This is a genomic window from Roseateles sp. P1_C6 (assembly GCF_056406315.1).
This window is the reverse complement of sequence record NZ_JBFUAK010000007.1, coordinates 391,481-434,489: the sequence shown is the minus strand read 5'-3', so window position 1 is coordinate 434,489 and position 43,009 is coordinate 391,481. Positions and strand designations below refer to the sequence as shown.

Genomic DNA, 43,009 nt, shown 5'->3' with positions numbered 1-43,009 from the left:
ATAGGTCGGCTCTTGGTCGCCGGCGCGCAGGTACTTCCTGATGGTGTTGCGAGACAGGCCGGTGCGTCGGGCTATCTCGCGGATGGACAGCTGCTCTCGCAGGGCCCACCGCCTGATGACACTCAGTGTCGCCACGTCAATCACTCCAGTGCTCCTGCCGCAAATAGCGGCAGGCTAGGGTTCATACGTGGGTCAGGTTTGAACGGAAATCACTGAATGGGGTGGGTCAGGTTTCGGAGGAAATCAACACCTTCAAATTGGTTGGGTTGATTGAGTTATTCACTTAATTGCTTAGTTAGCTTTTCTGGATTGCTATTGCCGGCGACGACGCATGTAGGCCGCCTACCGGCGCGAAAACTTCATCGGGGTCATCGAGTTACCCCCTTTTGCTCGCCGTGGTAAGCGGGCACCGAGGGGGCGTCAGCGCGGCGGTCAGGCCGTGGTCAGCGCTCCACGCGGAGCTTGTCTACGCACGATCCAGTACTTCTTTGAGCCACCGCCGGATCTTGTCCAGTGCAGCTTGATTGGAAGTAGGCCGCGACGTGCCATAAAGGCCATGCACATGCCCGCGCAGTGAGTCTCGCGCGGGCGGAATCCCAGCCAGAGGTCACTGCATATTTCGCTGGCTTTGTGGTTTCGGCCCGAATCGAGTTCGGGCAGCTTCAGCTTGGTCGTCGAATAGACCAGGTTGAAAAGCCCACGGGCTTCTTCAGTCGATCCCAGCATCTTTTCGCAACGCTCCCCTCCGTACGTGGCGAGGAATGCGCCGAAGGCGGCAGGATTTGGGGTGCATTTGGTAAGCGTGTCTGCACTCATTACGAACTCCATATTTCGTGATGGGGCAGCAGCTGTCGGGGTCAAGCACCCATGACTTCACCGCTGTTCTTCTTATTAAGGCGGCGGTGCCGCCTGGGGGAACTGACGGTGGATTGGCCACCGTCGAAACTGACTCTCTTAATAAAGGTCGGAATCGTCTTCGACCGGTTGCGGCGTTGCGGCAACTTCCGCCGGGGATTTCTTGGTACCCGTCACGTAGCGTGCAAACACCTCATTGAACTCCGCGATTTCGTAGCCTTTAGGCGTGCTGCCGTTCGGGTTCAAAGGATCTTTGGGCTGGCGGACCGTCTTCGGCCTGATGCCATAGCTGGACAGCAGCCGCGCGAGTTGCCGGGGTGTAAGCGGCTTTCCACGGTTATAGGTGTCCCAGCCAGCGTCCGGGTCGTCGGTGAGCCGCTTGATTAGGTCGACCGTCTTGATCGTCGGGGCTTTCCATGTGGCGAGAATTTCCATGACATCAGCCAGCAGGTCATTGCCAGGGCTGCCTTGATCCTCGCCTTCTGTGCCCATACGAATTGCGGCTTTAGAAGCTCGTAGAGGCCACTCGCCGCCGGCTACCTCGGCTATCGCAAGCAGCGGTTCCCAGTTGTCCTGCGCCCTGTCGCTCAGCTCGCTAGGCAGCATCGGGCGGGCGTCTCGAACATCGCAGATGTTGTCCTCGGCCGCGCGCACCAGCTGCGAGTTCAGGCGTGCGACCAAGGCATCGTCAAGATCCCTGAGCCGCTTCACTTTCTCGTGGCTGAGTTTCCTGCGCATGTTGAAGTGGATGCCACGGCTCAAGGTGGCATCGGGAAGATGCCGCTCCAGGCCGATTCCAGCGATCGACTTCGCGCCATACACAGAGAAGGCCTTGGGTTCGAACGTGTCGCCGACCTGCTCGCTGCGCAGCACGTAGCCATCCTTCTGATAACCGGCGTTCACCATGCCGTGCAGGTCCTTGTTGTCACGGAAGAATGTGTCCGCCTCATCGATCATCAGCGTCACGTGCCAGGTCTGGACGGCCCGAAACATGGCCGACATGGTGGCATTCGATGCGTGCAGCGGGCGCCTAACAAACTTCCCGAGGACGCTCTGGAAAAGCGTCTTCGCGCAGGCCCGCTCGGGTGCATTGATGATCGCGAGAGGCGAGACATTCGCCGCCCCGGTCATGTGCGAGTGTGCGATCCACAGCGTCGCAGCGACGGCATCGTGTTCGTCGAGGATCACGTGGCTGCGCACGACCCCGTAGATTTCGTCCAGCAACGAAGCCAGATTGACGGGCTCGCTGGCCGCTACTGGGTCATCGAACGGAGAACTGGTGGGCGAGCTACGGCTTGTCGAGCTGTCCTTCTGTCTCTGTCGTTTATCTACGTTGGCTAGGGAGCCAGCAGCTTCTCTGCTGGAAGCGTTTTGGCCGGACGTGTGCACTGCATCCGGCGAATGGTCATTGGTAGATTTGGGAGGGTGATCAATGCCAGACGTCGTTTGCACGGCCACGCTGGCGCCCTCCAATGGAGTCGCGTTCATATCGGGTTGTTAAAGAACAACCGCTCGTTGAAATACAGGCGCGCAGGAAGGAGCGGCACAGCGTCTGCGGCTGTGTCCATGCACTCCAAAGGCAAACATGGAGTCCTGAGTACTGGCTGACCGACGCGCTGGTCAACACGATGGACGACGTGCTGAGCCGAAAGCGTCTAAGGATCTATGCGCCGCTGATGATCAGCGGGCCCCACTAGGACAATTCTTCGCCGGGCTGGTGGGGACAGGTGCTCGGCTGACATCGGGTGGGCATCTTGCTTAGCCCAACTTAATGGGAATAGGCTGATGCACACATGCCCATCATCGCCGATGCCCCCGTGCCGGTCAAGGCAGCAGCACAGGTCTCGCGGATCCGCAACATCCGCAACGACGAAACGCTGGCGGGTCCGTGGCGGCGTTTCGGATGTTTCGGCATGGGCGGCCGCGAGCAAAAAAATAGGCCGTGCGCCACCTCCCGAATCGCGACGCAGCAAGCCAACGAGATAGGTTGGCTTTCTGGCGTGATCCAAGAGGTGGCATAGGCATAGGTTGGCGGCGTGGTCAGTCCCAGGCTGAGCTGCAATGCCCTGCCTCAAAGCCTGCAAGCAAGGAGGCCTGGCTGGCGATAACCAGCGGCAGCAGTTCAGCGGGGAAGTCGCTGTCATGGGCGTGCTGGGCGGCAATGGCAATGCTGTCGATGTAGGTCATTAAGGTTCTCTTAGGTAGGTGGTTAGGTTGGTGTGCCGATTCAGTCGGCGGCGTTCTTGGAAGCGCGCAACGCGCGGCCCTTCTTGCCGGGTGCCAGGTCCTGCATGGCGGCCATAGCGACCTGCTCGAAGCTCGTGGTTGGCACGTGCTCATGCAGCCGCGTGTTTTCTTCATTCACCCGGGCCATGCCCAGATGTTTGAGAACGGCAAGCAGGAAGCCGGCGGTGTTCACACTGCGGCCGGGATGAACCGCACGAAGGGCTTTGGCGGTCAGGCGAGTGGCACGCTTGACGACTTCGTCGAACGTCGATGCTGGCGCCCATCCGTCGTGGAACATGCCACCGCCCGAGTTGGTGGCAATGCGCAGATGCAGGGTCTGGTCCTCGGTGTGGCGGCCGATCTCGAAGGTCAGCGTGGACAGGCCGGATAGCGACGAGCACTCGCCGGTGAACACGGCCTGGATTGGGTCAGGCGGCAGTACTTCTTCCGGCTGCGAGTCAGACGGATTTGGTGTCGTGGACATATGCGATCTCCTTGAAGGGTCTGAGCGTTCCGGCTCGTGCCGACGCTGATTGAGCGGAATGCTCTATCACATAAGATGACACTGATTGCGCAGTTAGCTTTCTCATGCCGAGCCGCCACGCAGGCATTGCCAGCCACCCTCAAAAGGCGTGCTGCCGACACAACGCCAGCAGCTCTGATGGGCCGTTTATCTTCTGCACAAAGACCATCGCGCCATAGCCGGACGACGACAGCACGAACACCATCTCGAAGGTACTGCCGTGGTCCTCGATGAACTCCCACGAGGGGTAGCCACCCGAGACATCTAGGGTGATTTCCAGATGCGCTTCCAGCGCGGATAGTGAGTCTCCCGACTCAATGACGATGACGCGCGCCAACTCTTCTATGCGGTCGCCGTCTGCTTCCACCTCCTTCACGCGGCGGCGCAGGAGTTGGCCGAGTTCGGCGTCGTCGGTTTCGTTGATGAACGCCTGCACCTCAGTGGCTTGGCGAAGTACGTGCATAGAGCTCCTTTGGTTCTAACAATAGAAAAGCCCCGCTGAATTTCTCCAGTGGGGCTTCGGTGAGGTTGTTGGCTCAGTTGGCAGGTGGTGGTGCCTGTCGCCGTGGGCCTATGGTGATGTGGTCATGCACTCCGGTCGTCTGACGTAATTCGCTCCAGAAGCTTGTATGCCAGCGCAATGGACAGCGAAATTTCATCTTTCATGCGGGGCGCGGTCGCGGCAAGCGCCAGCAGCAACGAGCCCGACAGAACCAATGCGCCAACGTTCAGCCAAGGTATGCCGTAGAGGAACATGGAGATTGAAGCCACAAGCCCGACCCCGGTACCGGCGGCCGTGAGGACACCCGAGATCAACAACAGTGCGCCGACGCCGCCGACACCTGTTGCGCTGATCAGGCGGTAGACGCGCCGGAAATCCTTACCCTCCCCCTTCAACAGCGTTTCGATGACTGAGTACGTCGAGTTGATGTCCTCGGCATGCTCATCGCCAAAGCTCTCCAGACAACGGGCTTTCCATCTGGACATTAAGCCCAGGCAGTGATTCCTGAGGTCGGCACTTTTCAGCTCAAGCAGGGTGAGCCGATCGAGGTTGATGTTCAGCTCATCGCGAAGCCTCACGGCGGGCGGCTGGCCGGTGCCATTGATTGCGACGTAAGTGGCCGTGCCAGCCTCGTATGAGAACCCCGCCGTCTTGGGCGTTCCCAGCGTTTCGTTGAGTGATTCGAGAAACTCTTTCCCGAACGCCTGCCGCAGGGCTTCAACGGCAGACACGCCCCTCTCTATTGCGGTGGCGGCTTCCGCGAGTTTCGCGGCGCCATCTTTCCTGGCGCCAAGATGCTTCAACAGACCGGTCGCAGCGGTCTTTCCGAATATGCCGATCAACGTTGCTGTGATTGCCATGCCCCTCCAAGAAGGTTGGTTGACGTTGGGCTTGAGCTCAGCAGCCTTTGGAGATCCGCTCTGCGAGCGTCCCCTTGAGGGGGTAGTGGTTGGAGATCCAGACAGTGATGCTGCTGCCGGTGGCCGTGGGCGCGAGTTGCACGATGGCGGCCATGCCGACCTCGCTGCGGGCGCGTATTTCCTTGGTACCGGGCTTTGCCGGCTCATCGGCATACGCGGCGTTGAACGATGCGATGCGCTCTTGGATGTTGAACATCGCGCACTTGCCGGCGGCATCCACGGCACTGCTGCTCTGGTAAACGCGGGGCGTCGAGCCCTTGGTGTCGAGGTAGGTGGACTGCATGAACGAGGCCGGCGTGATGGACACGCAGCCGCTGAGCATGGACGTCGGCACAGTCAGCAGTACCAGGGTCAGTTTCTTCATGGTTCCTCCTTGTGTTGAGTAAGTTTTTGGATCGAGAAGGGATGGGCGACATTGAGAGCCTCCCGGACCAAGTGACATCAACCATGGCCGGGCAACACCACTAGCGAATCCGCTCTCAAATTCCCAATATATCGGGAAGACGGATCCGGGACAGCCGGAGAAATTCTCCCCATATGGTGGGAGTGGCTGGGAGTACGTTCGAGTTGCCGATTGGCGTCGCGTTGCGGCGCCTGCGGAAGGCGCGCGGCCTGAGCCAAGAACAGCTTGGACTTGATTCAGGTGTTCAGCGGAACTTCATCTCGCTGATCGAATTGGGGCAAAACCAGCCCACCATCAGCACGATTGCCAAGCTGGCGCGAGCACTGGGCTTAAAGGCATCGGAGTTGGTTGCAGAAGCCGAGGCCGAGGCTGCGGTCTAACGCCACCAGGCCGGCTCTGATCGCTGGTCGAAACGCCGAAATGGGCCGCCGATGTGGCATTCATGTTCCATATCGACACTGTGATCGCAATGATTGAATGCTTCCGGCCGCAATGCAGCCCTTTTCTCAGAGCCATGCGCGCACTTGGGAGGTGCCTAATCACACCTTGTCGAAGTGGGTCATCCCGCTTGACGAACAAGTGGGCACCGCCACAATAGGTTGGTCAGGGACTACGGATAACACGCATGCTGATCGTCCAACCCAAATATAATTTCGGCAAAATAATCTGCAAAGAACTGATCTCGAGATCGTCTGGACTGCGGCGGTGGGCTAGCTTCGAATTAGCGGTGGCATGGCTCAACCGCTCAGGCGCTCGGAAGATTCACGGATCGATGGAAGACTTTCTCGTCAAGGGTGGTCGCATACGTGCAACCATCGGACTGGACTTCGGCAGTACGACCTATGAAGCGTTAAGCACGCTCCTGGATCTCGAAGAGTCAGGGACAAACATCACAACGCATGTATTTCACGATGAGAATCCTGCTTGCACCTTCCATCCAAAGGTATTCCTGTTCAGCAATGAAGAATTAGCTCGTTTATATGTCGGATCAAACAATCTGACAGGGGCCGGACTAGATACAAATCTGGAGGCTTCCCTTCACTTTGCAGGCACTGTCAGCGATAGCACGATTCGCGAAGCCAAACTAATCCTTACGACTTGGCGCGACAGCAAAAGCGATTCCCGGACGCGCCGGTTGACTAGAGCCCTGCTGGAGCAACTATGCGAGCGCGGCTACGTTTTAACTGAATCAAAACTTCGCTCTCGCCGAAGGTCAGAAGAGCAATCCAGAGCATCCAAGGGCAGCCCGCTATTTGGACGAACAAGAACGGGCACTCGAAAGGGTGTCGTAGAGCCGCCGCTTGGTGCGCAGGTCGGAGACGCTCTTTTGATGCGCGTGCGGCCACGCCGAGATGGAAGCCAGTTGCAAATTTCGATGCTGTTACACGCCTCATTTATGCAAGGTACAGCTATGGTGATTGCACCTGATGGGTCATCAAAACAAATCGGCTACAACAGCGCCAACGGCGTTAAAAATACTGCTAGATTCGAAGCGCCTGAAATGATGGCCATGGGCAATCCGGTCGCTCGATTCTGGTGGACCCTTGCAGGAACCTCCGGGCCCAAGACCAATAAAGCACTGCACTATGAGATCTTCGACGCCAGTAGCGATCCTGAGGGCGTCAGAATTCTCCAAAAGCTCGAATCTGGAATCCCGACGCCAGTGACGACCGATTTGAAGAGGCTAAGCAACCTAGAAACAGTACTATCAAAGACGGATAAAGCAGTTGCGCAGTGGTATCGACTAGATTCCAATTAGTTCACGCCCACACAGCTACCGGCAATGCCCGATTGGCCGACAGTCGACACGGAAGAATTTCGCTCCATCATCTCACATATTTTCTGAATAAGATAAGGCGGAACAGATTCACCAATGACTTCCGCAATCTTCGCCGTGCTGATATCAGCCCCACCGACAGAGAATCGATAATTGTATTTACTTATCGTCTGAACCACCATCGCCTCATAAACCGAGAGTACCCTGTTTTGAGTCGGATGTATTTTGTTGTCGGACGCTTCGTAGATGAAATTCTGTGTCAACGTCCTTGCTGGTTCATCCCATTTCATTCGACGATAAGCCGAATGAAACCCCCGAAGCAAGCGCGGCTTTGAGTTTTCAAGGACATGCGGGCGGGGCAGCAACTCCCCGCATTCTATGCAGTGAATGGGAATTTCCTTTGAGGAAACCCATTTTCCATCGACCTTGACATCAGAATGACCCGGATTGGTCGTACTGAGACAACTCGGATTGATACACTGATTATTGAAGGCAGTTGCACCTTCCTTTGTGTTCTGCACCCAATGATGCTTAATGTCTGACATCACCGGAACATAGTGGTATGGGTGGAAGCTACGCGCTCCATTTAGCCCAGTCTTTGCATCCAACGGCGGAAAAGCACCAATTGCATCTCGCAGTGTCCGTCGCGGCTCTCTCATCTCCGGTGAGAAGAAGCTGCCACCGTTAGCTTCGAAGTATTTCTTTCCGACCGGGTCGCGGGTGAAGATTGTTATCAATCTCTTTCGACGCTGCGGAATTCCGAAATCCTCGCATGCGATAACTTCCGCTCGACCTTCATATTCGGCACCCAACCGCCGTCTGACATACTCAATGATATTGGCCGTCCGAGTTCCCGAAGTCCGAATAATCGTCCCCTCCATACCCGGAACGTTTTCCAGCAGGACCCATCGGGGCTTTAACTCGGCGGCGACGTCCATCGCCGGAATAATCAGACGGTTTCGAGCATCTTCCGCATCCCTTCTTCCAGAGGCGATTTCAGCCTTTAGCTTTCCCATTCCATTGCTGGACATCCCCTGACATGGCGGGGTTGCATACAGTAAGAACAGTTCATCATCACCAAGCGCGCTATGAGTCGAGGCAACGATCTCCTTCTTGAACTGCTGAATATCGCCTTCGAGGATTTGGTGCTGGAAATTCTCACGGTAAAGCGCCACCCGTTGTGGCAGTAGCTCATTGGCCAAAATGAGCTCAATACCGGCAGCGACGACACCAAGATCACCGATTCCTGCCGACGAGAATAGACTTATGGCCTTCAATGACTGGCCATTTAGTTCATCCAAGGCCTCAAAACAATCTCTTCGCATCAGTCAGTATTCTCCGATTGATTGCTTGCTAAGAAGTTGCTCAAGCACTGGCCCAAAGGCCCGGCCAAATAAAGGCGGCACCGCGTTACCTATTTGCGAGGCAATTTCCGTCTTGCTGCCAAAAAAATCAAAACGATCATCAAACCCTTGGATGCGCGCAGCCTCTCTAGGAGTGATCGCACGATCATCGAATGGATGAATGCATTTACTTGAAGCAGGCGAAGTAAATTTGACGGTAATGGTTGTCGAGGGCTCATCTGCGGAAAGTCTGGAATAGCATGAGCTATAGCCACTGCTCACCAGTCCCTCAGGGAGCGCGTTGATGTTTGAGCCGGCATGGCGAATTACCTCCAGCATTTTTGCGTTGTGATTAGCCGCCTCATGAAGTGCAAGTTTAGCGGGCGCACCGTCTCTGCGCGCTTGCTGATATTCGCTTTGAGGCTTGCGTTTGTAAGATGCCTTCACCTCTCCGGACTTTAGACTCGGCAAATCGGATATCGCATCCCAAACAGTGATTGGATCGAGGCCGCTCTCTGTGTTAGTCACATAACGGTCCTTTTTCGAAGTCCCAATTACTTTGCCCGAGAAACGATGCGTGGGCACTGGGAAGCGCGGTGAAACTCGGGCACCAAGATTTGTTCGCACGCCCACCAGAAAGAATCTTTCACGCTTTTGAGGAATTCCAAAATTAGCTGCATTAAGAACTCGCCAGTCGCATTCGTAGCCAGCGCGCTTGAAGGACGCAATTATTTGAGAAACAAGGCGCCCTTCGTTGGCCGTGAGCAGCCCGACTACATTTTCCATAAGAAAAATGCGAGGGCGCAAAACCTGAACGTACTTGAGAAACTGCTTGTAAAGTGAATTGCGAGGATCTTCGAGATCCAAACCCCGACTGGGTCGAAGCGAAGAAAACCCCTGACACGGCGGACCGCCTACGATCACATCAATGTCAGCCACGTTGCACATGGAGAGCAACTTGTCCGGCGAAATTTTCTCGATGTCACCACATACGATGTTTGCCGCAGGGTGATTCAGGCTCGCCGTTTTTACAGCCGCCGCGTTCAAATCGATGCCGCCGACGGTCTGAAGCGTCAATCCATGCGCTTCCAGCCCGTAAGAAAGTGCACCCGTTCCGCAGAATAAATCGAGTACGTTGTACTGTGTTTGCGCGACGGCCCCGTCAGTCTTCATTCATGCTCCGTGCAGTAGCTTGGTTGCGTAGTTTGCGCATTCTTCGGACATTGACCTTCGCAGCCAAGCCAACAGGACTGATTTTATGTACAGGCTGGCTTAAAGGTGGCGGGGAAAACCCATTCCCACACAAAAGTCCCCCTACTCCCGTAGGACCAGCCGAACTGGCACCGAACCCAACGACCCCTATGCGGGCGCAACAAAGCAAAAACCCCCGATTCCAATTGGAAATCAGGGGTTTGCGTATCTTGGTGGCCTGGGGCGGAATCGAACCACCGACACGCGGATTTTCAATCCGCTGCTCTACCAACTGAGCTACCAGGCCGTGTACTGATCGCTAAAGACTGCGTTTTAGCGAAGTCCGCGACTTTAGCACAAGCTAAAGCGCGCTGTCAGCCCCCGGCGCCGCGCTTGTTGCGGCTGAGGTCGACGCCCAGCTGCTTGAGCTTGCGGTAGAGGTGGGTGCGCTCCAGGCCGGTCTTCTCGGCGACCCGGGTCATCGAGCCGTTCTCCTTGGCGAGGTGGAACTCGAAGTAGCTCTTCTCGAAGGCGTCGCGCGCCTCGCGCAGCGGGCGGTCGAGCTCGAAACTCTGCTCGGACGCCAGGGCGTTGCTGCCGCTGCTGCTGGGCATGTGGTTGGACAGGCTGGCGCCGTGGCTGGGCGCCGCGGGCAGGCCGCCGACGTCGGCGCGGCTGTAGCTGGGCATGCCCATGGGTGCCGGCGCGGGGCGCGGCGGCGCGGTCTTGACCAACGCCTGCTCGACCGCGCGCAGCAGCTTTTGCAGCGTGATGGGTTTTTCGAGGAAGGCGATGGCACCGAACTTGGTGGCCTCGACCGCCGTGTCGATGGTGCCGTGACCGCTCATCATGATGACGGGCATGGTCAGCAGGCCGGCGCCGCCCCACTCCTTGAGCAGCGTGACGCCGTCGACGTCGGGCATCCAGATGTCGAGAAGCACGAGATCGGGGCGCATGCGCTCGCGCGCCGCCCTCGCCTGGGTGGCGTTCTCGGCAAGCTCGATGGTGTGCCCCTCGTCGCTGAGGATTTCGGACAACAGGGCGCGAATGCCCAGTTCGTCGTCGACAACAAGAATGGTGGCCATGAATCCTTAGGTCTTGGCGCCTTGTGCCCCGGGCTCGGTGGCGGGCGCCAGATTCGAAAATGATAGCGAAACTTGCGCACCGATCACGGCACCCTCCGGCCCGCCTTCAGGGGGAGAACCCGCATCGGAAGCCGGATGCAGGTTGCGCAGGCTGATGCGGGCGCCATGTTCATCGGCGATTTTCTTCACGACGGCCAGGCCCAAGCCCGTGCCTTTGCTCTTGGTCGTGACGTAGGGCTCGAAGGCGCGCTTGAGCACTTTCTCGGCGAAGCCGGGGCCGTTGTCAATGATGTGCAGGCGCACGGAGCGCGGCGCGCCGGCCTCGGTCACCGACAGCGATGAGCGCACGGTGACGCGGCCGTCGGGGCGCTCGTGCACGGCGTCCAGCGCGTTCTGCACGAGGTTGTGGATGACCTGGCGCAGCTGGCTGGCGTCGCCCTTGATGCAGGGCAGGCTGGGCGCGAGATCGGTGGCCAGGCGGCCCCGGTCCTGCGGCTCGGCGTAGAGGCTGAGCACTTCGTGAACGAGCGCGTTCAGGTCCAGCGGCGTCAGTTGCGCCGACGGCAGGCGGGCGTAGTCGCGGAACTCGTTGACGAGTTGCTTCATCGCCTGCACCTGGTTGACGATGGTGGCCACCGAGCGCACGAGCATGGCCTGGTCGGCGCCCTCCAGCTTGGCTTCGAGCTTGTGTTGCATGCGCTCGGCGGACAGCTGGATGGGCGTCAGCGGGTTCTTGATCTCGTGCGCCAGCCGGCGCGCGACCTCGCTCCAGGCGGCCGAGCGCTGCGCCGACACGACCTCGGAGATGTCGTCGAACACCAGCAGCCGGGCGGCCTGGGGTAGCGCCGCGCCGCGCACCAGCAGCGTCAGTGGGTCCTGCTTGGGGTCAAGCTGCAGCTCGAAGGATTCCTGCCAGAGGTCGCGTTCGCCGGCGTCGGGGTTGGCGTGCTGCTCGAAGCGGCGGCTGACGGCGGCCGCAAAGTCCGCCAGGCCGGGCACGTCGGCCAGCGGGCGGCCGCTGTAGGCCGACAGCGGCAGGCGCAGGATGCGCGTGGCGCCGGGGTTGACGGTCTCGATGTGGCCGTCGGCGTCGAAGACCAGCACGCCGGCGGTCAGGTTGTCGAGGATGGTCTGCAGGTGGGTGCGGGCGGCGTCCAGCTCGGCGACGGTGCGCGAGACCTGCGCGCGCGCGTCGGACAGCTGGCCGGTCATGTCGGCGAACGAGCGCGTCAGGCCGCCCAGTTCGTCTCGCGACGCGAGCACCGGGCGCGCAGACAGGTCGCCCTGGGCCACCAGGCGCATGCCATCGGCCAGCAGCAGCAGCGGCCGCGCGAGCTGGTTGCCCAGCGTGACGGCCAGCAGCAGCGCGCCGAACACGGCCAGGATGAGCACCAGCGTCAGCGTGCCCAGGTACATGCGCCGCAGGCCCACGCGCTCCAGCGAGCGCTGCTGGTACTCGCCGTTGGCCGTCTGCACGGCCAGCGCGTTGCTGAGCATGCTGGCCGGGACGCGCTGGATGACCATCAGGTAGCGCTCGCCCAGGCCCAGGCGCAGCTCGGTGTTGGGCAGCAGCGCCAGCGTACGGATCTGCGCCCCGCCCTGCAGCGCGGCGGCCTCGTCCTCCAGGCCCTCCAGCTGGCTGGCGACACCGCCGCCGCGGGCCTGGCGCAGCATGGTGTTGCTGGGCCGGTCGGGCGTCAGGTGGCGGGTGTCGCCGCCGCTCTCCAGCAGGATCTGGCCATTGCCGCCCACCAGGGCCACGGTGCGGGCGCTGAGCTTGTCGCGCAGCCGCTCCAGCGCCAGCAGCTGCGGCGTGCTGGCGTCGGCGAGCTGGTCGGCCGCGTCGCGCGTCTTGCTGCCGAGGTCGGACACCATCGCGTCCAGCGTGCCGCGGCCGAGGTTCAGACCCGCCTCCAGCGCGCTGGCCAGGCGCACGTCGAACCAGGTCTCGATGCTGCGGTTCACGAACTGATAGGAGACGGCGTAGATCATCACGCCGGGCACGACGCCCACCAGCGCGAAGATGCCGGCCAGCTTGAACAGCAGCCGGCTGCCGAAGCGGCCTCGCCGCACGCGCACGACCAGGCGCACGGCGGCGGTCAGGATGACCAGCGTCAGCACCGCGGCGACGGCCACGTTGACCCAGTACAGCCAGTGGTAATGCCGCTCGAAGAAGCCGCGCTCCGTCGTCGAGCCTATGGATAGCAGGAAGGACAGCACGCCGGCCACGCCGGTGAGGGTCACCAGCGTGATGACCCAGCCCCATCGCGCTGCCCTGGTCATTGCTTCAGGCTGAAATCAGCATTGAAGGCGCGCTTTTGCTCAATGCTGAGGGCAAAGCCCGACTGCAAGCCGATCTGCATGGGGCGGGGAAGCTGGGTGACGTCGAGCTTGTAGCTGAACTCGAGGTAGTAGTTGCCGCCGTCCTCGATGTCCTTGGGCTCGGCGATGCGCCAGTTGCTCAGGCCACGGATGACGCTCAGCGCCTCGTCCAGCGTGGCAAAGCTCTGCTGCAGGCCGCCGGTGGAGACGCGGTACTGGCGCAGCAACGACTTCCACTCCAGGCGCCAGACGCGCTCGGTGCGGGCCACTCGGGCATCGCGCCAGTACCAGCGGCTGCGCAGCACGGTGGCCTCCGCGACGAAGTACAGCTGCACGTTCTTGTGCAGCGCATCCTCGGCTGCGTGGCTCAGTTCGAAACGGGTCGTGAAGCCCAGCTCCAGCCCGTCGTCCGCGCGCCGCGTGCTCAGCTGGGCCAGCTCGACACCATCGGCCCGCGCACCGCCCGGCAACAAGGCGAGCAGCACGGCAAGGAAGGCAGCAATGGCGATGCGGGCGAACAAATCAGGGTTTGGTCAGCAGGGCGTAGAAAAAGCCGTCCAGGGGCGGCTGGGGTTGAAGGGCATTGTCAGCCAGGGGCAGCAGGTGACCCGTGAACCCGGGCACGGCCTGGGACTTCGCATCAGCTTGGCGTTGCAAAAACGCGTCGAGCTGGGCCTGACCTTCGGCACGGAAGACGGAGCAGGTGGCATAGACGAAACGGCCGCCCGGCGCCAGCAGCGGCCACAGCGCGTCCAGCAGCTCGGCCTGGATGCGCGCCAGCGCGCTGATGTCGTCCGGCCGGCGCAGCCAGCGCACGTCGGGATGGCGGCGCACGATGCCGGAGGCGCTGCAGGGTGCGTCCAGCAGGACGGCGTCAAACGGCTGGCCGTCCCACCAGGCGGCGGTCTGGCGGGCGTCGGCGGCCTTCAGCGACGCGCCCTGGCCGAGCCGGTTCAAGGTGTCCTGCACGCGCGTGAGCCGCGTCGCATCGGCGTCCAGCGCGGTCAGCTGCAGGTCGGGCTGCAGCTCCAGCAGATGCGCCGTCTTGCCGCCGGGCGCCGCGCAGGCATCCAGCACGCGCGCGCCGCGTTTCAGGCCGGTGCCGACGACCAGCGGGGCGGCGAGCTGGGCGGCGGCGTCCTGCACCGACACCAGACCCTCGGCAAACCCCGGCAGCGCCGACACGGGCACGGGCTTGTCGAGCACGACGGCCTGCGGCGTGGGCGCGCCCAGCGCCCGCGCCGCGATGCCCTGGCCCGCCAGGCGCTCGACGTAGCTCGCCGCCGTGGCGCGCTGCGCATGCACGCGCAGCGTCATCGGCGGCGGCCGGTTGTTGGCGGCCAGGATGGCCTGCCACTGCGTCGGCCAGTCCTGGCGCAGCTTCTCTATCCACCACGGCGGGTGGTTGAAGGCACCCTGCGGGCTGTGCTCGGCGGCGGCCACGATGGCCGGGCGCTCACGCAGGAAACGGCGCAGCACCGCGTTGACGAAGGCGGCGCTCGCCGGCGCGCGCAGCTTGGCCGCGTGGACGGCCTGGTCGACGAGGGTGTGGTCCGTGTAAGCCGGATCGTCGTCGGGCCACAGCAAGGCCAGCGCGGTCAGCAGCAGCGCATCGACCCGCGGCGGCGGTGCCTTGGGCGCCAGCTGCTGGCGGGCGGCTTCGGCACCGCCCAGGCGGCGCAGCGCGGTGAAGCTCAGCGCCTGCGTGCCGGGACGCAGGTCGGCCGGCACGCGACCCAGCAACTCGGTCAGGGACTTGCCCTCGCGCACGCCCTGCACCGCGTCGGCGGCCTGGGACAGCAGCCGGTGCAGCGGGGCGGATTGGGGACTTTGGGACATGCGCCCAGTGTAGAAGTGGGCATTCGGCTGAGAATGCGCTGCATGGAACCTTCTACCCACGCAGCGCCGACGGACAGCACGCCGGTCTCTGAGCGCATCCGCTACCGCCTGGTTGCCGCCGGCTGCCGCCACCATGCCAATGACAACATCGCCGCGTTCATCGAGCCCGGCGAGCTGGACGCGCTGCAGGTCGAGGTGCAGGCCAAGATGCAGGCCGTGCTGCAGAGCCTGGTGATCGATACCGACAGCGATCACAACACCCAGGAGACGGCCAAGCGCGTGGCCAAGATGTTCCTGCGCGAAGTCTTCGCCGGCCGCTACGCCAAGGCGCCGTCGGTGACCGAGTTCCCCAATGTCAGCCGGCTCAACGAGCTGATGATCGTGGGCCCGATCACCGTGCGCAGCGCCTGCTCGCACCACCTGTGCCCCATCATGGGCAAGGTCTGGATCGGCCTGCTGCCCAACGAGCATTCCAATCTGATCGGCCTGTCCAAGTACGCCCGGCTGTGCGAGTGGATCATGAGCCGCCCGCAGATCCAGGAGGAGGCCGTGACCATGCTGGCCAACGAGCTGCAGGAGCGTGTGCAGCCCGATGGCCTGGCCCTGGTCATGGAGGCTGACCACTTCTGCATGCACTGGCGCGGCGTCAAGGACAGCGAGGCCAAGATGACCAACAGCGTCATGCGCGGCGCCTTCCTGAAGGACGCCAACCTGCGCCGCGAGTTCCTCTCTCTCATTGCCAAGGGCTGACCATGCTGGTTCGATTGATGTACGCCAGCCGCGCCGCCGCGGCGACCTCCGACGGCGATCTCGCCGCCATCCTCAAGGCTTCACGCGAGCACAACCCGGCCGAAGGCATCACGGGCCTGCTGTGCTTCACCGACGGCGTGTTCGTGCAGGTGCTGGAGGGCGGGCGCAATGCCGTCAACGCGCGCTACAAGCGCATCGTCGAGGACCCACGCCACCGCGACGTGATCCTGCTCGCCTATGAAGAGATCGGCGAGCGCGGCTTCGCCGGCTGGACCATGGGCCAGGTCAACCTGCACCGACTCAACCCGGCCTTGCTGCTGAAGTATTCCGAGACCGGCCGGCTGGACCCGTACACGATGAGCGGCCACGCCATGGCCGCGCTGTTCCGCGAGATGTGCGACTCGGGCGCCATCGCGGTCAGCTGAACCGCTTCAAGGCAGCAAGCCGGCCACGTCATCCCAGGCCTCGCCGCTGATGCGGCCGGCATGTCGAGCCTGGATGAGCCCTGCCCGTCGATCACCAGCGTCAGCGGCACGCCTGCCAGTGCCGCGAGCCCGCTGCCGAAATGCAGATAGCCCAGCGCGGTGGCGCGGTCCCGGTCGGTGCTGGCACGCAGGGCACGCAGTCGGTGTTCTTACAGCGAACGCGCCTCGCCAAACCCGTACAGGTTGGCCAGCACCCGCGTCGGGAACCGGTGCAGCGCCTCGTTGTACTGGCCCACGGCCTGGTTGAAGACCTGGCGGGCGAAGGCGCGCTGGCGTTCAATGAGCTTGAGCTCGCTGACCAGCGCGTCGATCTCGGTCTCGCTGCGCAGCTCGGCCTGGTGGTCCAGCAGCGACAGCAGCCGCGTCAGCGCCGCGGCATGCAACGCGCTGGCCACCGCGAGGCCGCCGACCGGGTCGGGCGACCAGGGCTTGGCGCGCGTGGCCTGCGCGGCGGCGTTCGACTCGGCCTGGGCGCTGGTCAGCGCGTCAAACGTGGCCTGCTCGCTGGCCAGGCGCGGCGCGACGGCGGCCAGCAGCTTGTCGCAGACCTCGCCGCGGTCTTTCAGGTGCGCGTCCAGCTGCACGAAGGCCTCGCCGATCAGGTTGCGCAGCGACATCAGCCGGTTGTAGGCGCCCACGCCCCAGAAGAACAGCAGCGCCGCCGCCGCGACGCTGGCCCAGCCCCAGGCCGTCATGCCGCGTCCCGGTATTGCGCAAAGCCGCGCGCCCGCAGTGCGCAGGCCGGGCAATGGCCGCAGCCATGGCCCCAGTCATGCAGCTCGCCGCGCTCGCCGAGGTAGCAGGTGTGGGTCTCTTCAACGACCAGCTTGACCAGCGCGTCGCCGCCCAGGCTCTCGGCCAGCCGCCAGGTGGCCGCCTTGTCGATGAACATCAACGGCGTCTCCAGCGTCATGGGCGAGTCCAGGCCCAGGCTCAGCGCGACCTGCAGCGCCTTCAGCGTGTTGTCGCGGCAGTCCGGGTAGCCGGAGAAGTCGGTCTCGCACATGCCGCCCACCAAGAAGCTTGCGCCGCGCCGGTAGGCCAGCGTCGCGGCAAAAGTCAGGAACAGCAGGTTGCGGCCGGGCACGAAGGTGTTGGGCAGGCCGTTGGCCTGCAACTCGATGGCACGCTCGCTGGTGAGGGCCGTGTCGCTGATCTGGCCCAGCAGGGAGAGGTCCAGCAAATGGTCGGCGCCCAGCTTGCCGGCCCAGTGCGGAAAGCCGCGCGCGATCTCGGCGCGCACGGTGTTGCGGCAGTCCAGCTCGATGCGATGGCGCTGGCCGTAGTCGAAGGCCAGCGTCTCGACCTCGGCGTAGCGGTCGAGGGCCCAGGCCAGGCAGGTGGTGGAGTCCTGGCCACCGGAAAAAAGCACCAGCGCTTTGCGGTTGTCGGTCATGGGCGGGATGCTACCTTTGCCACCCCTGTGACTCGCTGGCAAACCCCCATGCGTCCCATGAAGCAGCCCCTTGCGCTCACCTTGGCCACCCTGCTGCCCACGGTGGCGCTGGCCCAGTCGCCAACGGCCAGCCGCATCGACGAAGTGCTCGTCTACCCCGGCGGCGCCCAGGTCATGCGGCTGGCCACCGTGGCCGCCGGCGCGCGCGAGCTGGTGCTGAACTGCCTGTCGACCCGCTTCGACCCCGACTCGCTGCAGATCGACGCGCCGGCCGGCGTCAACCTGGGCCCGGTGCAGTTGGAGACCTTGCCGCGCGAGCGCGCCCCCGAGTGCGCGACCAGCCCGCTGGACGAGCAACTGCGCAAGCTCGAAGGCCAGCGCGACACGCTGGCGGCGGAGTCGAGCGCGCTGGACACCAGCCTGGGCTACCTGAAAGCACTGGGCGCGGGCGAAGCGCGCGCCACGCCGGCCACCGGCATCGCGGCCACGGCCGACAGCATCCGCAAGACGGCGCTGGACGCGCTGCTGCGCCAGGCCGCCCTCAAGCGCCAGTTGGAGGATCTGGAGAAACAGCTCGCGCCTTTGAAGGGCGAACGCGACCGCGTGGCCGCGGCCAACCCGCAGTGGCGCAGCCTGCGCCTGCGGCTGTCCACGGCGCGCGACGCCGAGCTGAAGCTGAACTACCGCGTCACGCAGGCCGGTTGGGCGCCCAGCTACCGCGCGCTGCTGGACACGGCGAGCGGCGCACTGAGCCTGGAGCGGCTGGCGCAGGTGTCGCAGCAGAGCGGCGAGGACTGGAAGAGCGTGAAGCTGACGCTGTCGACGGCCCAGGTGCAAGCCCGCGTGGGGGCGCCCCCGCCGCGCCCCTGGCCGCTGGACATCGCGCGCCCCGCGCCCGTGGCGGAGCCCCGCGAGCGGGCCATGTTCGCCGCCCCGGCGTCGCCCGCGCCTGCCATCGCCGTCGCCGGCTCGCGCGTCGCCAGCGCGCCGGAGGTCGACCGCTTCGACCTCAGCGTCTTCCAGGGCGGCTACGCCACCGAGTTCGTGCTGCCAGTGCGCGTCAACATCGACAGCGGCACGCAGCGCGCCAGCCTGGCGCTGGGCACCGAGAAGCTGCAGGCCAAGGTGCTGGCCCGCGTGCAGCCGCAGAGCGAGGCCGCGGCCTATCTCGTGGCCGACGTGGCCAAGCCATCTGGTGCCTGGCCGCGTGGCGCGCTGCAACTGGTGCGCGACGGTGCGCTGGTGGGCAGCAGCACGCTCAATGTCGCCAGCGGTGATGAGCGGCTGGAGCTTCCCTTCGGCCGCGACGACGCCGTGCGCGTGCAGATCGAGCCCGAGCAGCGCAACGCGGGCAACACCGGCTTCATCGGCGCTCGGGCGGAAACCCGCTACGGGCGCGCCTACGTCGTCGAGAACCGGCACACCACGGGCTCGGTGACGCTGCAAGTCATCGAGGCCGCGCCGGTGGCGCAGCACGAGGACATCAAGGTGCAGACGCAGTTCAGCCCTCAGCCTGCGACACAGGCCTGGCGCAAGCAGCCGGGGCTGGTGCTGTGGGAGCTGCCGCTGGCGGCCGGGCAGAGCCAGCGGTTCACGGCGGACTATGTGATCAGTGCGCCGAAGGAGGCACAGGTGACGGGGTTGCGTTGACGTGCAATTCGTCTCTGAGCTCGACAAACGCCTGTGCTGCTTCTCGAATGTCTGCGCCAGCGTGCTCGGTCAGAAGGCGGATCGACGGCATGGGTTGACGCGCGCTGAGAAATGAAAGAGCTCGCGCTCAGCCCCTCACCTCGCCCTGCCCCAACACCACCCACTTCATCGACGTCAGGCCCTCCAGCCCCACCGGGCCGCGGGCGTGGAACTTGTCGGTGGAGATGCCGATCTCGGCGCCCAGGCCGTACTCGAAGCCGTCCGCAAAGCGGGTGCTGGCGTTGACCATCACGCTGGCCGAGTCGACCTCGCGCAGGAAGCGCATCGCGTTCGGGTGGTTGGTCGTCAGGATGGCGTCGGTGTGGTGCGAGCCGTAGCGGTTGATGTGGGCCATGGCCTCGTCGAGCGAATCGACCACCTTGATGCTGATGATGGGGGCGAGATATTCGGTGGACCAGTCCTCCTCGGTCGCCGCCACCGCGCCGGGCACCAGGGCCAGCGTGCGCAGGCAGCCGCGCATTTCCACGCCCTTGGCCTTGAAGACCGCCGCGATGCGCGGCAGGAAGGCCGGCGCCTGGGCCTCATGCACCAGCAGCGACTCGGTCGCGTTGCAGGGGCTGTACTTCTGCGTCTTGGCGTTGTCGACGACCTTGACGGCCTGGTCCAGGTCCACCTCGGCGTCGACATAGCTGTGGCAGTTGCCGTCCAGGTGCTTGATGACGGGCACCTTGGCCTCGGCGCTGATGCGCTCGATCAGCCCCTTGCCGCCGCGCGGGATGATGACGTCCACCCATTGCGGTGACGAGATCAGCAGGCCGACGGCGGCGCGGTCGGTCGTGTTGACGAGTTGCACGGCGGCGCGCGGCAGGCCGGCTTCTTCCAGCGACGCGGCCACGATCTCAGCCAGCGCGAGGTTGGAATGGATGGCCTCGGAACCACCGCGCAGGATGCAGGCGTTGCCGCTCTTGATGGCCAGCGACGCGGCCTCGATGGTCACGTTGGGGCGGCTCTCGTAGATCATGCCGAACACGCCCAGCGGCACGCGCATCTGGCCCACGCTGATGCCGGTGGGGCGGCGCTTCACGCCGGTGATCTCGCCGATGGGGTCGGGCATGGCGGCGATCTGCTCGCAGCCTTCGGCCACGGTGGCCAGCGTCTTGGCGTCGAGCTTCAGGCGATCGCGCAGCGGGCCGCTGAGTTCGGCGGCGCCGGCCAGGTCACGGGCGTTGGCTTCGGCCAGCGCCGGGCCGGCCGCGCGCAGGCGGCGGGCCAGCGCCAGCAGGGCGGCGTTCTTGGCCGCGGTGGGCGCGGCGGCCATCAAGGTGGCGGCGGCGCGGGCAGCGCGGCCGAGGTCGTCCATGTAGGCGGTCAGGCTCATGCCGCCATTGTCCCAGGGGACACCCAGCCTAGAGCTTTGTGAGGTCGGGCCCGCCCTCCGTGCCGAACCAAGCCTTGCTCAACGCCTGGCGAGCGCTCTGCTCGGCAGCCGCATCGCCGCGCTTCTTGTAGACCTCGGCCAGCGCGGCCAGCGCCCAGCCGTTGTTGCGCACGCGGGCCAGCGACTCGCGCAGCGCCGTCTCGGCTTCCTCCAGCCGGCCCTGGCGCAGCCGCACCGCGCCCAGCGACTGGCGCACCGGGTAGTACCAGTAGGGCGGCTCGGTGTAGGCCAGGCCATCCTCTATGGCGACGGCCTGCTCCAGCGCCGTGGCCGCGCCGGCGAGGTCGCCCTGGGCATCGGCCAGGCGGGCCGTGGCGACCAGCCGGGCCGTCTGCGTGATGGCCTTGGCCGGGATGCCCCAGGGGTCGAAGGCGCTGAAATCGGCGCCTTCCAGCGCCGTCAGCGCGGCGATCTCTAGCTTGGCAGCGGCGGCATCGTGGCGCGCGGCCTGGGCCACGGCGCGGGCGTAGTGGTACATGACGCGCACCAGCACCAGGTCGTCGGCCGGCGCCGGCAGCTTCAGGATGACGTCGGGCGGGCTGAACTGCGCATGCGTCGTGTACGGCGCGGCCTTGACGGGCTGCATGATGGGGAAGGCCTTGACCACGTCGACGGGCATGGACGCATCCAGCTTGGCCGCCGCCTCGATGGCCGTGCTGGCGGCGCCGCCCATCTGCGCCGACACCATCAGGAAGTGGATGTTGTGCGGGTAATAGGCCGAGCGGTACAGCGGGTCGGACGGCGAGCGCTTGAAGTAGGCCTCGTCGACGGCGATGGCGCGGCGGTTGAGCTCCAGCGATTCGCGGTACAGGCCCACGCGGTAATAGATGTGGGCCGGCATGTGCACGATGTGGCCGGCGCCGGGCATCAGCGCGGCCAGCCGGCGCGCGGGCGCCAGCGCGCGCTCCGGTGTCGTCGACGCCTCGACGGCGTGGATGTAGAGGTGGATGGCGCCGGCGTGATTGGGGTTGCGCTTGAGCACGGTCTCCAGCGCGGCGACGATGTCGGCCGTGCGGCCCTTGGGTTTGGCGCCGGCGGCCTCCCAGTAGTCCCACGGCTGGGTGTCCATGGCCGCTTCGGCGGCCAGCACATGCATCAGGTCCTCGCCGCGGAACTGCGCCGCCACGCGCTTCATCGCGTCGGCATAGGCGGCGTCCAGCGGCGCGCGGTCGGCCGGCGGCTCGGCTTTGTAGCGGGCCTGCAAGGCCTCGATGAGGACGCGCTCGCGCGGTGGCAGCCTGTCCTTCAGCGCGACGGCGTGGCCCAGCGCCACCCAGGCGGGCGCATTCGCCTCGGCCTGCATGGGCACGTTGATGTTGGGGCCCAGCACCAGCGCCTCGCCCCAGAAGCACAGGCCACAGCCGGGGTCCAGCTTCTGCGCGGCCTGGAAAGCGCGCTGCGCCTCGGCGTGGTTGAACGCGAAGGCCAGGCGCAGGCCCTGGTCGAAATAGGCCTGCACGCGCGGGCTGGCATGGCCCAGCTTGAAACTCATGCGGCCCAGGTCGGTGTAGACCGGCACATCACCCGCCGCGGCCTTCATTACCGCGGGCTGGAAGGGCTGGGTCTCGGACTTGGGCGCCGCCGCGAGCAAGGCCTGCAGCAGCACGGGCCGGCCGGCGGCCGACGGGCGGCAGAGGCCGCCGGGCTCGCTCAGCAGCGGGTCGAAGGCGGTGGCCGTTTCGGCGCTGCAGGCCAGGGCCGTGAGGCCACAGGCCGCCAGTGCGGCAATCAGACGGCGCGAGGCGCGAGGATGGCTGGTGGTCATGCTGCCTCCGGGCCCGACAAGGGCTGGTCGGCCATCGTCCCACCGGCACGGCGGGCTCACAAGCCGGCGTCCCTACATCGGAGGGACGAGCACGACGTGGCGCGCGCTGCGCTGCTGGCCGTCGATGAGCAGCTCGCCGGCCGAGATGGGCAGGCTGAAGCGGCGCGGGCCGGCGCTGCCCGGGTTGACGAACAGCACGCCGTCGCGCTCCTCGATCAGCGGCTTGTGCGAGTGGCCGGCGACGACCACGTCCACGGCGGACGAGCGCGGGTCGATGTCCAGCTCGGCCAGGTCGTGCAGCACATGCAGCGTGAGGCCGCCCGCCTGCAGCCGCGCCGCGTGCGGTACATCGCGGGCCCAGGGCGCGTTGTCGTTGTTGCCGCGCACGACGGTCAGCGGCGCGATGCGGGCCAGGCGCTCGAGGATGGCCGGGTCGCCGATGTCGCCGGCGTGGACGATGAAGTCGCTGCCCTGCAGCCAGGCCTCGGCCTCCGGCCGCAGCAGGCCGTGGGTGTCGGAGATCAGGCCGACGCGGATGGTCATTCGACGTCCAGCGTGTAGGTCACGGCCTGCGACAGCTCCGGCAGGATGCCGCCGAAGTTCAGCGTGTAGCGGCCCTTGGTGAGCGGGCCCAGCGCCACGTAGAAGCCGTTGCCGGCCGCCAGCGTGTCGTCATCGGCGAAGACATGGAAGCAGCGCCGCGTCGCCTGCCGGTGCGCGGCCAGGCCCTTGAAGCGCTTGCCGTTGACCTCCAGCACCAGGCCGCTGGGCGCGGGCGTCAGCCGCGCCGCGCGCTGCTTCAGCGACGCGCAGGGCTCGTCCTCCTCGTCGGGCTCGACGGTGATGTAGTTGATCAGCGGGAAGAACAGCGTCTTGCCGGCCGGCACGCGGCAGCTGCGGATGGTGCGCGCCGTACCGTAGGTGCCGGCCAGGAACCACACCGGCCCCGTCTGGCCGCGCGAGCACAGGCGCCCGTCGCGGTCGCCGACGGGGCTCTCGTCCTCGTCGAACGACATCGCCCAGCGCCACCAGCGCTTGGACCATTCCTCCTGCGAGGCACCGGCGATGGCCTTGCCGGGCGGGATCAGCGCGACTGACTGGGCCGATGCCGCCCCGGCGGCGGCCAGCAGCACCAACGCCGCCACGGTGATGAATGCTTGACGCATGTGTTGTCTTCCCTGATCAGCGCCGCTGTCCGGGCCGCTCCATGGCGACCTCGGACACGCGAAAGCCCAGCTTCTCGTAGAAGGCCGACACGCCGTCGCGGCCGGCGCGCAGCACCCAGGTCATGCGCTCGTTGCTGCCCATGGCCGCCTGCACCAGCGCGCTGCCGATGCCGCGGCCGCGCTGCGACGCGGCGACGACGACCATGGAGATGTAGCCGTTGAAGAGGCCGTCAGTGATGGCGCGCAAAAAGCCGACGACCTCGCCGCCGTCCACGGCCACCAGCGCGACCTGCGACTGCGCCAGCAGCAGGCGGAACACCGCCGGGTCTTCGACGCGCGGGCCCCAGCCGTTGTCGGCCAGCAGCAGCCGCGCCGTTTCGATCTCGTCGGGCTGGATGGGTCGGATGTCCATTCAGCCGCCAAACATCATGCGACGGGCCACGGCGGTCTTCAGCGGCGCGGCCAGCTGCAACCCGGCCAGCGCCAGGCCGCGCAGTGCCGGCAGCCCCGGCAGGCGCCAGGCGAAGCTGCGCGCCAGGAAGTCGGTCGCGGCAATCATGGGCCAGCGGTCCGGCGCGCGCTGCCAGTCCACACGACTCAGCACGGCGTCCAGGCCCAGGCCCGTCTCGGTCGCATCGCGCAGCGCGTCCACCAGCGCCTGCGCGTCGCGCAGACCCAGGTTGAGCCCCTGGCCGGCCACCGGGTGCAGCGTCTGCGCCGCGTTGCCGATGCGCAGCGTGCGGCCTTGCAGCAGCCGCGTCTCGGCGTTCAGGCCCAGCGGGAAGCACTTCAGCGCCGAGATGCCGGTCAGTGTGCCGGCCGCGGCGGGCAGCTGTTGCTGGATGACGACCAGGCGCTGGGCGTCGTTCAGCGTGGCGATGTCGTCCTCGGCCTGCGGCAGGCACCAGACCAGCGCCGCGCGCGAGCCTTGCGCGTCGTCGGGCAGCGGCAGCAGCGCCAGCGGGCCGTTGCGCGTGAAGCGCTCGATGGCCAGGCCTTGCAGGCCCGGCGCGGCCAGGCGCACGCTGCCGACCCAGGCGTTCTGGTGGTAGTCGCTGGTGATGGCCTTGCGGTCCTGCTCGGCAAACACGCCGCCCTCGGCGACGACGGCCAGGTCGAAGCGCTCGGCCAGGTGGGCCTCGCCGCTGTCCAGCTCGACGCCGCCGGCGTCCGAGCGGATCGCGTTCACCGGCGTGCCAAAGCGCGTGAACAGCCGCTGCGGCGCCTGCGCGGCCAGGCCCAGCCAGCGCTGCTGCAGCGGCGCCACCAGCGCGCCATAGGGCAGCACGGCGCCCAGCTGCGGCGTCTGCAAGTCGGCCGCGCGTATCCACACCTCGCCGGCCACCGGCGCGGGCGGCGCCTGGCTGACGTGCACGGTCTGGATGGCCTGGGCCACCTCGGGCCGCCAGGCCGAGAGCCGCTGCAGCAGCCGGATGCTGCCCAGGTTGAGCGCCAGCGTGCGCGCGTCGCCGCTGACGTCACGGTCCAGCGGCCGGGTGTCGAAGAGGTGGATCTCGGCGACCTGGCGGTCGGTGAGGCGCTGCGCGGCCAGCAGCGCGAGGGCGAGGCCGGCAGGGCCGGCGCCGATGACGGCAAGCTTCATGGCCGCAACGATACCCGCCCGGCCCGCAGGCGCATGCCATCCCGCTTAAGCTGCCGGCCTTTGCCCAACCGCACAGGACTGTCCATGCAATACCGCCGCCTCGGCCGCGCCGGCCTCCAGGTGTCCGAACTCTCGCTCGGCTCCTGGGTCACGTACCACAACCAGGTCGGCACCAAGGCCGCCACCGAGATGCTGGCCGCGGCCTTCGACGCCGGCGTCAATTTCTTCGACAACGCCGAGGTCTATGCCCAGGGCGAGAGCGAGGTCGTCATGGGCCAGGCCTTCAAGGCGCTGGGCTGGAACCGGCTGGACTACATCGTCTCCAGCAAGTTCTTCTGGGGCCTCGCGCGCGACGGCGTGACGGTGAACCGCAAGGACACGCTGAACCGCAAGTACCTGATGCAGGCGGTGGATGCGTCGCTGAAGCGCTTCCAGCTGGAACACCTGGACCTGATCTACTGCCACCGCCCCGACCCGCACACGCCCATCGAGGAGACGGTCTGGGCCATGAGCGACATCATCCGCCAGGGCAAGGCGCTGTACTGGGGCACCAGCGAATGGTCGGCCGCCGACATCCGCGCCGCCTGGGAGATCGCCGAGCGCCACCACCTGCACAAGCCGGTCGTCGAGCAGCCGCAGTACCACCTGTTCCACCGCCGCCGCGTCGAGCAGGACTACGCGCGCCTGTACGAGGACATCGGCCTGGGCCTGACGACGTGGAGCCCGCTGGCCTCGGGCCTGCTGACCGGCAAGTACCGCCACGGCATCCCCGACGGCAGCCGCGGCGCGCTGGACAACATGGCCTGGATGCGCGAGCAGCTGCAGGACAAGGCCAAGAACGACGCCGTCGGCCAGCTGGCCGAGGTCGCCGCCGAGCTGGGCTGCAACACGGCGCAGCTGGCCATCGCCTGGATCAACCGCAACCCGCGCGTGTCCACCGTCATCCTGGGCGCCAGCCGCATCGAGCAGCTGCACGACAACCTCGGCGCGCTGGCCGTCACGCCCAAGCTGACGCCCGGCGTGCTGGAACGCATCGACGCCATCACCAAGCCGCTGGCGGCTTGAAAAAACCCCTCGCCCGGTCGCGCTCGCTGGACGCGGGCGCAACTGATCGGTCCCCCGAGGGGACGGCGATGCTTGCGGCATCGAGCCGCAAGCACATCGCCAGAGCGGGCCGGCTTGGGAGCGGCCCGGCGCTCGGCCCGCCAGATGCGGCTCTCGCCGGGACCAGCGTGGGGATCATTCACATCCTCTGAGGGCAAGACCCGCCCGGCCGGGTCTTGCCGGTGCCTGAGAATGCCGGCATGAGGGCCTTGATAACAAAAGGGTGTGCAGCCCTGTTGATCGCCGTGGGGTTGGTGGGCGCAGCGTCGGCCGTGGTGCCGCGCTTCGAGCCCATCGGCGAGCCCGGCGCGGTGCGGGACAACGTCGTGTCGGCCCTCGCGCTGGACGCCCGCGGCCTGCTGTGGGCCGGCTCGCCCGAGGGCCTGCTGCGCTTCGACGGCTATGCCTTCCGCCGCTACCCCTTGAGCGGCCCCGACGGCCAGCTGCTGCCCGAGCAGTTCGTGCGCGCCATGCTGCCCGACCCGCGCGGCTGGATGTGGGTGGCCGCCGGCAACAGCGGCCTGGTGCGCATGGACATGGCCAGCGGCCAGTGGGCGCGCTGGGCGCGCGACGGCAAGTCGGCCGACGAGACTGCGCCCGCCGCCAACACGGTGCGCACGCTGGCGCTGGAGAAAGACGGCACGCTGTGGATAGGCGGCAGTGGCGGGCTGGACCGCTTCGACGTCAAGAACCAGCGCTTCACCCACCACCGCGGCCGCGAGGACGGCCTGCCCGACCCGCGCGTGCAGACGCTGCTGGTCGACCGCCAGGGCACGCTGTGGATAGGCACCTGGCGCGGCGTGGCGCGCAAGGCGCCGGACGGCCCCATCGAGACGCTGGACATCGGCCTGGGCGACCAGCTCGTCACGCTGATCAGCGAGACGCTGGACGGCCGCGTCATCGTCGGCACGGCGCAAGGCCAGCTGCGCGCGCTGTCGCCCGGCGGCCAGCCGTTGCCGTTCAGCACGGGCGCCCAGCCGGGCGCGACCTCGGGTGTCTGGCCCGTCATGGCGATGGCCCAGCCGGATGCCGACGAGCTGTGGTTTGGCGACGCGTCGGGCGTGTCGCGGCGCCACGCGACCGACGGCGCCCTCATCGAGCGCCTGCCCACCGCGGGCGCCGGCACCGCGCCGCGCAGTGATGTGCGCGCGCTGATGCGCGACCCGTCGGGCACCATCTGGGCCGGCAGCTATGGCGGCGGCCTGATGCGCCATGTGCCGTCGCTGCCTGGCCTGTCCATGGTGCGCGACACCATCGCCGCCGCGCCGGCCAGTCTGGACGTGCGCAGCATCCTGCAGCTGGCCAATGGCGAAGTCTGGCTGGGCCTGCTGTCCGGCGGCATCGAGCGCCGCGACCGGCAGCTGCAGCCGCTGGGCCTCATCGCGCCGGCGGGTGGCAACGGCGGCGGCCTGCCGCCGGGGCGCGTCAATGCGCTGGGCCAGAGCAAGGACGGCGCCGTCTGGGTGGCCATCGACACGCAGCTGCTGCGCTTCGACGCGCAGGGCCGCTGGAAGGAAACGCTGCGCAGCGGCAACGCGGTGCCGCGGCGCTTCCACCCCACCGACGACGGCGCGCTGTGGATCGCGACGCTGGACGGCGTGATGCGCTGGACGCCCGACAAGCCGGTCATGCGCGCCATCCCGACGGCCGGCCTGGTGGGCGGCACCGGCGAGGTCAACGCCTTTGCCAGCCTGCCCGACGGCAGCCTGTGGGCCGGTGGCGCGGCGGGCTTGTTCCGCGTCGCCAAGCCCGGCGCCGACGAGCCGGTGGCCGAGTGGGTGGAGCCCACCGGCCTGACCGGCCAGACGGTGCTGGGCATGGCCGTGGACCTGGCCGGGCGGCTGTGGGTGGACACCGGCACCGGCCTGCACCGGCTGGTGCAGAGCGACGGCAAGCGTGCGCGCTTCGAGGCCGTGGGCGCGTCCGACGTGGGCGGGGCCTTCGGCGCCAACCTGCTGTTCGACAAGCAGGGCCGCATCTGGTCGCAGCGCAACATGTTCGACCCGCGCAGCGGCGAGCGCCGCGAGCTGGGCGCGGCCGACGGCGCCGACCTGGGCACCGGCTGGTTCCGCGCCTACGCCAAGTTGGACGACGGCCGCATGCTGTTCGGCGGTGCGCGCGGCCTGCTGGTCATCGACCCCGAGCGCTTCGCGCCCTGGGGCTACAAGCCGCCGCTGGTCATTTCAGAGCTGCGCGTGGACGGCGAGGAGCGCGCGCTGCCGGGCAACGGCCAGCCGCTGCTGCTGGCGCCGGGCGAGCGCGCCTTCAGCCTGGCCTTCGCGTCGCTGGACTACAGCCAGCCCGGCCGCAACCGCTACCGCTACCGGCTGGACGGGCTGGACCATGGCTGGATAGACGCCGGCGCGTTGAGCCGCACGGCCACCTACACCAACCTCACGCCGGGGCGCTACAAGCTGCACGTGCAGGGCAGCAACCGCGACGGCGCCTGGGGGCCCAGCGAGCTGCTGATCGACGTCGACGTGCGCGCCGCCTGGTGGCAGACGCGCTGGGCGCTGGCGCTGGCGCTGATCCTCGTGGTGGCCGTCGTCGCCGGCATCGTGCGCGTACGCACCGGCCTGCTGCTGCGCCACCGTCGCGTGCTGGAGGCGCGTGTGCGTGAGCGCACCGAGGCGCTGGAAGCCGCCACGGCGGAGCTGAACGCCAAGTCCATCGAGCTGGAGGAAGCCAGCCTCACCGACCCGCTGACAGGCCTGCGCAACCGCCGCTTCCTGGACCGCCAGATGCCGGCCGACGCGGCGCTGACGCTGCGCCACTACGAGCCGCTGTCCGACGCGCCGGTGCCGGGCGAGAGCGAGCAGGACCTGCTGTTCTTCCTGATCGACATCGACCACTTCAAGCGCATCAACGACGCCCACGGCCACATGGCCGGCGACGCGGTGCTGGAGCAGATGCGCGGCCGGCTGCAGCAGGTCTTCCGTGCCACCGACTACCTGGTGCGCTGGGGCGGCGAGGAGTTCCTCATCGTCGCCCGCGGCACGCCGCGCAGCCGCGCCGCCGAGCTGGCCGAGCGCGCCCGCCAGGCCGTCGCATCGCAGGCCTTCGAGCTGGAAGGCGGCGTGCGCCTGGCCCAGACCTGCTCGGTCGGCTTCTCGGCCTTCCCGCTGTGCCCGGCGCTGCCACGCGCGCTGGACTGGCGCTCCGCCATCGACCTCGCCGACGCGGCGCTGTACGAGGCCAAGGAGGCCGGCCGCAATGCCTGGGTGGGCCTGCTGGGCGCCGATGCCGACAGCGAGGACGAGCTGCGCCAGGACGTGCGCCGGCCGCTGGACAGCTGGGCCGCGGGCGGGCGGCTGCGGCTGCTGCGCTCATCCTCCTAGTCATCCCTGAGGATGCCCTGCGCCTCGGCGCGGGGAGCACCGCCTAACAATGGCGACCATGGCAACCGCCGCCCCGCTCTCCTTCGGCCATGCGGCATTGGCGCAGCGCCTCGTCGCCGAGCTGACGGCCAGCCTGCAGCCGGGCGCCGGCAGCAGCACCGAGCCGGCGCTGGTCGTGGGCGTGTTCGGCGAATGGGGCGCCGGCAAGAGCCGGCTGCTGCAGACCGTGGGCGAGGCCTTGCCACCCGGTGACGGCGAACAGGTGCTCAACGTCGTCGTGCCCTTCAATGCCTGGCGCTTCGAGCGCGAGGAGCATCTGCTGGTGCCGCTGCTGCGCGTCGCCCAGCAATGCGTGCGCAAGGCGCTCGAAGCCAGCCTGGGCGACGACATCCGGCGCAACGAGCTGCTGTCGGACCGGCTGACACTGCTGGGCGACCTGGCCCAGACCGTCTACCAGCACGGTGGCCGCGAGCTGCTGCAGACCGCGCTGGCGGCGCAGGGCGTGGCGCTGAAGCTGCCCGAGTTCAAGGCCGAGGCCGGCAAGCCGCAGCCCTCGGCCTGGGCGCGCTGGCGGCAGCGCCGCACGGCACTGCAGCAGGCGCGCCGCCTGACCACGCCGGTGGACCAGCTCAACAGCCTGTACTACGACTTCCTGGAGCACCTGCGCGCCGTCACCGGCCGCAACCCCAAGGCGCTGGCGCTGCACCGCGAGCGGCTCAAGTACCGAGGGCTGGGCTGGTGGCCGCGGCTGGTCTACCGGCTGCGCGCCAGCTGGCTCTGGCTCGGCACCGGCGAGCGGCTGCCTGACGCGGACTTCCGGCTCAACCTCATCTTTCTCGTCGACGACCTGGACCGCTGCCTGCCCGACAAGGCCGTGGAGGTGCTGGAGGCGATCAAGCTGTTCCTGGAGGTGGAGGGCTGCGCCTTCGTGCTGGCGCTGGACGAGGAGGTCATCGAGCGCGGCATCGCCCACCGCTACCGCGACTACGCGCTGCAGGGCAAGGAAGGCATGACGCCCATCACCGGCGCGGAGTACCTGGAGAAGCTGGTGCACCTGCCGGTGCGGTTGCCGCGGCCCACGGGTGCGGCAGCGCGCGACTTCCTGGCGCTGAAGTGGCCGGACTGGTTCGCCGACGCCTCGGCCCAGGCCAACGACCTGGCCACGCTGGTGGCCGCCATCACGCCCGGCGTGCCACGCAAGCTGTACCGCATGACCTCGCTGCTGGCGTTGGCCGAGGCGCTGGGCGCGGGCGACGCCAAGACGCCACGCCGGCGCGAATGGCTGGCCATCGTCTGCGCGCTGCAGCTGTTCGCGCCGGCGCTGTACCGGTTCCTGCGCCTGCACGGCGCGCGGCTGCTGATCACGCTGGCCGACTGGCGCAGCGACGCGCTGTTCCGCGACGTGGTGGGGCTGCGCCGGGCGCTGCAGCTGCAGGTGCTGGGCGTGGACTCGCCGGCGCAGCTGCAGTACCGGTTGGTGCTGCAGCGCCTGCCCGATCTGTGTGAGGCGGCCATGCAGAACCGCTCGGGCTTCGACCTGCTGGAGCTGCTGGCGCGCGTCGGTGAGCTGCACCAGAAGGCCGCGCTGACCGGCGCGCAGCTGGGCGCGCTGATGGTGTTCACCGAGGTCGAGGCGGCGGCGGAACCGGCCGCGGCCACCGTGGCCACGGTGCAGCCGCCCGATGCGCAGGCCCCGGCCACGATGCCGACGGCGCCTGCCGAGGCCCCCGTCGTGCCGCCCGTCTCAGCCGCTGCGGCGCCCGAGCCCACGGTCAAGCTGGTGGAGCGCGGCGAGGCGCCGCCACCGGCCGGCCCGCCGCAGGACGCCCGGCTGGAGAACGAGCGGGCGCTGGTGGAGGCGGTCAACTCCGGCGAACTGGAGCTGGTGCGGCTGGCCCTGTCGCGCGAAGGCGCGGCGCTGCGTGACCGCGTGATCTCGTATGCGCTGTGGGGCATGTTGCGCGCCAGCCGGTTGACCGAACAGCTGGGCGCCTGGGTGGCGCGCGGCGCACCGGCGGACCAGACCCAGTTCCTGCTGCAGGAGCTGCGCCCGCATCTGTCGCAGGTGGCAGCGCTGGACCTGCTGACACAGTTCGGCCGGCCCGTGCAGCGCGTGCTGAATCGGCCCGACTGGGCGCACGATGTGCGCCACGGTGACAGCCTCACGCTGCTGGCCCCGCCGCTGATCGCGGCGACGGACGTCTGGCTGGAGACCCTGCACAGCCATTCGGCGGACGAGTGGGTCATCCCGCGGGGTTGGGCCTGCACGACGCGGCAGCTGGAGCGCGCCTCAGCGGATGTCGGCGTCAGCCTGGGCTCGGACGCCCACTACGGCGTGCACGCGGCGCTGCACGTCGGCTGGCCCGATGGCGGGGGCGACGAGGCCCACCAGCGTCTGCGCTGGGTGCCGGCCGGCAAGCTGGCCATGGGCTCGCCCAAGGGCCCGCCGGAGGAGGGCGAGCTGCGCACGGTCAGCCTCAGCCAAGGTTTCTGGATCGCGGACACCGCCTGCACGCTGGCCTTGTGGAGCCGGGTGACGGGGCGACCGACGTCGGGTCAGGACGAGCGGCTGCCCGTCACCGGCGTCAGCGCCGCGGGGGCAGAAGGCTTCATCGCACAGCTGTCGCAACGGCTGCCGGGCTGCGACATCCGGCTGCCCAGCGAGGCCGAATGGGAGGCCGCGTGCCGCGCCGGCACGCGCACGGCCTACGCCTTCGGCGACGAAGTGGGGCCACCGCAGGTCAATGCGGAGAGTCGCTCGCTGCTGCCGGTCACCGACCTGCCGACCAATGCGTGGGGGCTGTTCCAGATGCATGGCAACGTCGCCGAGCTCTGCCGCGACCTGCTGGGCCCCGAGCAGCGCTCGCCCGAGGCCTGGGTGGACCCGGAAGGCCCGCCGGGCGCCGCCACCGGCATGCACGCGCTGCGCGGCGGGTCCTACCGCAGCAGCTTTGCGCAGACCCGCTCGGCGGCCGTCGAACGCATCGCCCGCGACGAGGTCCGTCCCGACGTGGGCTTTCGCTTCATCGTCCGCGCGAAGCCAACGGCCGGTCTGGCGGATCAGCCCCCGGCCTGAGCGGGCAGCGCCGGCCCCCAACCGAACGGCGCCGGCAGCACCGCCAGGATGCGCTGGCGCAGCGAGGCATAGGCCGCGTCGACCGGCTGGCCGGGGCGCGGCACCAGTGGGTCCTGGTGGCTGCCGAAGGCTTCGTCCAGCACGGCCCAGTCGTCGGCGCTGAAGCAACGCGCGGCGTACGGCAGCACCTCGGTCTCCTCGCGCTTCATGTGGCGCAGGTAGCGCGTGGCGTAGACCTTGAGCTGCTGCTCGAACTTGGGTCGCCGGCTGTCGCCCATCTGCTCCCAGGCCAGCAGGCTGTGCTGCAGCTCGCGGATGGCGCGTTCGCCCTGGGCATGGTCGGCCTCCAGCTCGTCCAGCGTCTCGCGCAGCTCGGGCGCCCGAGCGCGCAGCTTGGGGAACAGCAGCTCGCTTTCCTTTTTGTGATGCAAGCGTTCCGGAAATTCGTCGACATAGAAGAGCATGGCCCGCAGCGCCTCGAACTCGGGCGGCGTGCGGGCGCGGCGCTGCGCTTCGAGCAGCAGCGGCAAGGTGCGCAGCATCGCGGCCAGCGCGTCGTGCTCGGCGCGGATGACACGAACGGCCAGCGGCAGGGACGGGGTGGGCATGGCTGCGAGCGTCGCGCGCCGGCGACGGTCCTGCCTTGCGCTGGATCAAGCCCGGCGAGGTCACCCCCGTAAAATCCCTGGTTTTGCCCTTCAGCCCCACGAAAGCCCCGGCCATGACAGCAACGACCGCCTCCTCCACCCAAATGGCCAACGCGATCCGCGCGCTCGCGATGGACGCGGTGCAGGCGGCCAACTCCGGCCACCCGGGCGCGCCCATGGGCATGGCCGACATCGCCGTGGCGCTGTGGGGCCGGCATCTGCAGCACAACCCGGCCAACCCGCACTGGGCCAACCGCGACCGCTTCGTGCTGTCCAACGGCCATGGCTCCATGTTGATCTACGCGCTGCTGCACCTGACGGGCTATGCGCTGCCCATCGAGGAGCTGCGCAATTTCCGCCAGCTGCACAGCAAGACGCCGGGCCACCCGGAAGTGGGCATCACCGTCGGCGTCGAGACGACCACCGGCCCGCTGGGCCAGGGCGTGACCAACGCGGTGGGCCTGGCACTGGCCGAGAAGCTGCTGGCGCGTGACTTCAACCGCGACGGCCACACCATCGTCGACCACCACACCTACGTCTTCCTGGGCGACGGCTGCCTGATGGAAGGCATCAGCCACGAGGCCGCGTCGCTGGCCGGCGCGTGGAAGCTGAACAAGCTGATCGCCATCTACGACGACAACGGCATCTCCATCGACGGTCAGGTCGCGCCCTGGTTTGCCGACGACACGGCCAAGCGCTTCGAAGCCTATGGCTGGAACGTCGTCGGCCCGGTGGACGGCCATGACGTGGACGCCATCGACAAGGCCATCGCCAAGGCCAAGAAGAGCGCCGACAAGCCCACGCTGGTCATCGCCAAGACGGCCATCGGCAAGGGCTCGCCCAACCGCGCCAACACCAGCAAGGCCCACGGCGAGCCGCTGGGTGCCGAAGAGATCAAGCTGACCCGCGAGGCCATCGGCTGGGCGCACGAGCCGTTCTCGGTGCCGGCCGACGTCTACGCCGCCTGGGACGCCAAGGCCGCCGGCGACAAGGCCGAAGCCGCCTGGGACACCCGCTTCGACGCTTATGCCGAAGCCCACCCCGAGCTGGCCGCCGAGTTCCAGCGCCGCATGGCCGGCGTGCTGCCCGCCAACTTCGCGCAGAGTGCCGTGGACGCCGTCGTCAAGGCCCACGCCGAGGCGCAAACCGTCGCCAGCCGCAAGGCCAGCCAGCTGGCGCTGGAAGCCTTCACGCTGAACCTGCCCGAACTGCTGGGCGGCAGCGCCGACCTGACCGGCTCCAACCTGACCAACACGTCCAGCACGCCGGCGCTGCGCATCGCCGCCGACGGCACGCCCAACAACGGCCGCCACATCAACTACGGCGTGCGCGAGTTCGGCATGGCCGCGATCATGAACGGCGTCGCGCTGCACGGCGGCTTCATCCCCTACGGCGGCACCTTCCTGACCTTCAGCGACTACAGCCGCAACGCCATCCGCATGGCCGCGCTGATGAAGACGCGCGTCATCCACGTGATGACGCACGACTCCATCGGCCTGGGCGAAGACGGCCCGACGCACCAGTCCATCGAGCATGTCGCCAGCCTGCGCCTGATCCCGGGCCTGGACGTCTGGCGCCCGGCCGACACGACCGAGACGGTGGTCGCCTGGACCATGGCCATCGGCAACGCGCAGCGCCCCAGCCTGCTGGCCCTGTCGCGCCAGAACCTGACCTACTCGCCCAAGACCAACGTCGACGAGATCGCCAAGGGCGCCTACGTGCTGTTCGACCCCGTCAGCCCCAAGGGCAACAGCAAGGCCGAGGCCGTCATCATCGCGACCGGCTCGGAGGTGCAGCTGGCCATGGCCGCCAAGGCACTGCTGGCCGATGAAGGCATCAAGGTGCGCGTCGTGTCCATGCCGTCGACCAACGTGTTCGACCGCCAGGACAAAGACTACAAGAAGAGCGTGTTGCCCAAGGGCCTGCCGCGCGTGGCCGTCGAGATGGGTGTCAGCGACTTCTGGTGGAAGTACGGCGTGGACGCCGTCGTCGGCATCGACACCTTCGGCGAATCGGCCCCGGCCGGCGTGTTGTTCAAGCACTTCGGCTTCACGCCGGAGAACGTGGCGGCGACCGTGAAGGCGGTGCTGAAGAAGAAGTGACGCGCTGCGCGCTGATCCTGCGCTACAAACCTAACCCTACTTGTCAGGGGTTTGGATGTTCAAGATCGTCGTCGCGCTCACCGTGAGCCTGTGGCTGCAGGTCGGGCACGCGCAGACCGCGCTACCCGACCGCAGCGGCGATGTGACTCTGGCATGCCTGGCGCGGCCGGAGATTGCCTTGGCCTATCCGGACGAGGTGCTTAAGCAGCGGATCAACGGCTTCTTCCGGGTGCAGATGCGCTTCACCGAGGCAAACAAGCGCCCGGAGGTCGAAGTGCTGTACGAAGCGGGTTCGACGGGCCTGCGCGAAGCAGTGCTCGACTACGTTTCCCGCATGCGCCTGCCCTGCCTGAAGCCTGGCCAGACGGTCACAGCGCTGCAGGAGTTCTCCTTCGACGCGTTGGGCGTGGGCCGCGTGACATCACCGCCGCCACTGAATGTCCCGTCGAGTCAGGCGGCGTCATACACGCAATGCCTGCGCTCATCCGGTGCGCCACTGGAGCTGAGCGAGCCCAGCCAGCCGTCACGGTCCGTCAAGACCAGTAAGGACGGCAATCTGATCGCGGAGATCTACTTCAACGCCCCGGACCAGCCGCCGGAAGTGAAGGTGATCTACGACAGCATGTACGCCGCCAACCGGGACAGCATCCTCGAATACCTGTCGAAGTACCGGCTGCCATGCCTGCCCGAAGGCCGGCGGATCGGCATCGAACAGCAGTTTTCGGTCCATTGGAGCGGCAACTTGAAGTTCGCGTTCAACGACCTGTCCCTCGTCAAGTTCCTTGCTCTTGTGAAGGACCTGAACGCGCGACCGGTCGAATTCAATCTGGACACCATGGGCTGCCCGTTCCGCCTGCGCTGGAAGTTGGGCCGGCCGGCTACCGCCAACAGGGTGTACGAGGTGGGCGAGCCCAATGCCAACCGCCTGCCGCTATTGGCCTGGCTGCACGATCTGGAGCTGAACCTGACCAAGGAGCGGTTCGAAGGGCTGCTGGGCGCGGAACTGATGATCGACGTGCCTTGCGGGGTGATCAAGTTGGGCGAACCACCGGCCAAGGCGTCCTGAAATCGCCCCGAAACCTGCTCACGGCCCGGATCACCGAGAATCTCGCCCGACCAAGATTTTTCATCCTCTGGAGACTTTCCCATGACCATCAAGATCGGTATCAACGGCTTCGGCCGCATCGGGCGCATGGTGTTCCGTGCCGCCATCGCGAATTTCAAGGACATCGAGGTCGTCGCGATCAACGACCTCCTGGAGCCCGACTACCTGGCCTACATGCTCAAGTACGACTCGGTGCATGGCCGTTTCGACGGTGAAGTCTCGGTGGACGGCAACACGCTGGTCGTCAACGGCAAGAAGATCCGCCTGACCGCCGTCAAGGACCCGTCCGAGCTGCAGTGGGCCGCCGTCGGTGCCGACATCGTCGTCGAAGCCACCGGCATCTTCCTGGACAAGGCCGGCGGCGAGAAGCACCTGGCCGCGGGTGCCAAGAAGGTCATCTTCTCGGCCCCGTCCAAGGACGAGACGCCGATGTTCGTCTTCGGTGTCAACCACACCAAGTACGCCGGCGAAGCCATCATCTCCAACGCGTCCTGCACGACGAACTGCCTGGCCCCGCTGGCCAAGGTGCTGAACGACAAGTGGGGCATCAAGCGCGGCCTGATGACCACGGTGCACGCCGCCACGGCGACGCAGAAGACCGTGGACGGCCCGAGCAACAAGGACTGGCGCGGCGGCCGCGGCATCCTGGAGAACATCATCCCCAGCAGCACCGGCGCCGCCAAGGCCGTCGGCAAGGTCATCCCCGAGCTGAACAAGAAGCTGACCGGCATGGCCTTCCGCGTGCCCACCAGCGACGTGTCAGTCGTCGACCTGACCGTGGAGCTGAACAGCGAGGCGACCTACGCCGAGATCTGCGCCGAGTTCAAGGCCCAGAGCCAGGGCGCGCTGAAGGGCGTGCTGGGCTACACCGAGGACAAGGTCGTCGCGACCGACTTCCGCGGCGATGCCCGCACCTCCATCTTCGACGCCGAAGCCGGCATCGCGCTGGACAGCACCTTCGTCAAGCTGGTGTCCTGGTACGACAACGAGTGGGGCTACTCGAACAAGGTGCTGGAGATGGTCCGCGTGGTTGCGGCCTGATCGAGCCAACCCGAACGAGACAAGGGGCGCCACTGGCGCCCTTTTTCGTTTCTGGGACTAGAACGTCACCTTGACGGACGCCGCACTGCGCCTGGCCTCGCCGTGGAAGACGGCCTCGATGTTGTTGCCGTCCGGGTCCAGCACGAAGGCCGCGTAGTAGCCGGGGTGGTACGGCCGCTCGCCGGGCGCGCCGTTGTCCTGGCCACCGTTCGCCAGCGCCGCCTGGTGAAAGGCGTCCACCGCGGCCGGGTCCTTCGCCTGGAAAGCCAGGTGCACACGTCCCGTCAGCCGGCCCTGCGCGGCCTCGCTGCTGACGGTCGACACGAACAACTCGTCGGCCCAGAAGTAGCTGTCGCCCGTCCCGCCGAGGGGAATCTCCAGCACATTGAAGACCGCTTCGTAGAACTTCTGGCTGGCGGCCAGGTCGCGCACGACGAGTTGCAGGTGATCGATCAAGCGGCCGCGGTGCAGTTCCTGGGTCTCCATGGCGAACACTCCACTGGATGGTGAGAGGACCCGGGATGTTAGGTGGCCCGCCGGCCGGCGGCCCCGGCTTGATACGGTCTGAGACGATTTCGGCACCGCCCCGGGGATTGGCGCTAAGGTGCCCGCATGAAGACCCTTCGCGACCTCAACACGCCGCCCGCCCACATCCAGGGGCGCGTCGAAGCCATCGTCGTGCGCGGTGCGCCGCGCGACCCGGCGCGCCGCATCGAACAGACGGTGGCGCTGGCCGGCATCGGCCTGGCCGACGACCGGCTCGGCCAGCGCGGCGAGGCCGAACTGTCGACGCGCCAGGTCACGCTGATCCAGCAGGAGCATCTGCCGTTGATCGCGGCGTTCGCGCGCAGCGGCGCCATCGACCCGGTGGGCCTGCGGCGCAACCTGGTCGTCTCGGGCATCAACCTGCTGTCGCTGAAGAACGGCAAGCTGCGCGTGGGCGCGGCGCTGCTGCAGATCGTCGGCCCCTGCCAGCCCTGCTCGCGCATGGAGGAGGTCATCGGCCCGGGTGGCTATGCGGCGATGCGGGGCCATGGCGGCATGACGGCGCGCATCCTGGAAAGCGGGGCCATCGGCGTCGGCGACGCGGTGGTGGCGCTGGGCTAGGCGCTCGTGCGGCTGCGCGCCCGCTCCAGCGCCAGCTGCGCGGTGGTCGCGGCATTCAGCTGGCTCTGCAGGTACTGCGCCAGCCGTGGCTGCTGGCTGAAGGCGACGTTGAAGCGGATGTGCGGGTCACGCGCGCCGTCGGCCGCGAAGGTGGCGCCGCGCACCAGCAGGATGCCGTTGCGGAAGGCGTCCTTCACGACACTGTCCACGTCGACGCCGGCCGGCAGCGCGCCCCACAGGAAGAGGCCGCCCTCGCCGGGCTGCTCCAGCAGCACGCCGGCCTGGCGCAGCTGCTGCGTGGCGGCCGCACGCGCGCTGGCCAGGCGCTGCTGCAGGCGGTCCAGGTGCTTGCGCCAGCGGCCTGCGGCCAGCACTTCCAGCAGCACGAACTCGGCCAGTGCGCCGGTGGTCAGCACCGACAGGATCTTCTCGCGCATCAGCGCCTTGATCAGCGCCGGCTCGGCGGCCACATAGCCCAGACGCAGCGCCGGGCTCATGGCCTTGCAGAAGCTGGAGTAGTAGATGACGCGGTCCAGCCCCGACAGCTGCGCCAGCCTTGTGGGCGTGTTTGGCGTACCGGGGTGGAAGTGCCCCTGCACGTCGTCCTCGGCGATCAGGAAGCCGTGTCGCTGCGCCAGGATCAGCACGCGGTGCAGGTTGGCGGCCGTGCTGCCCCAGCCGGTGGGGTTGTGCAGCACGCTCTGGATGAACAGCAGCCGCGGCCGGTGCTGCACGCAGGCGGCGTCCAGCGCGTCCAGGTCGATGCCGTCGGGGCGGCGCGGCACGGGCACGATCGTCACGCCGGCCTGGCGCAGCCGGTCGAACAGCAGGAAGTAGCCCGGCGTCTCCACGGCCACCGTGTCGCCCGGGCGCAGCAGCGCGCGGCAGATCAGGTCGATGGCCTGCGTGCCGCCATAGGTCGTCAGCACGCGGCCGGCGTCCACGGCGATGCCCTGGCCGCGCAGCATGGTCGCGATGCGCTCGCGCAGCTCGGGCAGGCCTTGCGGCGGGCAGCGCGAGGCCATGCCGGCGCTGGCGCGCGCCAGGCCGCGCTGCACGGCGGCCGCGGGGATGGCGTCCTCCAGCCAGGTGGCCGGCAGCGCGCCGCTGCTGGCCAGCAGCACGCCGGCGCGCTGGTCGTTGGCCTGCTGGGCCAGCCACACGGCCTCCTGCTCCTCGCCCGCCTCCACGCGCACCGCGTCGGGCATCGCGTCGGCCGGGCCCTCGGCGACGAAGAAGCCCGCGGTGCCGCGCGAATCGATCAGCCCCGCGGCCACCAGCCGGTCATAGGCCACGACGACGGTGTTGGGGCTGACGCTGAGCCGCGATGCCAGCTGGCGGATGGAGTTCAGCCGCGCACCGGGCGGCAGCTGCGTGCTGGCGATCAGCGCATGCAGGCGCTGCTCGATCTGGTCGGTCAGCGGGATGGGTGAGTCGCGGTCCAGCGAGAACATCAGGCTCTAGCGCAGCAACAGGAAGGCCAGCACCGCCAGCGAGGCGGCCATGATGACATTGAACGCCCGGCGCCGCGCCGGGCTCGACAGGAAGCGGCCAATGCCCACGCCAAACAGCGCCCACATCGAGATGCACGGAAAACCGACCACCGCGCCGATGACGCTGACCAGCAGCGCGCCGGCCGGCACGCTGAGCTGCGTGGGCATGAAGACCGAGGCCACCGTGATCGCCTTGACCCAGCTCTTGGGGTTCACCGCCTGGAACAGCGCCGCCTGCGCAAAACCCAGCCGCTCGGCCGGGCGGCCTTGCACGACCGGGCTGCCGACGAGCTTCCAGGCCAGCACGAGCAGGTAGAGCGTGCCGGCCACGCGCAGTGTCGCGTGCAATGCCGGCCAGGCGACGAACAAGGCCCCCAGGCCCATGCAGGTCACGAAAGTCTGTACCGCGCCGCCGGCATTGATGCCCAGGATGGCCGGCAGCGTGCGCCGGTAGCCGTGGTGGGCGCCGCTGGTCACCAGCATCATGTTGTTGGGGCCGGGCGTGCTGGACATCAGCACGCAATAGCTCAGCAGGGGCAGCAACTCGTTCATGCGTGGCATTGCAGCGGCTGGCAGGGCCGGCGTGAAGGTACAGCGAGGCCTCGCGTGCGGTGTCCTGTGTCACCCCGCCGACCCGCACAGTGCGCCCTAGAACCCCAGGCTGACCGACCGGCTGGGGCAGTCCTACGCTTCGCCTTCCGTTGTTGCCGAGACCAGGAGGCCCCCATGCCCACCTCGTTGTCCGCTTCCCTCCGAGTTGCTGCCGCACTGCTGCTGGCCGCGGCCGGCACCGCGCAGGCCGATACGCTGGCCCCGGCTGGCGTCGCAGGCACGGTGTCCTTCAACTTGCAGCCGCCGGCGGGCCTCAACATCACCGGCTTCGGCGACTTCCCGCTCAGCGGTCCCGGCGGCTTGGTGCAGCTCAGCGCGGCGGCCATGCCCAGCCCCTTCCTGCGTGCCCAGGTGGACGTCGGGCCCAACTTCACCGGGCGTTCCAGTGCGCAGCTGATCTACCAGATGCAGGTCGTGGGGCCCGCCCAGAACGTGGGCGTGCATGTCGCCGTGGCGGGCAGCGCCTCGGGCTCGTCCAACACGACCGACCTGTTCTCGGGCTTCGCGATGAAGGCGCAGTGGCGGCTGGAGGACGTCACACTGGGCCTGGCGCCAGTCTTCAGCGAAGGCATCGACTCGGGTGCGCTGCAGGGCAGCTTCAACCAGAGCTTCGGCCACGTCGTCGACCTGACGCTGGTCGGCAGCCACATCTACCGCGTGACGCTGGTGGCCGACGCGTTTGCCGCCGCCGTGACAGGGCCCTCGGCCTCCGCCAGCGCCTACATCGACCCGGTGTTCTCCTTCGCGGCCGGCGTGGGCCAGGAGTACAGCTTCCAGTTCAGCGAAGGCATTGGCAACGCGCCGGTGCCGGAACCCAGCGCGTTGCTGCTGCTGGCGGCCGGGCTGGCCGTGCTGGGGTGGCGCCGCCAGCGCGCGGGCTAGCAGGCACTGCCGCACCCAGGCCCTACATTGCCGGCTGACTGCAATCAGCCGGGAGGGCATTTGGCCAGCGACACCACGGAACCGCCGCGCGCGGTGGGCTTCTGGGAAGCCCTGCGCTTCTGGCTCAAGCTGGGTTTCATCAGCTTCGGTGGCCCGGCGGGGCAGATCGCCATCATGCACACCGAGCTGGTGGAGCGGCGCCGCTGGATCAGCGAGCAGCGCTTCCTGCATGCCTTGAACTACTGCATGCTGCTGCCCGGCCCCGAGGCCCAGCAACTCGCCACCTACATCGGCTGGCTGATGCACCGCACGCGCGGCGGGCTGGTGGCCGGCGCGCTGTTCGTGCTGCCGTCGCTGTTCATCCTGATCGCGCTGTCCTGGGTCTATCTGGCGTACGGGCAACTGCCATTGGTGGCCGGCCTGTTCTACGGTTTGAAGCCCGCCGTGACGGCGCTGGTCGTGCATGCGGCCCACCGCATCGGCAGCCGCGCGCTGAAGAACGGCTGGCTGTGGGGCATCGCCGCGGCGGCCTTCGTCGCCATCTTTGCGCTGGACGCGCCCTTCCCGCTCATCGTGCTGGGCGCGGCCGCCATCGGCCACTTCGGCGGGCGGCGCGCGCCGCAGGTCTTTGCCCTCGGTGGCGGCCATGGCACGGCAAAGCAGGGCTATGGCCCGGCGCTGATCGACGACGACACGCCCACGCCGCCCCACGCGCTCTTCACCCGCAAGCGGCTGGCGCGCGTGCTCGCCATCGGCCTGGGCCTGTGGGGTTCGGCCATGGCCGGCCTGGTGCTCGCCTGCGGCATGCCGGGCGCGCTGACGCAGATGGGCTGGTTCTTCACCAAGGCTGCGCTGCTGACGTTTGGCGGCGCCTACGCGGTGCTGCCCTATGTCTACCAGGGCGCCGTCGATCACCACCACTGGCTGACCGGCGCGCAGATGATCGACGGCCTGGCGCTGGGCGAGACGACGCCAGGCCCGCTGATCATGGTGGTCGCCTTCGTCGGCTTCGTGGGCGGCTGGACCCAGCAGCTGTTCGGCCCGGACGCCCTTTTCCTGGCCGGCGCCGCGGCGGCCAGCGTGGTCACCTTCTTCACCTTCCTGCCGTCCTTCGTCTTCATCCTGGCCGGCGGGCCGCTGATCGAGTCCACGCACGGCAAGCTGCAGTTCACGGCGCCGCTGACGGCCATCACCGCGGCCGTGGTGGGGGTCATCCTGAACCTGGCCGTCTTCTTCGCCTGGCACGTGCTATGGCCCCAGGGC

41 protein-coding genes and 1 tRNA gene (1 of these 42 only partly in view) are annotated in these 43,009 nt (G+C 67.4%); 15 read left to right on the top strand and 27 right to left on the bottom strand.

Annotated elements, in window-relative coordinates:
* From AC1D29_RS17955 to AC1D29_RS17945, 3 genes are all read right to left on the bottom strand, one after another.
* A partial coding sequence (locus AC1D29_RS17955; RefSeq protein ID WP_477899850.1) for a winged helix-turn-helix transcriptional regulator occupies positions 1 to 144 on the bottom strand: 144 nt, incomplete at its 3' end.
* Between the two features lie 288 nt (positions 145 to 432).
* Positions 433 to 816: a hypothetical protein gene (locus AC1D29_RS17950; RefSeq protein WP_477899837.1), complete on the bottom strand. Its 384-nt coding sequence runs from the start codon at positions 814 to 816 to the stop codon at positions 433 to 435.
* Positions 817 to 954: 138 nt separating this feature from the next.
* Positions 955 to 2,079 (bottom strand): DUF3631 domain-containing protein, encoded by a 1,125-nt coding sequence (locus AC1D29_RS17945; protein ID WP_477899835.1) that lies wholly within the window; start codon positions 2,077 to 2,079, stop codon positions 955 to 957.
* 569 nt (positions 2,080 to 2,648) lie between these two features.
* Here AC1D29_RS17945 and AC1D29_RS17940 point away from each other — a divergent pair.
* A complete protein-coding gene (locus tag AC1D29_RS17940) occupies positions 2,649 to 2,876 on the top strand; it encodes a hypothetical protein (RefSeq protein ID WP_477899833.1) in 228 nt (75 codons plus the stop codon).
* 19 nt (positions 2,877 to 2,895) lie between these two features.
* On the opposite strand, the gene AC1D29_RS17935 is transcribed toward AC1D29_RS17940, so the two are convergent.
* The 5 genes from AC1D29_RS17935 to AC1D29_RS17915 all read right to left on the bottom strand — a co-directional run bounded on the left by AC1D29_RS17935 (position 2,896) and on the right by AC1D29_RS17915 (position 5,390).
* Positions 2,896 to 3,042: a hypothetical protein gene (locus AC1D29_RS17935; RefSeq protein ID WP_477899831.1), complete on the bottom strand. Its 147-nt coding sequence runs from the start codon at positions 3,040 to 3,042 to the stop codon at positions 2,896 to 2,898.
* A gap of 40 nt (positions 3,043 to 3,082) precedes the next feature.
* Positions 3,083 to 3,565: a hypothetical protein gene (locus AC1D29_RS17930; RefSeq protein WP_477899829.1), complete on the bottom strand. Its 483-nt coding sequence runs from the start codon at positions 3,563 to 3,565 to the stop codon at positions 3,083 to 3,085.
* Positions 3,566 to 3,704: 139 nt separating this feature from the next.
* On the bottom strand, positions 3,705 to 4,040 hold the full coding sequence (locus tag AC1D29_RS17925) for a hypothetical protein (RefSeq protein ID WP_477899828.1): 336 nt from the start codon (positions 4,038 to 4,040) through the stop codon (positions 3,705 to 3,707).
* Positions 4,041 to 4,189: 149 nt separating this feature from the next.
* Entirely contained in the window at positions 4,190 to 4,966 is a 777-nt protein-coding gene (locus tag AC1D29_RS17920) for a hypothetical protein (RefSeq protein ID WP_477899826.1), read from the bottom strand.
* Positions 4,967 to 5,003: 37 nt separating this feature from the next.
* Positions 5,004 to 5,390 (bottom strand): hypothetical protein, encoded by a 387-nt coding sequence (locus tag AC1D29_RS17915; protein WP_477899824.1) that lies wholly within the window; start codon positions 5,388 to 5,390, stop codon positions 5,004 to 5,006.
* 203 nt (positions 5,391 to 5,593) lie between these two features.
* Between AC1D29_RS17915 and AC1D29_RS17910 the strand changes: the two genes are divergently transcribed.
* Together AC1D29_RS17910 and AC1D29_RS17905 are read left to right on the top strand one after the other, a co-directional pair.
* Positions 5,594 to 5,809 (top strand): helix-turn-helix domain-containing protein, encoded by a 216-nt coding sequence (locus tag AC1D29_RS17910; protein WP_477899822.1) that lies wholly within the window; start codon positions 5,594 to 5,596, stop codon positions 5,807 to 5,809.
* Positions 5,810 to 6,054: 245 nt separating this feature from the next.
* Positions 6,055 to 7,188 carry a hypothetical protein gene (locus AC1D29_RS17905; protein WP_477899820.1) on the top strand — a complete coding sequence of 378 codons (1,134 nt, stop codon included), beginning with the start codon at positions 6,055 to 6,057 and terminating at the stop codon, positions 7,186 to 7,188.
* Here AC1D29_RS17905 and AC1D29_RS17900 read toward each other — a convergent pair.
* The 7 genes from AC1D29_RS17900 to rsmB form a co-directional block, all read right to left on the bottom strand.
* Positions 7,185 to 8,531 carry a DNA cytosine methyltransferase gene (locus AC1D29_RS17900; RefSeq protein WP_477899818.1) on the bottom strand — a complete coding sequence of 449 codons (1,347 nt, stop codon included), beginning with the start codon at positions 8,529 to 8,531 and terminating at the stop codon, positions 7,185 to 7,187. The two genes, AC1D29_RS17905 and AC1D29_RS17900, sit on opposite strands and share 4 nt — an antisense overlap.
* Positions 8,532 to 8,534: 3 nt before the next feature.
* On the bottom strand, positions 8,535 to 9,722 hold the full coding sequence (locus AC1D29_RS17895) for a DNA cytosine methyltransferase (RefSeq protein ID WP_477899816.1): 1,188 nt from the start codon (positions 9,720 to 9,722) through the stop codon (positions 8,535 to 8,537).
* A 249-nt stretch (positions 9,723 to 9,971) separates the two neighbouring features.
* Positions 9,972 to 10,047, bottom strand: a tRNA-Phe gene (locus tag AC1D29_RS17890).
* Between the two features lie 67 nt (positions 10,048 to 10,114).
* Positions 10,115 to 10,825: a response regulator gene (locus AC1D29_RS17885; RefSeq protein ID WP_477899814.1), complete on the bottom strand. Its 711-nt coding sequence runs from the start codon at positions 10,823 to 10,825 to the stop codon at positions 10,115 to 10,117.
* A gap of 6 nt (positions 10,826 to 10,831) precedes the next feature.
* A complete protein-coding gene (locus AC1D29_RS17880) occupies positions 10,832 to 13,108 on the bottom strand; it encodes a sensor histidine kinase (RefSeq protein WP_477899812.1) in 2,277 nt (758 codons plus the stop codon).
* On the bottom strand, positions 13,105 to 13,668 hold the full coding sequence (locus AC1D29_RS17875) for a DUF4390 domain-containing protein (RefSeq protein WP_477899810.1): 564 nt from the start codon (positions 13,666 to 13,668) through the stop codon (positions 13,105 to 13,107). Before AC1D29_RS17875 ends, AC1D29_RS17880 begins: the two co-directional genes overlap by 4 nt.
* Before the next feature lies 1 nt (position 13,669).
* A complete protein-coding gene (rsmB, locus tag AC1D29_RS17870; RefSeq protein WP_477899808.1) occupies positions 13,670 to 14,986 on the bottom strand; it encodes a 16S rRNA (cytosine(967)-C(5))-methyltransferase RsmB in 1,317 nt (438 codons plus the stop codon).
* A gap of 42 nt (positions 14,987 to 15,028) precedes the next feature.
* On the opposite strand from rsmB, the gene folE reads away from it, so the two are divergent.
* Positions 15,029 to 15,736, top strand: coding sequence for a GTP cyclohydrolase I (gene folE / locus AC1D29_RS17865; protein ID WP_477899806.1), 708 nt, complete (start codon positions 15,029 to 15,031; stop codon positions 15,734 to 15,736).
* 2 nt (positions 15,737 to 15,738) lie between these two features.
* On the top strand, positions 15,739 to 16,161 hold the full coding sequence (locus AC1D29_RS17860; protein WP_477899804.1) for a BLUF domain-containing protein: 423 nt from the start codon (positions 15,739 to 15,741) through the stop codon (positions 16,159 to 16,161).
* A 209-nt stretch (positions 16,162 to 16,370) separates the two neighbouring features.
* On the opposite strand, the gene AC1D29_RS17855 is transcribed toward AC1D29_RS17860, so the two are convergent.
* Positions 16,371 to 16,916 carry a LemA family protein gene (locus tag AC1D29_RS17855; RefSeq protein ID WP_477899802.1) on the bottom strand — a complete coding sequence of 182 codons (546 nt, stop codon included), beginning with the start codon at positions 16,914 to 16,916 and terminating at the stop codon, positions 16,371 to 16,373.
* Positions 16,913 to 17,617, bottom strand: a complete 705-nt coding sequence (gene queC, locus AC1D29_RS17850) for a 7-cyano-7-deazaguanine synthase QueC (RefSeq protein WP_477899800.1) — start codon at positions 17,615 to 17,617, stop codon at positions 16,913 to 16,915. Before queC ends, AC1D29_RS17855 begins: the two co-directional genes overlap by 4 nt.
* A gap of 57 nt (positions 17,618 to 17,674) precedes the next feature.
* Between queC and AC1D29_RS17845 the strand changes: the two genes are divergently transcribed.
* Positions 17,675 to 19,267, top strand: coding sequence for a DUF4139 domain-containing protein (locus tag AC1D29_RS17845; protein ID WP_477899798.1), 1,593 nt, complete (start codon positions 17,675 to 17,677; stop codon positions 19,265 to 19,267).
* A 127-nt stretch (positions 19,268 to 19,394) separates the two neighbouring features.
* Here AC1D29_RS17845 and AC1D29_RS17840 read toward each other — a convergent pair whose 3' ends face one another.
* The 6 genes from AC1D29_RS17840 to AC1D29_RS17815 form a co-directional block, all read right to left on the bottom strand.
* Positions 19,395 to 20,645 carry a glutamate-5-semialdehyde dehydrogenase gene (locus AC1D29_RS17840; protein WP_477899796.1) on the bottom strand — a complete coding sequence of 417 codons (1,251 nt, stop codon included), beginning with the start codon at positions 20,643 to 20,645 and terminating at the stop codon, positions 19,395 to 19,397.
* A gap of 28 nt (positions 20,646 to 20,673) precedes the next feature.
* Positions 20,674 to 22,470, bottom strand: a complete 1,797-nt coding sequence (locus AC1D29_RS17835; RefSeq protein ID WP_477899794.1) for a hypothetical protein — start codon at positions 22,468 to 22,470, stop codon at positions 20,674 to 20,676.
* 72 nt (positions 22,471 to 22,542) lie between these two features.
* Positions 22,543 to 23,013: a metallophosphoesterase family protein gene (locus AC1D29_RS17830; RefSeq protein ID WP_477899792.1), complete on the bottom strand. Its 471-nt coding sequence runs from the start codon at positions 23,011 to 23,013 to the stop codon at positions 22,543 to 22,545.
* The gene (locus AC1D29_RS17825) at positions 23,010 to 23,636 is read right to left on the bottom strand and encodes a hypothetical protein (RefSeq protein WP_477899790.1); all 627 of its coding nucleotides are present in this window, start codon (positions 23,634 to 23,636) and stop codon (positions 23,010 to 23,012) included. The genes AC1D29_RS17830 and AC1D29_RS17825 overlap by 4 nt, the downstream gene beginning before the upstream one ends.
* A gap of 16 nt (positions 23,637 to 23,652) precedes the next feature.
* Complete coding sequence (locus tag AC1D29_RS17820; RefSeq protein ID WP_477899788.1) at positions 23,653 to 24,048, bottom strand: GNAT family N-acetyltransferase; 396 nt, start codon at positions 24,046 to 24,048, stop codon at positions 23,653 to 23,655.
* Entirely contained in the window at positions 24,049 to 25,239 is a 1,191-nt protein-coding gene (locus AC1D29_RS17815; RefSeq protein ID WP_477899786.1) for an FAD-dependent monooxygenase, read from the bottom strand.
* Between the two features lie 84 nt (positions 25,240 to 25,323).
* Between AC1D29_RS17815 and AC1D29_RS17810 the strand changes: the two genes are divergently transcribed.
* From AC1D29_RS17810 to AC1D29_RS17800, 3 genes are all read left to right on the top strand, one after another.
* Positions 25,324 to 26,304: a potassium channel beta subunit family protein gene (locus tag AC1D29_RS17810; RefSeq protein WP_477899784.1), complete on the top strand. Its 981-nt coding sequence runs from the start codon at positions 25,324 to 25,326 to the stop codon at positions 26,302 to 26,304.
* Positions 26,305 to 26,543: 239 nt separating this feature from the next.
* Positions 26,544 to 29,681, top strand: coding sequence for a diguanylate cyclase (locus AC1D29_RS17805; RefSeq protein WP_477899782.1), 3,138 nt, complete (start codon positions 26,544 to 26,546; stop codon positions 29,679 to 29,681).
* Between the two features lie 58 nt (positions 29,682 to 29,739).
* Complete coding sequence (locus AC1D29_RS17800) at positions 29,740 to 32,757, top strand: SUMF1/EgtB/PvdO family nonheme iron enzyme (RefSeq protein ID WP_477899780.1); 3,018 nt, start codon at positions 29,740 to 29,742, stop codon at positions 32,755 to 32,757.
* On the opposite strand, the gene AC1D29_RS17795 is transcribed toward AC1D29_RS17800, so the two are convergent.
* Complete coding sequence (locus tag AC1D29_RS17795) at positions 32,742 to 33,365, bottom strand: hemerythrin domain-containing protein (protein WP_477899778.1); 624 nt, start codon at positions 33,363 to 33,365, stop codon at positions 32,742 to 32,744. The genes AC1D29_RS17800 and AC1D29_RS17795 overlap by 16 nt on opposite strands.
* 113 nt (positions 33,366 to 33,478) lie before the next feature.
* Between AC1D29_RS17795 and tkt the strand changes: the two genes are divergently transcribed.
* The 3 genes from tkt (at position 33,479) to gap (ending at position 37,652) form a co-directional block, all read left to right on the top strand.
* Positions 33,479 to 35,506 (top strand): transketolase, encoded by a 2,028-nt coding sequence (gene tkt / locus AC1D29_RS17790; protein WP_477899776.1) that lies wholly within the window; start codon positions 33,479 to 33,481, stop codon positions 35,504 to 35,506.
* 55 nt (positions 35,507 to 35,561) lie between these two features.
* Complete coding sequence (locus tag AC1D29_RS17785; RefSeq protein ID WP_477899774.1) at positions 35,562 to 36,572, top strand: energy transducer TonB; 1,011 nt, start codon at positions 35,562 to 35,564, stop codon at positions 36,570 to 36,572.
* Positions 36,573 to 36,653: 81 nt separating this feature from the next.
* A complete protein-coding gene (gap, locus tag AC1D29_RS17780; RefSeq protein WP_477899772.1) occupies positions 36,654 to 37,652 on the top strand; it encodes a type I glyceraldehyde-3-phosphate dehydrogenase in 999 nt (332 codons plus the stop codon).
* A gap of 57 nt (positions 37,653 to 37,709) precedes the next feature.
* Here the strand turns inward: gap and AC1D29_RS17775 are convergent, their stop codons facing one another.
* On the bottom strand, positions 37,710 to 38,138 hold the full coding sequence (locus AC1D29_RS17775) for a VOC family protein (protein ID WP_477899770.1): 429 nt from the start codon (positions 38,136 to 38,138) through the stop codon (positions 37,710 to 37,712).
* 126 nt (positions 38,139 to 38,264) lie between these two features.
* Here AC1D29_RS17775 and AC1D29_RS17770 point away from each other — a divergent pair, with 126 nt between their 5' ends.
* Positions 38,265 to 38,759, top strand: coding sequence for an MOSC domain-containing protein (locus AC1D29_RS17770; RefSeq protein WP_477899768.1), 495 nt, complete (start codon positions 38,265 to 38,267; stop codon positions 38,757 to 38,759).
* On the opposite strand, the gene AC1D29_RS17765 is transcribed toward AC1D29_RS17770, so the two are convergent.
* Both AC1D29_RS17765 and AC1D29_RS17760 read right to left on the bottom strand, forming a co-directional pair.
* Positions 38,756 to 40,213, bottom strand: a complete 1,458-nt coding sequence (locus AC1D29_RS17765) for an aminotransferase-like domain-containing protein (RefSeq protein WP_477899766.1) — start codon at positions 40,211 to 40,213, stop codon at positions 38,756 to 38,758. The two genes, AC1D29_RS17770 and AC1D29_RS17765, sit on opposite strands and share 4 nt — an antisense overlap.
* 6 nt (positions 40,214 to 40,219) lie before the next feature.
* Positions 40,220 to 40,804: a LysE family translocator gene (locus tag AC1D29_RS17760; protein WP_477899764.1), complete on the bottom strand. Its 585-nt coding sequence runs from the start codon at positions 40,802 to 40,804 to the stop codon at positions 40,220 to 40,222.
* 174 nt (positions 40,805 to 40,978) lie between these two features.
* Between AC1D29_RS17760 and AC1D29_RS17755 the strand changes: the two genes are divergently transcribed.
* Complete coding sequence (locus tag AC1D29_RS17755; protein ID WP_477899762.1) at positions 40,979 to 41,746, top strand: PEP-CTERM sorting domain-containing protein; 768 nt, start codon at positions 40,979 to 40,981, stop codon at positions 41,744 to 41,746.
* Positions 41,747 to 41,806: 60 nt separating this feature from the next.
* Positions 41,807 to 43,009 carry the 5' portion of a chromate efflux transporter gene (gene chrA / locus AC1D29_RS17750; protein WP_477899760.1) on the top strand. 147 nt of this gene lie beyond the right edge of the window, so only the first 1,203 of its 1,350 coding nucleotides appear in the window; its start codon is at positions 41,807 to 41,809; the stop codon falls past the right edge of the window.

Bases quoted from the DNA above. Each gene is read 5' to 3' on its own strand.
- AC1D29_RS17765 (WP_477899766.1), bottom strand. From the start codon at position 40,213: ATGTTCTCGCTGGACCGCGACTCACCCATCCCGCTGACCGACCAGATC.
- AC1D29_RS17905 (WP_477899820.1), top strand. From the start codon at position 6,055: ATGCTGATCGTCCAACCCAAATATAATTTCGGCAAAATAATCTGCAAA.
- AC1D29_RS17935 (WP_477899831.1), bottom strand. From the start codon at position 3,042: ATGACCTACATCGACAGCATTGCCATTGCCGCCCAGCACGCCCATGAC.
- AC1D29_RS17895 (WP_477899816.1), bottom strand. From the start codon at position 9,722: ATGAAGACTGACGGGGCCGTCGCGCAAACACAGTACAACGTACTCGAT.
- AC1D29_RS17860 (WP_477899804.1), top strand. From the start codon at position 15,739: ATGCTGGTTCGATTGATGTACGCCAGCCGCGCCGCCGCGGCGACCTCC.
- AC1D29_RS17915 (WP_477899824.1), bottom strand. From the start codon at position 5,390: ATGAAGAAACTGACCCTGGTACTGCTGACTGTGCCGACGTCCATGCTC.
- AC1D29_RS17950 (WP_477899837.1), bottom strand. From the start codon at position 816: ATGAGTGCAGACACGCTTACCAAATGCACCCCAAATCCTGCCGCCTTC.
- AC1D29_RS17885 (WP_477899814.1), bottom strand. From the start codon at position 10,825: ATGGCCACCATTCTTGTTGTCGACGACGAACTGGGCATTCGCGCCCTG.
- AC1D29_RS17880 (WP_477899812.1), bottom strand. From the start codon at position 13,108: ATGACCAGGGCAGCGCGATGGGGCTGGGTCATCACGCTGGTGACCCTC.
- AC1D29_RS17855 (WP_477899802.1), bottom strand. From the start codon at position 16,916: ATGACGGCCTGGGGCTGGGCCAGCGTCGCGGCGGCGGCGCTGCTGTTC.
- AC1D29_RS17840 (WP_477899796.1), bottom strand. From the start codon at position 20,645: ATGAGCCTGACCGCCTACATGGACGACCTCGGCCGCGCTGCCCGCGCC.
- AC1D29_RS17770 (WP_477899768.1), top strand. From the start codon at position 38,265: ATGAAGACCCTTCGCGACCTCAACACGCCGCCCGCCCACATCCAGGGG.
- folE (WP_477899806.1), top strand. From the start codon at position 15,029: ATGGAACCTTCTACCCACGCAGCGCCGACGGACAGCACGCCGGTCTCT.
- AC1D29_RS17755 (WP_477899762.1), top strand. From the start codon at position 40,979: ATGCCCACCTCGTTGTCCGCTTCCCTCCGAGTTGCTGCCGCACTGCTG.
- tkt (WP_477899776.1), top strand. From the start codon at position 33,479: ATGACAGCAACGACCGCCTCCTCCACCCAAATGGCCAACGCGATCCGC.
- AC1D29_RS17920 (WP_477899826.1), bottom strand. From the start codon at position 4,966: ATGGCAATCACAGCAACGTTGATCGGCATATTCGGAAAGACCGCTGCG.
- AC1D29_RS17830 (WP_477899792.1), bottom strand. From the start codon at position 23,013: ATGACCATCCGCGTCGGCCTGATCTCCGACACCCACGGCCTGCTGCGG.
- AC1D29_RS17815 (WP_477899786.1), bottom strand. From the start codon at position 25,239: ATGAAGCTTGCCGTCATCGGCGCCGGCCCTGCCGGCCTCGCCCTCGCG.
- AC1D29_RS17810 (WP_477899784.1), top strand. From the start codon at position 25,324: ATGCAATACCGCCGCCTCGGCCGCGCCGGCCTCCAGGTGTCCGAACTC.
- AC1D29_RS17760 (WP_477899764.1), bottom strand. From the start codon at position 40,804: ATGAACGAGTTGCTGCCCCTGCTGAGCTATTGCGTGCTGATGTCCAGC.
- AC1D29_RS17940 (WP_477899833.1), top strand. From the start codon at position 2,649: ATGCCCATCATCGCCGATGCCCCCGTGCCGGTCAAGGCAGCAGCACAG.
- AC1D29_RS17785 (WP_477899774.1), top strand. From the start codon at position 35,562: ATGTTCAAGATCGTCGTCGCGCTCACCGTGAGCCTGTGGCTGCAGGTC.
- AC1D29_RS17825 (WP_477899790.1), bottom strand. From the start codon at position 23,636: ATGCGTCAAGCATTCATCACCGTGGCGGCGTTGGTGCTGCTGGCCGCC.
- AC1D29_RS17835 (WP_477899794.1), bottom strand. From the start codon at position 22,470: ATGACCACCAGCCATCCTCGCGCCTCGCGCCGTCTGATTGCCGCACTG.
- AC1D29_RS17930 (WP_477899829.1), bottom strand. From the start codon at position 3,565: ATGTCCACGACACCAAATCCGTCTGACTCGCAGCCGGAAGAAGTACTG.
- gap (WP_477899772.1), top strand. From the start codon at position 36,654: ATGACCATCAAGATCGGTATCAACGGCTTCGGCCGCATCGGGCGCATG.
- rsmB (WP_477899808.1), bottom strand. From the start codon at position 14,986: ATGTCCCAAAGTCCCCAATCCGCCCCGCTGCACCGGCTGCTGTCCCAG.
- AC1D29_RS17845 (WP_477899798.1), top strand. From the start codon at position 17,675: ATGAAGCAGCCCCTTGCGCTCACCTTGGCCACCCTGCTGCCCACGGTG.
- AC1D29_RS17820 (WP_477899788.1), bottom strand. From the start codon at position 24,048: ATGGACATCCGACCCATCCAGCCCGACGAGATCGAAACGGCGCGGCTG.
- AC1D29_RS17900 (WP_477899818.1), bottom strand. From the start codon at position 8,531: ATGCGAAGAGATTGTTTTGAGGCCTTGGATGAACTAAATGGCCAGTCA.
- AC1D29_RS17800 (WP_477899780.1), top strand. From the start codon at position 29,740: ATGGCAACCGCCGCCCCGCTCTCCTTCGGCCATGCGGCATTGGCGCAG.
- AC1D29_RS17805 (WP_477899782.1), top strand. From the start codon at position 26,544: ATGAGGGCCTTGATAACAAAAGGGTGTGCAGCCCTGTTGATCGCCGTG.
- AC1D29_RS17795 (WP_477899778.1), bottom strand. From the start codon at position 33,365: ATGCCCACCCCGTCCCTGCCGCTGGCCGTTCGTGTCATCCGCGCCGAG.
- AC1D29_RS17775 (WP_477899770.1), bottom strand. From the start codon at position 38,138: ATGGAGACCCAGGAACTGCACCGCGGCCGCTTGATCGATCACCTGCAA.
- queC (WP_477899800.1), bottom strand. From the start codon at position 17,617: ATGACCGACAACCGCAAAGCGCTGGTGCTTTTTTCCGGTGGCCAGGAC.